This window comes from Bradyrhizobium sp. USDA 4510 (assembly GCF_054059095.1).
On the sequence record NZ_JBSSBT010000001.1, the window covers coordinates 6,463,978 to 6,521,648 of the forward strand.

Here is a 57,671-nt window from a genome sequence, read left to right on the forward strand (position 1 = left end):
CTTCGTGCATGCTCGGTGCCCGTCAACTCCAGTCGCCAAGGCAGCACGCTGATCGTTACTCGCCCGCCTTGCCCGATCGTGGGGCCACGCAGCGATACGATCAGCCTCTCAATGGTGCTGGCGCCAACACGTACTCAGACACGGCTCCGAACACCAACGATAAGTCAATCTTTCCTGAATTTTTATAGTGAACGCTTCGTTAACGCTTGTCCCCTAGCGTGGCGCACAGGGCGGGCTGTTTCGCCTGGTCGATTGATATTCCGGGAAATTGTGGATGCCGCGTAAGCACATGTTTACTCGCGCAAATTTCTTCCGAGCCTGTGTCCGGCGGTGCGGCGGTCGATGCCGGACGGCGACGACCGCAAGCGGCGCGCAAGCAAGCGCGAAGAAGAGACCGGCGTTTACCAAGACTCCGTTCGCTAATCTTCGTTAACCAGGGTCCAATGTCGTGCCGAGAAGTGCAGGCAAGAGTAGTCAACGAACGCCGCGCCTGACCACTCGCGAAGTGACGCCGGCGCATTCGGCTGGCAATTCCTCGCGTCTCGGTGGTGGCCGCCTATTGGGCGCCCTGGCCATCACAGCGACAATCGCGCTCGCTGGCTGCTCGACCATGCCGACCTCGGGACCGGCAAGCTCGTATGTCCGCGCGGGGCAGACCGACCCTGAAAGCGTGCACTATGCTCTGGTGCGCCTGACGGCTGACACCGAGAGGGTCCTGGTGCGCAACTCCAGGCGGATCGACCGCGTTTTCACGGATCGCCGCGGTCCGCCCGAGATTCGTTTTGGCATCGGCGACACGGTCAGCGTGACGCTGTTCGAATCGATGGCCGGTGGCCTGTTTACTCCAACCGAAGCCGGCACACGTCAGGGAAATTACGTCACGTTGCCCAATCAGGCCGTGAACTACAAAGGCAACATCACGGTTCCGTATGGTGGCTCGATCCGCGCTGCGGGCCGGACGCCGGAGGAAGTCCAGAATGCGATCGTGAAGTCCCTGCAGGACCGTGCGATCGAACCACAGGCAGTGGTTGCGCTGGTGGATCAGAAGGCAACGTCCATCAGCGTATTGGGCGAGGTCGGAACGCCTGCACGCTTGCCCGCAAGCGCCAGCGGCGAGCGGCTGCTCGACATCATCACGCGTGCGGGCGGCCCCAAGAATCCCGGCTTCGATACCTGGGTGACCCTCGAACGCGACGGCCGGCAGGGTACCGCACCGTTCGGATCGCTGCTCAGCCAACCGGCAAACAACATCTTCGTTCGCCCCCAAGATACGGTCTACGTATTCACGCAGCCGCAAACCTTCCTCGCGATGGGCGCCTCCGGGCAACAGGGGCAGTTCTCGTTTGGAGCCTGGCGCCTGACACTGGCCGAGGCCATGGCGAAAGCGGGCGGCCTCAAGGATGATCACGCCGACCCTGGGTCCGTGTTTATTTACCGCGGGGAGCCACGCGAAGTTGCCAAGCAGCTCGGCGTCGACTGCACTCGCTATAGCGGACCCCTTGTCCCGGTTATCTATATTCTCGATTTGAGAGATCCCGGCGGCTACTTCATCGCGACAGAATTCGAGATGCGGAATAAAGATGTCATCTTCGCGTCCAACGCAAATTCTGTCGAAGCGACAAAGTTCATGACTTACCTGCGGATGATCATCGGCACAGTGAGCGATCCAATCGTCGCCGGGATCGATGCCTACACGCTGAAGGGACTCGCCAACGGCAGCATCTCTGGCGCGACAACCATCGTTACGTCGTCCCGATGACGACAATTGGCCTGGCGGAATCGGCTCGCGCGGCAGGTATGCTGCCGGCAACCGAATCCGCCGAGGCAGCAGTCCGCGACCGGTGGCCCCGCCTTCACGGACACATTCCTGCGCTCGACGGCGTGCGGGGACTTGCCATCGTCATGGTGATGCTGCTGCACTTCGTCGGCAATACGTTGCCCACCAACGCTGTCGAGAAGATCGTCGTCGGAATCACCAACTACGGCTCCTACGGCGTCGAGTTGTTCTTCGTCCTGTCCGGCTTTCTCATCACCGGCATCCTCTATGATTCAAGGGAGGAGCCGAACTTCTTTCGCAATTTCTATATACGGCGCGTGCTGCGGATTTTTCCGCTCTATTATGGCGTGCTTGCGCTTGTCTTCTTCGTCGCTCCGCTTTTGAGCCCGCTGCGTGGTCCGACCCTCGACTATCTGATAGATCGTCAGACCTGGGCCTGGCTGTACGGAGTCAACGTCTACATCGCATGGAACGGTGACTGGTCATTCTCATATCTGGAGCATCTCTGGTCGCTTTGCATCGAAGAACATTTCTATTTCTTCTGGCCGCTCGTCGTATATCTGGTCGCGAAGCAACCGAGAAAGTTGATTGCGGTCAGCCTCGGCCTATCGGTCGCTGCGATGCTCGCTCGCCTGGGCGGCTCCTTGGCCGGACTTAGCTGGTGGACAACCTACGTGTTGACACCGTTTCGCCTGGACGGTCTGGCCCTTGGCGCCTTCCTCGCCGTGGTGGTCCGACAACCGGGCGGACTTCAGCGACTTGTAGGCGCCCTTCCATACGTTGCGTCCACTGCATTTGGCTTGCTGTCCCTGACTTTCATCTGGACGCGCCTGGTGACCGACCAAGGTAACGCTTTCGTCCTTCCGGTTCGGTCTTCCATCATCACCGTGCTGTTGGCTTGTCTCCTCATCTGGGCGCTTGTTGCGCCAAAGCGTTCCTTGGTATCGCGCCTTTTCTGCAGCCGACCGCTGATGTTTCTCGGGACCTATAGCTACGGCCTGTACGTCTACCATCACTTTATATCGTACTATCTCGTGACTCACCGAACCGAACTGGCACTCGGCGAATGGCTCGGCTCTCACAGCGCAGCCGTGGCAATACAGGCGACAGCGGGAGCACTCGTCTCGCTGCTGATCGCTTATCTGAGCTATGAATTCGTCGAAAAGCGTTTCCTGGACCTGAAGCGGTTCTTCAACGCTCGGCGCGCCGTTGCTGCTGGCGAAGCGTTGGCGCCTTCCCATCCGTACCGCAACTGATGGCGAGCCTCGTACGGTAAAAGCCCTCGAGAGCGCGAGCTGCTGAACTCCAGGCATACTTGCTTTCGGCCAAATGCCTCGCGGAACGTCCGAGATCCGCAGCGCGATCGGCATAGCCCAGCAAGCCGCTGACACGGGCGGCAAAGCTCTCGACATCGTCCGCGATCATGATGTTACGATCCGGCACGGCCTCGATCCCCTCGGCGCCCAGGGTTGTCGAGACGATTGCCTTGCCCATCGCCATAGCCTCGACAATCTTGAGCCGTGTCCCGCCTCCCAATCGCAGAGGGACGACGACGACCGCCGCCTCGGCAAGATGCGGTCTCAGATCCGGCACGAAGCCGGTGAACTCGATTCGCGGACCCGCCAGCGCCAACAAGGCGGAGGGCGGCGACCCGCCAATGATCTTGCAACGCGCATCCGGATGGCTGGCCGCGATGCGCGGCCATATATCATTGATGAAGTGGATGACACCGTCGACATTCGGTGCATATGACAAAAGGCCAAAGAACACGACAGTGCGCCCGTCGGGCTTCGGATCGTCGGCACGCGGGCGATAGAACTCGATATCCGCGGCATTGGGAATGACAGTAGTCCTGGCTTCCGGCACTTCTTCAAGCAGCCGTCGTTCGTCAGCAGCGCTGCACAGATAGACGCCATCCGCGTCACGATAGGTCCCGAGCTCCTCCTTCCGAAGCTTGCGCCAATTGACTTCGGAATAAAGGCGACGAAACAAGCTGTCGCCGCTTTGGGCGTACTGTCGGGCAAGGTCGTAGTCGATATTGTGAGAATCCACGACCAATACCGGAAGCTTCTCTCCTGCCGGCGCCTTGCGCAGTTCGTAGTGACCAAGGAACGTGAACTCGAGATTAACCACGTCGAAGCGCGTCGACCCAAGCAAGTCATCCAGCGTCTGACGCACGACGTCAGCCGTGATTCGCAAACGCTCGAAGCTGAGGGGCGATACCAGGGAGCGGAGTTGAAGCAGGCGCTTCGGCATCCCATCGCGACCGAACGGGTTACGCACGAGTACCACCTTGCGGCAGTAGGCCTGCATGGCAGTTCGGCATTCCTCGATGTCGTGCTCGTCATCCACGAGCATGACTGCCGTCAGGTCATGGCGCTGAGCCAATTCCGTCATCAAACCGTGCATACGTGCCTGCGCGCCGATCCGCGGCGGGCTCGCAGGCATTTGTGACACGAAGAGAATATTTAGGCGGTCTGAGTGCATCGATCCAAACCTGCCTGCCGACGTCGACAGGTACTGAGATGCTCGCTGAGGCCCACATTCACATAGCTCGGCTTACTCAATGCTTAAGCCGAAGCCTTGCGTTAATAGTTGCCTCGTTCCTCTTAACGAAACAATGATAGAAAGGCGGCGTGTCCATTTATCCGCTTGGATTTTCGACGTAAAAGCATTGCCGAAGCAGTCTTGGTAGGTTCTCCGCAACGTTACCTCGTGCGGGCCAGCTCAAGCTCAAGCCGCGAAGGCGACGATTGAATGTGCGGTATCTCGGGTATCATCGGCCGGCTTGACGAAAACAACCGGGCCGCGCTCGCTCGGATGAGCAAGGCCATGATCCATCGCGGGCCGGACGGCCATGGCTCGTGGGCTTCGACGCCGGATGCCCGCGGCTGGGGTGTCATGCTCGATCACCGCCGCCTCTCGATCCTCGATCTGTCATCCGCCGGCGCCCAACCGATGGTGGACGATACAACCGGGCACGTGATTTCGTTCAACGGCGAAATCTACAACTATGTCGCCCTGCGCAAACGCCTCGAGAGCGAAGGGCAGTCTTTTCGGTCCAGCGGCGACACCGCCGTCATGCTGCGGGCACTCGGGCTGCATGGCCTGGAGGCAGTCGGATGGCTGCGCGGCATGTTCGCATTCGCAAGCTGGGATCCGCAACAGCGACGACTTCTGCTTGCGCGCGACCAGCTCGGCATCAAGCCGCTCTATATCGCGCAGTCCAGCAATCCGAACACGACGTGGTCGCTGATATTTGCATCCGAATTGCGTGCATTGCTGGCCTCAGGCTTGCTCGGAACGCCGCGTCTTGATCCGCAGGCGGTTGCGAGCAACGTATGGAACGGGTTTGTTGTCGGCCCCTGCACCGCCGTTCAGGGTGTTGAACTTCTTGCGCCGGGTCACTACGCTGAGTTTGACGGGACAGGCCGCAAAATAAGCGAGCACGATTTCTGGCGCATTCCCGGAGAGGCGCCAAAACCGACAATGGACGAAGCGGCGCTTGCCTCGATCCTCGACGAAGGGATGAAGCTTCACCTCGCCAGTGATGTGCCGCTCGCGGTTTTCCTGTCGGGCGGCATCGATTCCTCCGCGATGGCAAATCTCGCGCAACTGACCGCTGACGCCCCGGTTCATACTTTCACGCTCGCGTTCGAGGACCAGCAGTTCAACGAAGCGCCGTTCGCAAGGCAGACCGCTGCGGCAATCGGCACTCAGCATCATGAAGTAGTGTTGTCCGAGCAGCGGTTCGTCGACAGTCTGGACGACGCCCTCGATAGTCTCGACCAGCCAACCTTCGATGGACTGAACGCCTATTTCATCTCCCGGGCCATTCGCGAAGCAGGCTTTACCGTCGCGCTGTCAGGAACCGGGGGTGACGAGCTGTTCGGCGGGTATCCGACGTACCGCGATCTTCCGATCTTGCAGCAGTGGTGTCATCGGGGCCGCGCATTTCCCAGAAAATGGCAAGCCAAGGCTGCAGCTTTGTTGACTTGGCCCCTGCGACGATCCTCGCATCCCGTGCCGCCTCAAACGCGCTGGGCGAAGCTTCCGGATATGGTCGATCGTAGCGAGGATCTTTTGGCGTTATACCAGATGGCCTACGCGCTCTTCCTGCCTGGATTTCAGGGTGAATTGCTTGCACCGGATTTCGCGGGCTCGCTCATGGAAGGCCTTCCCGACGCGATGCGCCGGCGGCTGACGGCCGAAACGGCCGGCCGCACCCCTGTTTCCGCTATTAGCGTGATGGAACAACGTCTCTTTTTGGGTGAACGCCTCCTGCGCGACAATGATGCAGCAAGCATGGCCAGCTCGCTCGAGCAGCGCGTTCCGCTGGTCGACCACGTATTGTTTGAAAGCGTCGACGCCCTGTCGGACCAAGCGCGATATCAGCCCTTGGGGCGCAAAGATATGCTTCGGCGGATCGGATTGCGCGGTCTCGATCCTGCGCTCTTCGAGCGCCCAAAGACTGGCTTCGTCATGCCCTTTGACCGGTGGATTCGCCGCGGATTGAAGGACGCCATGGATCGAACCATGCGCGATCCGCAGGCGATCGCGCCTACCGGCCTGAATCCCGACGCGGTTGAGCGACTTTGGCGAGCCTTTCTCGACGGAGCGCCCGGCATGTACTGGTCGCGGGTTTGGTCCATCTACACGTTTGTCCGTTGGTGCCATCGCAACGGCGTTTACGCATGAACAGCGAGTGCCTTCACCGGCTGTATCGCCGCTCACTCTGACCATTCGTCCAATCGATAACGTCGAACTCGAGCCCTCGCTTCAACATCTCCGCCTCAAGATCGCGGGCATGCCGCTTCCATTCGGCCGTCGATCGGACTCGGAATTTGGGATCTTTGCCGCTTGCCTCGAATTCATCGTCGGCCTCGAGCGCGCCGCGGATAGCTTCGTATATCATCCTCAGACTGGGATCGGTGATGGCACTGCAGGCCATTGGTTTCAGTGTCTCGATCTCGTCGAAGGTTTTGCTCATGGCAATGATCGATCCTCATCTACGCGCGCTAGCGCGCCTTCGATGACCTCGATCTCCTCGCGGAGGATATCGCTCACGATCGACGGCTTGAACCCTGGAATGGTGTGCATCTGAACATCATCCAGCAATTGCTGTCGATGGTGCCTCAGCTTTTCCAGGGCTTGGCGATCCTTCAACGAAACGTAGCCGGCAACAATCTGCTCGATGGCTTTCATCGGAAATGCGCTCTACAATAAGAATAACGTACTGCAATCTCTCGATTAAATTGGCCAAATCGCGTCCTGACAAGACCCCCGCCTTAGTGCTCGTGCGATAGCGTTAACGCTCAGTCCGTAAAAATCCGGACCTCCACGACATGATTCCGCCGCTTGTCGGGATCCGGCTGAAAGCGAGAAGTCGGTTCGATCGTCTTTGTCGAGTTACTTCCACGCAACACGATGGGGAGGATGCAGAAGAACCTGTCGTGCGACCGCTTCGCCGATATCTACTCGGCGCAGGTTCAGCAGCGAACCTGAAACGCGCTGCTGGACCCGCGCTGCGATACCCGTCGCGCGGCACCGCGGATCCTCAAAGATAGTAGCGATGCCGTGGACGGCGTTCCGTTCACCGGCTGCGAGCGATGTGTGTGACGCCGGTCAGGAGTGACGCGTAACGACGCCCGTCGGCGTGGCAAAGCCCTGGAGAGTCTTGATCCGCTTCTCGAGCCACCAGCCGAACTCGGGCGACCAATCTTCGAAACGGCTGTTGATGCCGAGATCGTGCGCCCAGTGGTGTGCGATGTTGGGATTGAACTGCGATTGCCGCCCGACGGCAATGAGGTCGGCTTGGCCTTTCTGAAGGATGGCCTCGGCCTGCTGCGCCTCGAGAATGATGCCGACGGCCATGGTGGTGACATCCGCCTCCTTGCGCACGCGCTCGGCGAAAGGAACCTGGAAGCCGAGGCTGCGCGGCACTTGCGCTGCCGTAGCCGCGCCGGAGATTCCGCCGGAGGAACAGTCGACGACGTCGACGCCGCGCGTCTTCAGCTCGCGCGCGAAGGCGACCGTATCATCCATGTTCCAGCCCTCGACAGTGCCGTCGACGGACGAGACGCGCACGAACAGCGGCATGTCCGCCGGCATTTCGCGGCGCACCGCCTCGACGATCTCGAGCGGCAGACGCATGCGCCCGGCGCGGTCGCCGCCATACTCGTCATTACGTGTGTTGGAGACCGGCGACAGGAACGAGGCCAGCAGATAGCCGTGCGCGGTGTGGATCTCGATGGTGTCGAACCCGGCGGCAACCGCCCGCCTTGCAGCGGCTGCCCAGGTGCCGACCATGGCCTTGCACTCGGCGGTGGTCAATTGCCGTGGCGTCAGCCAGCCCTTGGCGACCGGTTCGGCGGTCGGGCCTACCGGTTGCCAGATCCTGGCGCCGGCTTTCAGATTCTCTTCGGTCAGCGGCCCCATGCCTTGCATGGCGGACTGTGCCGACGACTTGCGGCCGCCGTGGCCGATCTGAATGCCGATCGCCGTCCCCTGACGCTTCATGAAGGCGACCAGCGGCTTGAAGCTCTCGGCCTGCTCGTCATTCCAGATGCCGAGATCGTTTTCGTTGGTGAGTCCGACTTCCTCCACCGCCGTCACTTCGACGAAGACGAGCCCAAATCCACCGAGCGCATAGCGACCAAGGTGTACGAGATGAAACGCTCCGCAGGTATTTCCCGGTTCGCAGCTGTAATGGACCATCGGCGGCACGACGAGGCGGTTCTTCAGCGTAAGGCCTCGAATCGTGAGTGGCTTGAACAGCATCGGCCGCTCGTCTTCTTTGCCGTTGATCATTTCACCACTCATGGAATTGTCTCCTTGCATGCTATGGCCGTCCGTTCGTGCCATGGACGGCAAGTCTTCAGGTACGTCTTGGGGGCCCCAGCGACGCGCGCGGGATGAACTCGTTGGGCACGAGCACGCGCCGCGGCTCGTGCGGACCGTCGTTTCGGATGCGATCGAGCAGCATGCCAGCCGCAATCCGGCCGACCTCCGCCTGATCCCAGCCGATGATGGCGACGGCCGGCGAGACGAGCTCGGCGAGCTCGGAATGGCCTGACGCGATCAGCGACACGTCCTCAGGTATCCGCAGGCCTCGCCCGCGCACCGCGCGCAGCACGCCAGACAGCATGTCGATGCCGCCGGAAATGATCGCGGTCGGAGGGTTGCGCTGGCCGAGCAATGCCGAGGTGATACGAAATCCAGCGCCGGGCAGGAAGCTCCCGGCGTGAACGAGCGAGGGATCGGGCTCGAGATTTCGCGCGGCAAAAGCCTCCTGATAGCCGCGAACGCGTTCGCGCGCCGGATAGAGCCCGGCGTCGCCGGTGATCAGCGCCACGCGCCGATGACCAAGATCGAGCAAATGACTGACCGCGACGCGCATCCCTTCGGCGTGATCGGCCATAACGGCATCAGTCCAATCCGGCTGATCACGATCGATCAGCACGATCGGAATATCGAGATCGCGCAGGAAGGCCTCGAACTCACCGGCGATCGGCGTGTACGGCCCCATCATCACGCCGTCGGCCTGCCGCCGCGACAGCCGGCTGAGCAGCTCTCGCTCACGCTCCTTGCGGCCTTCCGAGTTGGAGATGAGCAGCGAGAATCCGACCTCGTCCAGCACGTCGTGCGCGGCTTTGACGAAGCCGGCGAGTTGCGGAATGTTGATCTCACGCAAGATGCAGCCGATCGTGTGGGTCGACCGGATGCGCATGCTCTGAGCAACCGCGTTCGGCGTATAGCCCAGATCATCGATTGCGCGCTGGACCTTCCGGCGGATGTCGGGATGGACGGTGGCATTGGCATTGAGCACCCGCGACACCGTGCCGGTCGAAACGCCCGCTGCGGTCGCCACGTCGCGGATCGTCAATTTGCTTCCGCGACCTGCCGTTTGCTGTTCTGCCATCACCATCACCGGGGCTGAGACCTCAATCCCCTGCACAATACGCGGAAGCCAATTCGGCCGCAGGTGCTATCCGCCGGCCGAAGGCAAATGATTTGTGCATTTCTCCACCGTGATCCAAACGGCCTGGCCTCCCGTCCTTGTTCCGGAACGATCAGATGGCGTCGGCTTCGACGATATTGCGGCTCATACTTCGAACGCCCACTGCTCCGCCACCAGGCTGTATCGGCCTGTCTCGCGCCGCATATGTCCGAACCCGGGGAAATGCAGATGCATGCCGCCGACCAGCATGTCGTCAGTGACCACCACGTCGAACATCATCTGACGAGCGGCCGCGGCGGCCTCGGGGTCGGTGTCGAATTCCATTGTCACTTCCGGACGTGCAACCTGGATCTCCGGCACATGGACCGTGTCTCCCCAAACCACCATTGATTCGCGGCCGCGCGATACGACATAGGCGGCGTGGCCGGGGGTATGACCGTGGATCGGGATCGCCGTGACGCCCGGGAGCACCTCGCCCTTCCGGAATGTCTTGACGCGATCGGCAGCCATATAGGGCTTCAGCTGGGTGCGGCCGGCCTCGAAATAGCGGCGCCGGGGCCGCTCGGCCGCCTTGGCCATCGCCTCGTCGTTGAACCAGTGATTGATCTCGTTCTCATGGACGATGACTTCCGCATTGGGAAACAGCCGCGTTCCGGTTGCGGCATCTGTCAGCCCGTTGGAATGGTCGGGATGGACATGGGTCAGCAGCACCGCGTCGACCGAGGCCGGATCGATGCCGGCGGCAGCGAGATTTGCCGGCAGGCGACCGCAGGTCGGCCCCATCAGATCCGCTGATCCGCAGTCGATCAGGTAGGTCCGGTTGTCCATGCGCACGGCAAAGGCGTTGACCGAGATGCGCGGCGGCGAGGTGCGGTGATCGCGCGCCAGAATGGCCTTGGTTTCCTCCTCGGGCATATTGCGAAAGATCGTGTATCCCATGTCGACGTAACCGTCGCTGAGGCCGGTGACCAGCGCGTCGCCAAGCCTGCGGTGATAGACTCCTGCGACTTGCGTTGAGGGTGAAGTGCTCATTGTGCGTCCCCTTGCCAAAATCTTGCAACGATCGCTGCATCGTCGCGCCTGTGGTGCCAGCTCCGGCCCACGCCAAGTTGCGCCTTCGACCAGAGCCTGATCTGCATCAGCGCGTAGGCCCAGGTGACGGCAAACACGTCCATCACAGGAGCACCGGCGATGCGGTGGACGCCGTGACGAACCAAGAGTTCCGCCAGCACGCCTTCCGCCGGAATGATGACGTCAGCGCCGCGCGCCACCAGGCGCTCGGCCGCGGCGGTGAAATTTGCGATGACCGGAGCCGGGTCGGCGTAAGCACGCGCCAGCTGCGGCTCGTCGAGCGGCGGATCCATCGCCGCGACCTCCAGCACACGCGCGGCGAGCTTGTGCTTGTCGACCGCCACCTTCGTCATCCACTGCACCGCCGGCGCATTGGAGATCAATGCCACATAGCTGCCGAGCGAGCAGCCGACCAGAAGACCACTCTCGGTCAGCGAGGCGACGGGAATATCCACCGCGGAGCGGATCTCGCGCAGAAACGGCTCGCTGAACGAGCCGATCACGAAGGCATCATAACCCTGCCGCTCGGCCGCGATCGCATTGTCGATCACCCGGCTGAGAATGCGGTGATAGGCGAATGCATTGCCGAGCACCGCAGTGGCCGAAGCGCCGGCGTATGATCCGGACGGAAGCCCGTGGACGACGACCTCGGCGTCGTCGCCAAGGATTTCCGCCGCATGGGCCTCGAGCGCGCGCTTGTAGACTTCGAGATGATCGAGCTCGTTGACCGACTGGTGCCAGATCCGCGGCGTCGATCTCTTCCCAGGCATTGCCGCGCTCATGCGTCGCCCCGATCGTTGGTCAGGCGCAGCGAACGGATCGACCCGAGGTCCTCGATATTCCAGAGCTGCTCGAACAGTGCTGCGGCCTGGCCTTGCTTGAACACCCGGGTCGCGCAGTCCATGAACTTATCCTGCAGTTCGTCGCGCAAAAGCGGGCGCTGCCAGCTGCCCTTGGCATGAACCACCGGCGCGTGCTCAAGCACTTCGCCCGACGTCAACACGACGCTGACGCGGTCGGCCGGCGCGAACGGCTGGTCGCCCGGCATGATCTCGTCCGTCGTCGTGCAGCGAACCTTGGCGAAGGTAGCGCCGACGTCGGGCCGCGAGACGAACTCATCGGTGAGCTCGGACAGCCCGACACGGCCGGCGATCAGCGCGGCGGTCATCGCGAATTCCATGCTGAACTTGGCCTCGAGACCGGTCTGCGGATTGGTGTTGCGCAACATCAGCCTTTGGGTGACGCCGGTGTGGACCCGAATTTCCTTCACGTCGTCGGGTTTGAGCTTGTGCGCATTCACCAGGCCAATCATCGCGTCGATCGAACGATGGGTCGCATAGCAGGTCGGATAGCGCTTCACATTGATGCCGAGATCGGCCAGCCGCCAGTTGCGGCCTATATCGATCGTCCCGTTTTCGATATCCGGCGTGCCCGATGGCGAATGGGCGCGCAGGAAGCCGGTTTGGTGCTCGAGCACGTCCAGCGATGCGGTAAATCCCTGATCGGCGAGGCGCGCGGCAAGCACGCCGGATTGAGCGGTGCGGCCGGCATGCAGCGATTTGGTCATGGTGCCGAAATTGGCGACCAGTCCGGAGGCGAGCGAGGCGGCGATCGCGATGGCATGCGCGGTCTTCGTGGAGTCGAGATTGCGCAGCCGCGCACAGGCGGCCGCGGTGGCGAGCGCGCCCATCACGGCCGTCGGGTGAAAGCCGCGCTCATGGAGGTGACCGGGCTCCAGCGCAATGACCTGCGCCCAGACTTCGTAGCCCGCGGCATAGGCGGCGAGCGCGTCGGCACCGCTGGAGTCGAGCGACCAGCCTTCGGCCAGGATGGCCGGCACCAGCACCGTGCTCGGATGTCCGGCCAGCGCCACGTCGTCATAGTCGAGCACATGCGCCGCGACGCCGTTGACGAGCGCAGCATCCGGCGCCGCGAGATTGCGGCCCGACGGAACCTCGGGCGCGCCGTCGTTCTGCGTGGACGCGGCCACCATCGCCGACACGATCCGCACCGGCTGCTCGGCGGCGCCAGCGATCATGACGCCGACGCAGTCGATGATGCCGGTCCGCGCCGCCTCGCGGCAGCGGCCGGACAGATCGGACAGCTTGAGGCCGGCTACAAAATTGGCCGTCTGACGCGTGATATCCAGCATGGGTCGTCTCCTCAGTAGGAACGCGGAAGACCGAGCACGTGCTGCGCCACAAAGGCCAGCACCATGTTGGTCGAGATCGGGGCTGTCTGGTAAAGACGGACCTCACGCCACTTGCGCTCGACGTCGTATTCCTGCGCAAAGGCGAAGCCGCCATGGGTCTGGAATGTCGTATCGGCAGCCTTCCAGGTGGCCTCCGACGCCAGCAGCTTGGCGATATTGGCGTCTGCTCCGCAGGGCTGCCCGGCCTGGAACAGCGCGGCGGCGCGGCGGCACATCATGTCGGCGGCTTCGAGTTCGGCGTAGGCGCGCGCCAGCGGAAACTGGATGCCTTGATTCTGGCCGATCGATCGTCCGAAGACGCGCCGCTCATTGGCATAAGCGACGCCCTTGCCGAGAAGCCAGCGTCCGTCGCCCACACATTCGGAGGCGACCAGGATTCGTTCGGCGTTCATGCCGTCGAGGATGTAGCGAAAGCCCTTGCCTTCCTCCCCGATGAGATTGGCGACCGGCACTTTCAGGTTCTCGATGAACACCTCTGTCGCATTGTGATTGACCATCGCCTTGATCGGGCGGATTTCGACGCCGTTGCCCTTGGCCTCACGCAAGTCGACGAGGAACACCGAAAGTCCGTCGGTGCGCCGCTTCACCTGATCGACCGGACTGGTGCGCGCCAGCAGCAGCATCAGGTCGGAGTGCAGCGCCCGCGACGTCCAGACCTTCTGGCCGTTGACGACATAGACGTCCCCCTGACGCTCGGCGCGGGTCTTGAGCTGGGTGGTATCGGAGCCGGTATTGGGCTCGGTTACGCCAAAGGCCTGCAGCCGCAGCCGTCCCGCCGCGATTTCCGGCAGGTAGGTCCGCTTCTGGGTCTCGTTGCCGTGACGAAGCAACGTACCCATGATGTACATCTGGGCATGCGCGGGACTGGCGCTGCAGCCGTTCGCATTGATCTCTTCGAGGATCACTGCCGCCGCACGCAGCGGCAGGCCCGAACCGCCATATTCCTCCGGGATCAGCGCGCCGAGGAATCCCGCCTCCGTCAACGCCGCGACGAATTCGGTCGGATAGGCGCTTTGATCGTCGAGCTTGCGCCAGTATTCGCCCGGAAAGCCCTTGCAGATCTGCCGCACCGTGTTGCGCAGGTCGGAGAAATCCTCGCCCAACGTGACGGTGACCTCCATGTCGGCGGTTTGGGCGGCGTCGTGATAGTTCATGTCATATCCTTTCAGGCGGCGGCGCTGGCCGACACGCGGAACGTTTTGGGCAGGCCGGCGCGGGCGATCGCGCCGGAGCACCGTTCGCCGGGCAGCCAGCTCTCGACCTCGCGTCGCAAGGCGACCAGCCGCTCGACATCGGCGCCGGTATCGAAACCGAGTTGCTCGAGCAGGAAGACGGTATCCTCGGTGTCGATGTTGCCGGTGGCGCCGGGTGCGAACGGACAGCCGCCGAGTCCGGCGAGGGATGCGTCGAAGGCGCGTACACCCGCATCCAGTGCCGCCGTCACATTGGCGAGACCGAGACCGCGCGTGTCGTGGAAGTGGCAGGCGACCGGCAGTGGACGCACCGCGGCGATCACCGCGCCCATCAGGCGGCGGACCTGACCCGGATCGCCATAGCCGACCGTATCGGCGACGATGATCTCGTCGGCGCCCATCCCGGCGAGTCGCACCGCGATCTCGACCACTCGTGCCTCCGATACCGTCCCCGAGATGGTGCAGCCGAACGCGGTCGCGATGCCCGCACCAAGTCCGATTCGTGCTCCGGGGCGCTGATCGCGCTCCGCGGCGATGCGCGCGAAGTCCTGCAGCGACTCTTCTGTGCTGCGGCGAACATTGGCCTGGTTGTGCTCCTCGCTCGCCGACAGCACGTAGTTGACGATTGGCACACCGAGCGCGAAGGCGCGCTCGGCCCCCTTCAGATTCGGAACCAGAACCGAGGGCCGCAAGCCCGGCATTGTCAGCGCGCCGCGGGCCACCTCCTCCGCGTCGGCAAATTGCGGGATCACCTTGGCCGGCACGAATGAGGTCACCTCGATCTCGCGGATTCCGGCCTCCACCGCGCCACGGCACCAGGCCAGCTTGCGCGCGCTCGGCAAGATCGTTTTGACCATCTGAATGCCGTCGCGGGGTCCGACCTCGCGAACATGAGCTTTCTCACGCATTTCGCGCCTCCTTCTACTTGCCTTGAAAGTTGGGTTTGCGGCGCTCGTTGAACGCCAGCACGCCTTCGCGCCGGTCCGCCGTCGGGACCAGACGGTTGTAGGCCTCGATCTCGAAGGCGAGGCCATCGGCGAGCGACATCTGCAAACCGCGATGGATCGCCTGCTTGGCCTGGCGCACCGAGATCGGGCCATTGGCAGCGATGCGATGGGCGATGGCGAAGGTCGCCTCCAGCAATTCCCCTGGCGGCAGCACCCGATTGACCAGTCCCCACTGCTCGGCCTCGGCAGCCGAGAACGGCTGGCCGGACAGGATCAATTCCTTGGCGCGGCGCTCGCCGACGGCGCGCGGCAGATTCTGCGTGCCGCCGCCACCTGGCATGATGCCGAGCGTCACTTCGGTCAGCGCGAAGCGCGCATTGGTCGAGGCGTAGACGAAGTCGAGCGCCGCCGCGATCTCGCAGCCGCCGCCATAGGCCGCACCGTTGATCGCGCCGATCACGGGAATCGGACAGCCCAGCAGAGCGCGCAGCATGCGCTCGAAGACCAGATGCTGTGCCTGCCAGGCCTCGTCCGTCATGCCGTTGCGCTGCTTCAGATCGCCCCCGGCGCAGAACGCCTTGTCGCCGTGTCCGGTCAGGATCACCGCGCGCAACCCCTCGATGTCGGTCGAGAAGCCCTCGAACAGTTCCACCAGATCAAGGCCCATCTGGGTGTTCATCGCATTGGACGCTTCCGGCCGGTGCAACGTCACCAGCAGGATATCGCCATCACGCCGTTCGACCTTGATGGTCTGGAAATCAGTTCGCATTGATGGCTCCCTTGCTCGCAGGCTTTCGAAGAATGGCATTGTGCTGGCCGAGCGCCGGCGCAGCGGTGCGCGCGCGTGGTCGCGTACCGTCGAAGGCAAGCGGAACGCCGACAAGATCGATATCGTCGCCAGCACAACGCACCATCATGTCGAGGGCGCGGGTTTGTGGATGCTCCGCAACCTGGTCGGTGGTCAGCAGCGGTGCATTGGGAACCCCGGCGCCGTCGAGAATGCCGCCGAGCGCATCGGCCGTATACTTACGCACCGCGGCCGCGATTTGGGGGATCAGTCGTTCGCGGTTGACGACCCTTGCCGCGTTGGTCGCGAAGTCAGGATCATGCGCAAGCGCCTCGAGGCTCAACGCCACGCACAGCTTGCGGAACAGATTGTCGTTGCCGGCGGCAATCATCAGCCATCCGTCGGACGCCTCGAATGCCTGATAGGGCGCGATTTCCGCGGTGCCCGATCCATAGGGCTTGCGCACCTCACCTGACGCCGCATAGCCGGCCAGCGGAACGGTCATCCACGCGAGCCCGGTCTCGTAAAGCGAGGTCGCAACGCTGCGGCCCTGACCGCCCTTGTTGCGCGCCACCAACGCGGCGAGCATGCCGATCACTGCCCACATGCCGGAGCCCATGTCGACCAGCGAGACGCCGACACGCACCGGCGGCCGGCCGCCCTCGCCGGTGACGCTCATGATGCCGGTGCTGGCCTGTGCGAGCGGATCGTAGCCGGGCTTGCTGGCGAGCGGCCCCTTGGCGCCGAACGCGCCGATGTCGCACCAGATCAGCGATGGCTTCGCGGCGCTGAGCGCATCCGCGGTGAGACCAAACTTGTCCAGAATGCCGGGCCGCAGATTCTGGATGACGGCATCGGCCTCGTTCAGGATCAGCGACTTCAGCCTCTCGCAATCCTCCGCTGCGCCGAAATCGACGGTGATGCCTTCCTTGCCGCGATTGAGACTATGGAACACACTTGCCGTTCCGTTCCAGAACGGCGGCCCCCAGCCACGCGCATAATCGCCGCTTTTGGGATTTTCGACCTTGATCACACGGGCGCCGAGATCGGCCAGAATCAATCCGGCATAGGGGGCGGCCACGCTGTGTCCGAGTTCAATCACGGTGATACCAGCGAGCGGCTTGTCAACGTCCATCAAATCCTCCCGGCTGCCGCAAGGGCCGCCGCCGTTCCTGTTGTCATCAATCGATTCATCATGTCGAGCGGCGGCGCTTTCACGACTTGTCCTGCGCATTGTCGGCAACCAGCACCGCGCCGTTGACGAAGCTCGCGCGGTCGGACAGCGCGAAGACGATCAAATTGGCGAGTTCCTCCGGCGTGCCCCAGCGCGTGTTGCGCATCGAGTTATTTTCCGACCAGCGCTTGCGTTCGGCTTCCGCCTCCTCTTCGCCCAGATTGCGCTTGGCGAGCTCACGCTCCCATTTTGCAAAACGTTCCGGAGTATTGACGAAACCGGGAACGACGCAGTTGACGCGAATGTTGTGCGGCCCGAATTCGTTGGCGAGAATCTTGGAGAAGCGGATTTCGGCCGACTTGGCCGGACCGGTGCATGACGACAGGAACGGCGGCATCGTCACCATGATCCCGGTTTCGCCCGACACGTTGACGATGCCGCCGCCGTTCTGCTCGATCATGATCGGGATGATGCGCTGACAGATACGGAACTGAGCGAAGAAATTGATCGCCATGCCGTATTGCAGTTCCTCGTCGGTGACTTCGAGGAACGGCTTGTAGGTGCCCGTGCCGGCATTGTTGACCAGGATGTCGACGCGGCCGAGACGGTCGCGGGCGACCGCCGGCAGCCGCTCGATCTGCTTCAGATCCGTCACATCAAGCGACAGCGTTTCGACCTTGACGCCGGTGCTCCGCTCGACGTCAGAACGACATTCGGCCAGCGCGTCCTCGCGGCGCGCGCAGACCAGAACCTTGACACCCTCCTCCGCCAGCAAGCGTACGGTCTCGAGACCAATGCCCTTGCTGCCGCCGGTGACGATCGCAGTCTTGCCTTCAAGTCCAAGTTTCATTTGATCGCATCCCTTTGAGATCGGGTCAGGCGGTCGAGCAGCCTGCGCACAGGCATCGATCCGCCACTACGTGCCGAGGCGAAAACCTCGGCCGCAAGGCTGGCGCCTTCGCCGGCCGGAATTCCGGTGCCGGCCAAGCGGCTATCGAAAACCTCGGTGGCGCGGGCTTCGTCCTGGAACACCAGAACCTTGGGCGCCTCGCGCGCGGTCCGGCGAAGACGCGCACCATTTTCCATCTCCAACTCGACGGTCGCGTCGAGATGGGTGCCGACCGCGTCCGGCTCGACGATCGTTTTTCCGACGAGTGCCATAATCTCCCGGTCCTGGCGGTGCTCGACGCCCATCTCGTAGTCGAGGCGGCCGTAGCGCAGCATGGCGGCGACCGCAAAGGCGGTGCTGGCCTGGGTCTGCACGGTCCGCGTGAACGGTCCCTTGAATGACGTTCCCGGATATTGCGTATAGGGCTCCCAGATCGTCACGGTGATCCGCTTCACCTGCGACAGATCGATGCCGTCGCGGTGAAGCATATGCGCCGCCAGCACCGCCGACATGTTGTCGCCCAGGGTTGCGAACGGCTTTGCCATGATGCCGATCATCGTCGCGACATCGGGGCCTCGCTGCCATTGTTCTGGCGTGCGATCGAGGCCGGCAAGCGAGCGCAACAATCCCTTCGGTCCTTCCAGCGCATCGGGCGCCCCCTGGACGCCGCGCGCCGCAAGCTCCGCGGCCACCAGCCCGCCCTGGGCGGCGCGCCCGTTCTGTACGCGCCATTCATCGGAGCCGCAGCGCACCGGCTCCAGCGTGCCGCCGGTCGTGCAGGCCGCGATTGCAACCGCGCTGGTGGACCTCGGTGGATCGAGCCCAAGTGCGGCTGCGGCCGCCGCCGCAGCACCGATCGTGCCGAAGGTCGGGCTGGTCCGCACGCCCCTGCCGATCAGGCCGCGGGCAACGACTTCACCCGCACCAAGCCATTTGAGCGTGGAATAGCCGACCGTGAGAGCGGTCAATACGGTGCGCAGCGGCGCATCCAGCGTTTCACCAAGCGACACCGCGACCGGCGCAATCAGGGATCCCGGGTGCGTCCATGAATCGTGGTCGGTGTCGTCCTGAAAATGGGCGTGAACGGCAATGCCGTTGGCGAGAACCGCCTCGGACAGCGCGGCATGTTTGCCGCTCGCCCAGATGCGCGCGGTGCGCGGTCCAGGCAGCACCTCCGCGGACATCGCGCGCGCGGCCGCGGCCGTCGGCTCGTGTCGCGCCGCGAGCGCGAGCCCCAGCGAGTCCAGCAGGCAAACGGCTGCCTTCGTGGCGACATCCGGGGACAGTTCGCTCGCCGACGTCGTTGCGGCGAAGGTCCCGAGCAGCGCAGTGGCGTTCAAAGTAGCGGACATCACAAATACTCCTCGGCAAGCGCAACGTCGCGAATTTCGGCGACGGTGCCGCTCCGCCTGACCTCGCCACCGCGCATCACGTAGCCGCGTGTGGCAAGCTTGAGCGCCGGACGCGCCATCTGCTCGGTCATGAGAATGGTCGTGCCGCGCTGTTGCATATGACGGATCGCCTCGCTGATCTGCGCGATCCACACCGGCGCGAGCCCGAGGAAGGGTTCATCCAGCAGCAGCAGCTTGGGAAACGAACTCATGGCGCGCGCCAAGGCGACGATCTGCTGTTGTCCCCCCGACAATTGTCCGGCCGGCTGGCTGGCGCGCTCCTTCAGGATCGGAAAGATGCCACAAAGCCAGGCCCAGGCTTGGCGCTGGCTCGCTCCGCCGTGCCAGCAGGCGCCGCTCAGGACGTTGTCAGCGACCGACATGGTCGGGAACACGCGGCGCCCTTCGGGCGAATACCCAATTCCGGCCCGCGCGCGCCCATCGCAGGATACGGCACTGAGATCACGGCCCGCGAAGCGCACGCTGCCATGCGAGGCCTGGACCAGACCGATGATGGCGTTGATCAGGCTCGACTTGCCGGCACCATTGGCGCCGATCAGCAGCACCGTCTCGCCCTCGGCGACGTCGATCGAGACGCCGCTGATTGCCGTGATGCCGCCGTAGCGGACTTCGAGGTCTTTCACCGCCAGCATCAGGCCGCCTCCTCGTCCACTGTCCCGAGATAGGCGTCAATGACATCCTTGCGTGCCAGGACGTCGGCCGGAGCGCCCTCGGCCAGGACACGACCGGAATCGAGCACCAGTATTCTTGGACAGAGGCGGCGCACGAGATCCATGTCATGCTCGACGATCAGGACCCCGCAACCGAGCTCCGTCCTCACGTGGCGCACGAAAGCATCGACCCGCAGGCGCTCCCGCCGCTCGAGACCGGCCGCCGGCTCGTCGAGCAGGAGGACTTTCGGCCGGGCGGCGCAAGCCAGAATAAGGCCCAGCATCTTCTGGAGCCCGTACGGCAGCTTGTCGCTCTGCTCGTCGAGCTGCGGTTCGAGCTCGAACTCGTCGATCAGCGGCGCGACGCTGTCCCATCCGGGCCCACTGCCGCTGAAGCGAAGGGCCCTCGAAATGTTCTCGCGGACCGATGCCGTACGGAAGGTGTTGGTCTGTTGGAAGCTGCGGATAATTCCCATGCGACTGACGGCATGTAGCGGCTTGCCGGTCATATCCTTGCCGTCGAGCCGCACCCGGCCGATGGTCGGCGGCAGCATGCCGCAAATGACGTTGATGAGCGTGGTCTTGCCGGCGCCGTTCGGTCCGATCACGCCGAGGACGTCGCCTGGCGGGATGGCGAAGCTGACATTGTCGAAGACATGCAGCCCGCCGAAACGCTTGGAGATCGCTGCGACCTCGAGCAGCGCGCCGCCGTCGGTCCGTCCGGTGCGTTCAGCCGTCATTGCAGGGGCTCCATCGCATTGGGCACACTCAGCGTCGGCGACGAGGCGACGGTGGAAGACCGCGACGGCGACGGTGGCGAAAACACGCGGACGCCGAGGCGATGGATCGTCCCGACGACGCCCTCGCGCGCGACCAGCACCACCACCACGATCAGGAAGCCGAACAGGAACTGGGAATACTCCCCGCGCAATGCGAAGACGTCTCCCGCCCAGATCAGCAGGGCGCCACCGACAACCGGGCCAAGCATGCTGCTCTTCCCACCGATGATCGCATAGGCAATGTAGTTGACCGATGACAGCGCGCTGAACGAGGTCGGATGGGCCGTGAGCAGCATGTTGACGAGGGCGAAGCCGGCGAGCCCGGATACGCCCGCGGCGATGGCGAAGCCGAACGCCTTGTAGTGCCAGACGACGAGACCAAGACTCTGGGCGAGCAGTTCGTTCTCCTCGATCGCCGCGAAATGCTGGCGCAGCGTGCGGGTCACCGCAGCGGTGACGATAGCGCCGGCGAGCGCCAGCCCGATCGTGACCTGCAGCACCGCGCGGTTGTCGGCGAGCTCCAGCCCGAACAGCGTCACGGCCGGCATGCCGACCAGTCCATTGGCCCCCCCGGTCCACCCCGGCGTTTCAAACAGCAACAGTTGCGTGATCTCGGTGAGGACGAACGTGACCAGCACGAAATAGACGCCGGTCAGACGGAGCACCAGCGCGCCGAGCGGCAGCGCAAACAGCGCCGGCACCACGAAGCTCGCAAGCCCCAGCAGCAGCACGTCGGTCACGCCGTGACGAAGCCCCAGGATCGCGACGGTGTAACCGCCGATCGCCATGAAGGTCGGCACCGCGAAGGTCATCAGATTCATGCGCAGCATGATGTAGACGCTGAACGCGGCCGTAATCGCGATCAGCATCTGGTTGGCCAGCGAATAGACCATCGGGTTCTGGCTGAGCCAGGGAACTACGAAAGCGGCCGCGATGACCACGACGCTTGCTGCCTCGGCCAGGTCGCCGCGCTTGGAAAGGGTGCGGGCTGTCATGTGCTCAAGCTCCCCGAACCCGGTGACCGAACAGACCCGATGGCTTGACGACCAGCATGACCAGGACGAGCACGAACAGCGCGAGTGCGCCCTTCGAGCCACCGAGATAGACCGCAGAGAACGCCTCCGCCATGCCGACGATGAAAGCCGCGACTGTCGCACCACCGATGCTACCGAGACCGCCGAGAATGACGATCAGGAAGGACGTCGCCAGCACAGGATCGCCGATATGCGGCGCGAGCGACAGGATCGGTGTGACCAGCGCGCCGGTGAGGCCGGCGAGCCCCGTCGCCAGGGCGAAGGCGGCCGGGAACAGAATCGCGGGACGCAGTCCCTGCGCTGTCGCCACCGCGCGGTCATCGGCCAGCGCTCGCAGCGCGCGGCCGAAATCGGTGTAATAGATCAGGCCGTAGATCGACAGGATCCCGACGATGCAGACGCCCAGCACCACGAGATTCTCGATCGGCACAAAGAAGCCATGGCCGTGAATGACACCGGTCAATGGAAAGGCGAAGGCCGGAGATTGCGGTCCGAACACCACCAATATGCCGCTCGACATCATCAAATAGAGGCCGAGCGTCAGCATCAGCGTCGCCAGATGATCGTCGATCACGCGATCCAGCACGAAGCGTTCGAACAGGAATCCGAGCAGCGTGGTGCCCAGCGCCGCGCAGATCACCGCCAGCGCGTAGGGCATGCCAAGATAGGTCACCGCGGAATAGGCGAGATATCCTCCGAGAACGTAGAAGCCGCCATGCGCGAAATTGACGACTCCCAGAATGCCGAAGATCAGGGTGAAGCCGAGGGCGAGCAGCGCGTACTGCGCACCCAGGCTGATGCCGATGAGGCAGGTGGCGACAAAACCTTGCACGGAGTACCCGCTACTTGCCGCCGGCCGCTTCGACCCTGATGGTCGGTTGCAGCTTGCCTTTTTCCACGAGTCCGACACCGAACGGGAACGACAGTTCCTGGTTGATGCCGAAGAAATCCTGCCCGATCCAGTGACCGGGACCGATATTGGGATCCTCAACCGGCAACGATCGCAGGGCCTCGGCAACCTTGGCCGTGTCCGAGATGGTACCGGCCTTGGCGATGGCTTTGGTTACCATGCGGGCGGCGGAGACCCACTGAAAGAACAGATTGTTTTCCGGCCGCTCGGCACCGAGCAGCTTCTTGTACTCGTCGGCGATCATTTGCACTTTCTCGTCGATGAGAACCGGCTCGTACCAATAGAAGTCCTTCAGCACCTCGTCGCCACCGGCGACGCGGGAGATTTCGGTGTATCCCGGACCGCCGAGACGTCCGATCGGTCCCTCAAAGCCAGCCTGACGCAATTGCTTCACGATGATGCCGGCGTCGCCAGGGGGCGATGAAGCGAGATCGACGGCGTCGGGCTTCGCGTTCATGATCCGGGTCACGATCGGCGCGAAATTGGTGGTGCCACGCTGATAATATTCTTCGGAAGCGGTGATGCCGCTTCTCTTGTATGCGTCGGCGTCGACGCTCGCGATATCCGTGCCACCCTGGTCGTTCGGCGCGACCAGCACCACGCTCTTCATGCCGAACTTCTGCTTGGCGATCTTGATGATCGGCTCGGCCCAGCCCGAAGGACCCGGCCCCATGTGGAACACCAGTGGCAACTGCGGCGACAGCGCATCCTTGGCGTAGCCGTTGCCCATCACCAGCATCGAATTGCGCTTGGCGATCGGCTTCACGCCGGTGAGCTCGGGCGAGCCGATCGGGCCGATGATGAATTTAACGCCCTGCCCTGCCAACGTGTTGGCTGCAGCGGCGGCGCCTTCGGCCGTGTATTTGCTGTCGATGGCAACGACGTTGACCTTGCATGGCGCCCCGTCGACCTTGATCAGGCCGTCCCGGTTGGCCTCGGCGGCGACGAGTTCGACCGCGCCGCGCAGCGCGAGGCCCCATTGCGCAGCGGGACCCGACAGAACGCCGACGACGCCGAGCGTCAATTCCTGTCCCGCCGCCATCACCGAGACATTCGAACTGGCCAGCGCAGCGCCGACGGCGATGCCAGACAACAGCAGATTTCTCCGCGTAGTGCTCATCATTCCCCCCGTAATTTGTTGCGGCTCATGCGCCGTCCACTTGTTGCGTGGAAACCCGAAGCGTTCGCCCCGGGGCCGCGCGTATCGCTCGGCGCCGGGACGCTAGGCGCGCGGAGGTCGCCTTGTCAATGAAACGTTTCATGAAAAATAGGGCAGATCAGCTATGCTTGAGATGAGCCACCATTCTGGACATGCAATAAACATGAATAATAACAGTAATTTACCCTGTCGATCGAATGATCCATCAGAAACTCCAAACGACGCATCGCTACTGACACACCTATGAAATGAAACGTTCCACTTGAATCAACCTAGCCTGCCCGTTAGCTTCCGTGACCCGTCGCGGACAGAAGATGACGGCCAAGGGGAGAAACTCGATGATGCGGGGCGCCGTGACGGCCGTGCTTTCCGTGCTTGCGATTCAGTGCAGCCAGGAGCGCTAGCAGCCGAACCTCAGTTCAAGCTGCGGGCTTCGGTGGACACGTCGGCGACACACGGACGGACATTGTCTGCCGCCGACTACCTGAAGAAGCTGCAGGAAAAATCCGGCGGCCGGATCACGACCGAGCTGTTCCACAGCGGCCAGTTGTTTCGCGACCGCGACGTGGTGAAGGCGCTTCGTCAGGGCGCCGTCGAGATGGCGATCCCCGGCACCTGGGTGCTGACCGGCTTCGTCCCCGATGCAGACGTCTTCCAGCTGCCGGCATTTTTCGGGCAGCCCTACCCGGTGGTCTATGCTGCTGCCGACGGCAAGATCGGCGAGATCATCAACAAGCAATTCGAGAGCAAGCTCGATGTCAAATTGCTCGGCCCCTGGCTGCAGCTCGGATATCAAAACACCTACAGCACCAACAAGGCGATCCGCGACTTCGCCGATCAGGCCGGCATGAAGATCCGCAACTCCGGCGGTGCCGCACAATCGGCGCGAGCCAAGTTCTTCAATGCAACACCGAACGTCACAGCCTGGCCGGACGTTCCGCTGGCGCTCTCGCAAGGCACGTTCGACGGGCTGAGCTCGACCGATGAAAGCCTTGCCAGCGCAAAGCTCTGGGAATCCGGCGTGAAATATGGATTTGCGGATCGCGAATTCGTCGGGTTCTACGTGCCGATGATCAGCGAGAGCTTCTACAAGAAGCTGCCGCCGGATCTCCAGAAGCTGGTCGTCGACCTCTGGCAGGAGAACATCCAGGCCTACCGCAAGAGTATGGAAGAAGCTCAGACCGAGGCGCGCCACACGCTGGAAAAGAACGGCATCGTGTTCGTTTCGCCGTCCGAGAGCGCGCTCGCTGCGGTCCGCGCCAAGATGCTGCCTTTGCAGGACGGCATCGCGAAGGAGTTGCGGATTTCGCCCGCCTTGCTGCTGCAGGTGCAGGCGGATGTAACGACCGTCGGCCATTGATTGCCACCCATGATGAAGATCTGGAACAGGCTTGAACTCCTGTTGATAGGAGTTCTTGGTGCCGCCGCGCTGACGGTCGGGACCGCTCAGGTCATCGGTCGCTACGTGAACAAGAACTTCGCCTTCATCAATGGCGAGGAGGTAGTGGTCTATCTGACGGTCTGGGCGGTGTTTCTGGCGTCGAGCCAGTTGGTCCGGACCGATGGGCATGTCAGGCCCGACGTCGTGCTGCGACTGTTGCCGCCGCAAGGGCAAAGATGGGTCGAGGCATTCAACTGCTGTGTCGCGATCTTGTTTTGTGGCGGCCTGGCCTATTGCGGCTTCCAGGTTGCGGATGTCGCCCGCAGCCTCGACGAGCGCAGCATCACGGGCCTCGAATTCCCGATGTGGATCTACTACTCGGCCATCCTGACCGGCGCCGTGCTGATGCTGTTGCGCTACGTCATCAAGCTTTATTTGCTCGTATTCCGCTTCGATCCCGCCACCATGGTCATCGCCGTTCACGATCATTGAGCGATCGACGACGTCAGCCGTCTTGATGACCGATCTGCCATCGGCAAACTGACCGTCGTGGTCCCGCATCGGGACGCTTCAGGTCCAGCAACAACGAGACCGACACGATGTGGACGATGCTTTTCCTGCTGATGTTCTTCGGGCTGCTCTGCGCGGGAATGCCGATCTTTCTGGTGTTGGGTCTCTGCGCGGCGGTCCTGTTCGGCTTCAGCGACCAGCCTCTGGTGGCGATCGCGCAGAAGATCGCCGATGAAATGAATTCCAGCACACTGATGGCCTTGCCGCTGTTCGTGATGGCCGCCGCATTCATGCGGCGCGGCGGCGTCGCCAAGGCGCTGGTCGATGTCGCGATCGCCTGGTTCGGACGATTGCGGGGCGCACTCGGTCTCGTGACGGTGGTGTCATGTACCCTGTTTGCCGCGATCTGCGGCTCCTCAGTTGCGACTGCGCTCGCCATGGGCACCATTCTGGTGCCGGCGATGATCGAGCGCGGCTATCCGCGTCATTTTGCGCTTGGCGTGGTCGGCGCTTCCGGCACGATCGGCATCGTGATTCCACCCAGCCTGTCGCTGATTCTTTACGGGCTGATCGCAGAGCAGTCCGTGCCGCGCCTGTTCCTGGCCGGCATCCTTCCCGGGCTGCTGCAGGCGGCGATGTTCTTCGGCTGGGTGTTCTACTACTCGCACAAATACGAGCTGCCGCGCGAACCGTCCGTGCCTCGCGCCGAACTGGTGCGGATGAGCCTCAATGCCCTGCCCGCGCTGTGCGTGCCTTTCATCGTGATGGTCGGAATCTACGGCGGCCTGATGACGGTCACCGAAGCAGCCGCGGTCTCGGCCACGGTGGCTCTTCTCGTCAGCCTGTTCTTCTATCGCGGCTTTAAGGTCAGCCAGACGCTCGAGGTGATCGCCGAGGCAATCAAGAGCGCCGCGACGATCATGATCATCGTCGCGACCGCTTTGGCGTTCGGCCACTGGATGACGGACTCGGGCATCCCGGCCTCGCTGGTGAAGTTCACGCTCGACAACCAGCTTCATCCCTGGCAATTCCTGCTCGCGATCAACGTGCTGCTGCTCGTGCTCGGATGCTTTCTCGAGGTCGCCGCCACGCTGCTGGTGGTGATGCCGATCCTTGCGCCTGCGCTGAAACCGCTCGGAATCGATCCCGTCCATTTCGCGATCGTCTTCACCCACAACATGGAGATCGCGCTGGTTCATCCCCCGGTCGGACTGAACCTCTACGTGCTGGCCACGATTTCGACGGCGCCGGTCACCGAAGTGGTGCGCGGCGTTCTGCCGTTCCTCGGCCTGCTGCTGTGCCTTGCAATCATCACCTATGTCCCACAGCTTTCGCTCTGGCTGCCCAATCTGGTCTATGGCGCGGGCTAGCAGCGCGGATCGTCTCGACGGAGAACTCGAGCATGTTATCGAAATCAATCCATTGGGCCGGCGAATTCTCCACGCTCGCGCTCCGCTACGGCAACAGGCCGGCTGTCGTCGACGCCGCCGGCACGACGTCCTATGCGGAGTTGTTCGCCAAAGCCGCCGGCGTTGCGGATGCCCTGATGCAGGCCGGGATCGGCCCGGCAGATGCCGTGGCTACATTGTTCCGCAACAGCGCCGACGCCGTTGCGGCCACTTTCGGCGTCATGCTGGCGGGCGCCGTCGAAGTCCCGATCAACCCTGCGCTGAGCAGCGACGAACGCGCTTACTGCCTCGCGGTCTCCAACGTTCGTCTGTTGATCACCGGCGCGGCCCTCGCGACCGAAAAGGCCGCCGGCGGTCCGATCATCATCGAGGTCGAAAGCATCGAACGGACCGCGTTGGATCCGGCCGCCTTTTCGCAGGTCGACGGCGACGCGCCGGCGCGTATCGTCTTCACCTCTGGTACCACCGGACGTCCGAAAGGCGCGGTTCACAGCCAGATCGGCCGCTGGACGGCCAACATATTGCTGCGGGCGAACCTGCCGTTCCGCCCGGGTGCCGGCAGCAACGTCCTGCTGATGACGCCATTCTCGCACGGCTCCTCGTTGATGACGCATGCCTATCTGTCGTCGGGTGCGGCCGTGACACTGCTCGACGGCGTCGACCCGCCGCGCGTACTTGATATCCTTGCACGCGGCGCATGCGATGCGATGTTTGCGCCGCCGACCGTGCTGGCAAAGATCGTGGCTGCCGCGGGCACGCGCCAGTTCTCGTCGCTGCGCACGATCTTCTGCGGCACGGCCGTGCTGAAGCCCACGCTCTACGCGCGCGTCAAGGAGATGTTCGGCCCCGTGGTGCGGGTGACCTATGGCAAGAGCGAGGTATTCAATCCGATCACAGTGCTTGAAGCCGAGGAGACCGAGTCCTGGTATGCATCCGGAGGCGAGGACGCCTGCGTCGGCTGGCCCGCTCCCGGTGTTGAAATCGTCATCCGCGGCGAGGACGGCCGGCCGGCCGCCATGGGCGATGGCGGCGAAGTCCTGATGCGCGCGCAACATCTGATGGCCGGATACCGCACCGCCGAGGGTTTCGTCCGATTGGCACCGAATGAATTCCACGAAACCGGCGATCTCGGCTATCTCGATGCACGCGGCCGGCTGCACCTCACCGGCCGTAGCGCCGACGTCATCAAGTCGGGCGGCTACAAAGTAGCGCCGGAAGAGGTCGAACGGTTGCTTGCGCCGGCGCTGCAGCCATCGGAAGTCGCGGTGGTCGGCATTCCCTCGGACTATTGGGGCGAGGTCATTCTGGCAGCGGTGGAAAATCCCGCACCAGGCTGGGAGGAGCGCATCAATCGCGTGGTGCCGAACATGACCGACTACAAGCGTCCGCGCCTGCTGCTTGCCCTCGACGAATTGCCGCGCAACGGAATCGGCAAGATCCTCCGCGGCGCCATTCGCACCGACGTGCTGTCCCGGTTCCGCATCACCGAAGGGCCGCGGCCGCGACTCGAAAAGCGCTCCTAGTTCAGCGCGAGCGACGAAGCCGAGTTCGCGTTGCAAGCGCAGAGAATGTGACCGCATTACGGGCACTTTACTCCGGCCGAACGCACAGCACGCCGTTTTCACGAGAACGGCACCGTCCAGCGAACGAGAAGGCTTACGTAGCGCCCCAATCGACGACCTATCGCCATTACGTGGCGTTTGCCCCAATAGTTGGAGTCGTGATCGCCGCCCTTGGCCTTATTTCGTGGCTCATCGGACGAGTCTGCTGCGACATCCTCTCCGGTGATTGACACAGCCTGGTTCAGGACTCCTATCATCGGGACGCTGCCCTGCATTATCGCTGGATCAATCTGTCAGAGATATCGGGCGGGGTGTTGCGCGCACGCAAACGGACCGCGGCGCGGGGCTGGTATGCGTCGGGGCCTCCCACTTCGTTCCGCTACGGGACAGAAGCCCGATAGTGACTCTTCCTTTTGGCTCGACAAGCGCTGCAGGCCTGCGCTTCGCTCTCGGTCGTCTTCGAGCTCGCCCCAGTTCCATGCGAAGATAGTCATCTATCCACCGACGCGTTGCGCCGGGACGTGATCTGCAATGCATAATGCGAGTCACGAAAGTTCCAAACTCGCCTAACGCCAAGCGTCTCTCGCCCTTGCCCTGAGCAGCCCGCGTTTGGCGCCGCCTGTTGCAGCCAAGTTACAGCAATTCCGCACGTGTCTGATAGGCGATGAACTTGGGGCTGGGCTAGTACAAGAAAGTTGGAATGAAAAAGATGAAGAAAATTCTGCTTGTCACCGCCGGCATGATCGCGCTCGGCGCGGTCGCGCCCGCTTCCGCGGCTGATCTCGCGCCGCAGCCCTACGCCAAGGCTCCGCCCTATGTTGCTCCGACCCCGATCTACAACTGGACCGGGTTCTACATCGGTGGTCACGTCGGTGGTGCGTTCGGTGGCAACGACAACGTCCTCGCCCCCGGCTTCGGCGGTGGCAACGACGGTGTGTTCATGGGCGGCGTGCAGGCTGGCTATGATTACCAGTTCGCGCCGAGCTGGGTGCTGGGTCTTGAAGCCAACTATAGTTTTCTGGATACCAGTTCGAGCTTCGCTAATCGTGGCCTCGGTTCGGTAACCGGCCGCCTCGGCTACACTTGGGGTCCGGCGCTGCTTTACGTCAAGGGCGGCTATGCCTGGGCTGACACGCGCTTCTCGAACGGCTTCGGCGGCGACGGCGGCCGTGACGGCTACACCGTCGGTGCCGGTCTCGAATACATGTTTACCCAGAACTGGTCGGGCAAGCTCGAATACCAGTACTATGACTTCGGCACCGTCAACGTGTCCGATTCTCTCGGCTTTATCGGCAGCTTCCGCAACGACCAGCACACCATCAAGGCGGGCTTGAACTACAGGTTCAACCTGGGCGGCCCGGCCGTCGCCAGGTACTGATCGCTCGCTTAACTCCAAGCGACATGAGAGCTCCGGGCCAAACAAAGGCCCGGAGCTTTTTCGTTGAAACGGTGGTTTCTCCCGGATTGGAAGCCTCTTGTGCGGTCGACTGACGCAACGCCGTGAGGCCAATACGAAGCGACCGCGCACTACTCCGAGCATCCTCAAGGTCCGGGTGAGCCGCAATCGTTGACACCGACCTCCTCGGTCGGCGGCCCAGTTTTGCCGCGCGACGGACTGATCCGTGACGACATGACGCACGACGATCAATGCGTCATGGAACTGACCTGCAAGGGACGATGGCAGCTAGCGCTCATCGGGCTGATCGAGCGCGAACACGAGGCCCGTTGCGAGCGGTTCGGCCGGGCTGGTGGATTGGGCAGGCCGGTCGGATCTGCTGCATGGGCGCCGCGCGCTGCGAGGCTTCAGCGCCGCTGCCTGATCTGCACGGCCTTCAGATAGTCGGCAACCTGCTCAGCCCAATCGGCGGGTGGCGCCACGCCTGTAACTTGCGGGCTGCGACCGCAGCCAACGCAGATCGGGTGGGTGTCCTGATCGCTCTCGAAGCTATAGGCATCCGCGCCGTCGGTAATCACGCACGGCGTCATGTCGGAGCGCTTGCGGTCGCAGCGTTTCATCATGGCCTCCGTTCCCCGGCGAGTGCTAGCCGACACACTTTGCGAGTCCAGTGCTGGATCATGAGTCGCCCACCACCGCCGAGGAAAATGCAAAGTGAAACGCATTCGATGGAACAGCAACACGCGTGGGCGTATTGGTTGTTGATTGATTATGATGCAATCGTGACCATGGAACTCGTGCTGTTGGCACGGACTGCACATCCCATCACGAGGCGGTTGTGATCTCATTGCGTACATCGGATCGACCGAGCACGCGCATCGGCTCGGCCAATCCGAAATACTGGCAAAGACGGCTCCGGCGCGGCCCTCAGACAGCACGTCGGGGCCGTCGCTTGCGTCAGCGGAGCTTGCGAGACGGGTGACAGCCATCGAGTGCCAAGTCGGATATGCACGCGCGCGTGTTGACGCGGCGTTGAGGCGCTCAATAGCTTTGCCGGTTGGGGTGGCTTGATGCGGTGATGGCGATGTCCAGAATAGAAGTGAGCGCAGAAGAGAAGGAATTGATTCTAATGCTGCGCGAATGGAAACGCGACGTGCGCGGATTTGGGTCGTCCGAAGTTTTGATTTCACGCCGCCATGGACGCGGATGGGAAATCAGGCTTGCGCTCAACGCGGATCAAGTGTCGTCCATCGGACTGAGCTTCGGCCTGGCTTGGAATGCACTGGCGGCAACACAATTGGGTGCCGCACGAAGGACGACCTGCGTTGTGCATGAACCATGATACAAGCAGGACAGCGGAACCAGTTGCGTTGGCACAAAGTGCACTTCCATCCAAGGCCGAGTGTGATCTGATCGTCATTCGGATCAGCCGAGCCCCACAGCGCATCAAACTCGGATAGGCCGAAGCACTGGCGAAGACCGCTTCGACGTTGAAGCCCCTCAGACTCACGTCGGAGCCGTCGAAAAAGGTGGCGCCAATGAAAAATCGAACAGGCACCGAATGGGCCATCATCGCCGCTGAATGCTGGCTCGCAGTGGTCGCGGTGGCGATCTTGCTGATCGCGCTACAACCGGAAGTTGGCTGATTGCGACACGCACCGCTGTCGGGATCTAAGGGACGATTTTGGTTAGGGCCGATGCCCAAGCGCATGACGCAAGTCGAGATTCGTCCTCGCCTTCAGGACGACCGCCGCAGACGAGCGAGCGGAGCATCGCCGCCCCCGTTTGGCGAGCGCCTTGATCGCGTCTACCGCTCAGGAATCCGAGAGACGGACCACGCGGCCGGCGATACTTAAAACAGCGTCTCGAACATGCTTCAACGAGCAACCGTAGACGGAGATTCACGAGTTGCGCTGTTGGGCGCGTCGTTCGACTGTTCGGCAGCAACGATGGAACGAATCTCGTCGATCCGTCGACACGCGCGGATCGCACACTGTCTCAACTCATCGATCGATTGCGTTTCTGCCCGCGTCTTTTCAACCGCTTCGATTTGCGAGTTGAGGGCTGCAAGTTCTGCCTGCAGCAGTTCAAGCAGCGATTGGTTGGAACCAACCGCCCTTTCCATTTTTTTTGCCCGCATTGTCATCCCCAAATACGGTTGTACGTTCGTGACAACGATTCGTGGCGTCATTATGAATCCGAATGCCCCCAGCTTGGACTGGGGCCTCGCGTCACCGCAAAAGCGTTGCCAACGGCGCCCGACCACGCTCCGAACTGATCGTTCATTGCAAGGCGCGCAATTTCGTTCGGCATCTCGAGCACGACTCATCGGCGATGGTCGAACGTCGAACGAGAACGCCCCTGATCGTGTTCTCGCATTTATCGCGACTGCAAATGCACGGCCTTTGCCAGGGCTCGCGCCGCCTCTGCCGGAGGAGCCTTGTCCGTATCACCGTCGACCATGAGGTTAGCGGCGCGCATCGCCTCAACGGGCACCGAGCCGACAAGCGGAACAAGTGCTCGCTTCAGCCGCGCATCGGCGGCACGCTTTGGCGAGATGAGGATCAGCGCATCATAGGAAGGTATCGCATGCTTCGGGTCAGCCAGTACGAGCAGATCAAGCGCCGCGATACGCCCCTCGCTGGAGAACGCGGAGACGACGTCGGCCTCGCCGGCCTCGAGAGCGTGATACATGATCGTTGGATTGAACGAGCGTCGCGTTCTGAACGACAGACCATAGGCATCCTTAAGCGAGCGCCATTCCGGTCGGCCCAAGAACTCAAGGTCATCGCCGATGGTGAGTTGAGGTGCAACACGAGCAAGATCGGCAATCGAGGTGACATTTAGTTCCTGCGCTCTCTCCCGTTTCATCACGAGAACGTAAGCATTTTCGAAACCAAGCGCACCGAGTACCGTGACGCCCTGCTCCGCTTTCATCCAGCGGACGATCTCCGCCTGCATCTCCTCGCGCGGTGGCATGTCAGTGCGACCGATAACGTTGCGCCAGAGCGTGCCGGAGTAATCGACGTAAGCATCAATGTCATTGTGAGCCAGCGCGCGAAAGGCGATAGCCGAACCGAGCCCATCCTTGCGCGTTACGCCGACTCCTTCAGCCTTCAGCCGGTCACCCATCAGGTCCGCCAGAATGAACTGTTCGGAGAAGCTCTTCGCGCCGATGACATAGGTTTCCGCTTCGTTCGAGAGCAGCGGCGCGAAACCGGCGAGCGTGCCGAGAGCAAGCCCGGCGATGCCGAACAACACACGCTTCCTGCTGCGTTCAGACGCCCCTGTCTCCACAAGACCGAGACAGAAGTCAGTGATCAGAGCAAGCCCGGCCGCGGCGGTGCAGCCGAACAGCACGGAAACCCAGTTCTCGGTTTGCAACCCCGTAAAAATGTAATTGCCAAGGCTGGTTTGGCCGACGGGCGTGGAAAGCGTGGCTGCTCCAATCGTCCATACGGCTGCAGTCCGCACCCCGGCCATGATGACGGGCGTGGCGAGCGGCGCCTTGACGCGCGTCAGAATCTGCTGAGGCGTCATACCAACGCCTTCTGCCGCTTCGACGATAGCTGGACTGACGCCATTCAAACCAACCACACTGTTGCGCAAGATCGGAAGCATCGCATAGAGCGTCAATGCGATCAGCGTCGGCAGGAATCCCAGTGCGGGGATGCCGAAGCCGAAGAGCCGTGCCGTCAATGTCGAGAGCGCAAGGAGCAATGGATAGAACAGTGCGAGCAACGCAAGTCCCGGTATGGTCTGGATCAAGCTGGCGATGGCAAGCACCAGCCTGCGTAGCCATGGTCGTTCCGCTGCGAGGGCAGCCAGCGGCAGGCTGACGAGCAGTCCAAGCGCCAGCGCCGTGGCGCAAAGTACAATATGTGGTGTGAGATAGGTGGGAAGCAGGCGCCAGGCGTCGAACAACGCGTCTAATCGGGCACTGGAAAGCAGCTCTGCGCCGGCATCAGGCACGAGCAGGTCCGTTCTTGGTCGCAAGCGCGGCGATGCGTTCCGCTTGACGTCGCGGCACTTCCATCAAGGCGGTCACGTCCGGATCGTCAGAACCAGAGCCCATCATCAGAGTATGCGGCGTATCGTCGGCGAGTACGCGGCCGTTCTTCATGACGACGATTCGATCAGCCATCAGCGCAGCTTCCTGGATGTCATGGGTCACCATCAGGGTCGTCATGCCGAACCGGTCGTGCAACTCGCGGTAGGAAGAACCCAGGCTGTCGCGGGTGACAGGATCGAGCGCACCCAGCGGCTCGTCCATCAGAACAATGCGCGGTCGGGCGGCGATTGCACGCGCGACGCCAACCCGTTGGCGCTGACCTCCGGACAGCATGTGCGGAAAGCGGCTGGCGTAATCCTGCGGCAAGTCCACCATATCCAGCATCTCGGCCACCCGCGATTCGATCTCGTTCGCCTGCCAGCCATGCAATTTGAGTGTCACGGCAATGTTGTCGGCAACTCGCATGTGTGGAAACAAACCGATCCCCTGAAAGACATAGCCGATGCTCCGCCGCAGCATCGGTGGTTCGGCTTTGCTTACAGGCACTCCGTCGATCCTGACTTCTCCAACGTCAGGATCGACCAGTCGATTGATGGTCTTCAGCAGCGTGGTCTTGCCGGATCCCGAGCCGCCCACGAGCGCGACCAGTGACCCCTGCTGTACGTCGAGCGATACGTTGGAAACAGCAACACTCCGCCCCCCATCGTAGGATTTCGATACAGCATCGATCTCGATATACGGCACGGAATTAGACGGATTCGAAATCGGCGAAGCTGTCATGAACAGGGCCTCCCTGTGGACTGCAGAACTGCCAGAAAATGAGCAAGCAGGCGTCAGGGCATGATCCACTTGGATGCACAGGTCCCTGGGTCACACCACGCCCATCTTCGGAAGGCGAACCGTCACGGCTCCAACGCGACCTGCAGGCCGTCGTCGCCCTCAACATGGACATAACGGGGTCCGATCGGACGCCCCCTGCCGCTGGCAACAGTGACAATGTCTTCCAGGGGAGCGGCGCGCGCATCCGCCTCAGGCCGGGACAACATCAGATCGGCGTGAAACAGCCCTTCCGACTCAAGACCGGTAGCATCGATGCCAAGAGCCGCCAGGCTTGCCAAGCAACTTTCAAACTCCTCAGCATCGCGAAAACGACGCTGGATAAAAGTCGCGCCGGCAAGACGCTCTGTCACAAGACCACGCTTCGCGAACGTCGCGGCTAGAGATTCGAACGGGAACATTCGTAGCACGAACGAAATGATCCATGGACGCTTCTCCGTCGCATCGAGAATCTTGCTGAACGTCTTCTCGGTGACGTAGCCGATACACCCAGTCGACATGATGACATCCGCGGATCGGACAAGATGCGCGCTGCCCGCCGAGAGCGCCTCCGTTTCAAGATCTGCGACAATGCCCTGCTCAAGCAGACCTACACCCGTCGCATACCTTATCGCCGGCGCCGATACATCGAGACCGATAAATCGCGCGAGACCGACATCCGGCCAAGCCGAATAAAAATTGCGATCGAGGCGCACCAATGTCTCAGAACCGATCGCCCTCATCTCGCGTCGGGCGTAGCGATGGCGCAAGCCCCCGAAAGTCAGTGGAAACCGATGCACCGCTGCGTTGATTCCGTATGAACAGCCAACATCAAGTACGGTCGGCTTAGCGCCGGTTTCTGAAACCTTCGCTGCCAGAATTTGGCGCACAACCGGCTCAGCCACGTCCGGGATCATGTAATCCAAATCTCCGAGGACAGAGAAATATGCCCTGGGATCATCCAGGGCATAAATATCATCGAAGACGGCCTTGGACTGATTGATGCGCGAAAAATGTGTTTGCAACCCGGTCTCCTATTTCAACTTGCAAGCCACTCGACGGCTGCTGCGTTCAAGTGCTTGATGCCCTATTGCAGAGATTGATCGACGCACAAACCCATTGCGCTTTTTTTCAACCTCGCTTCGTGGAACTGCGCTGCGCACTGATGTGCACGCGCGTATAACGCCGCCTCCTTTTCGAGACCATCGCCGGTTGGGGCGGCCTGATCTGCGGTCAGGATGATGTCGAAAATGCCAGTCGCTCTGGCAGAGAAGAGAATCAACTCTGGTGCTGCACGAATGAAAGCGTGTGGGCAGCCGGCCGCGATAGTCGACAATGCTGGTCAGGCACGGACGCGACGGTTGGGAAATCACGCTCACGTTGCGTGCCCGGTGGCGCCGGTCGCGGCACCGAAGAACATCTCGCAGAAGCATGGAACGCACTCGCGCCAGCACAGTTGCCGACAACAGGTTGAGACCGCGCCAATAGGAAGGCCGCTCAGATGGGAATGATTGGCCCGCGTAGTTGGCCGATGGATCGAACTCGGCCTACGGACAAGGCGCGCTGGAGCAGTTCCTCGGCAACGGCAACTCACGCACGTGGTTTGGGGGCCATGTTAGAAAATGCGCCAAGCCGCCACGCCGAGGATGAACCAAGCTTGAAGCTGATTTGGTGGAACAGCAACTCGCGCATACGCACAGGGCTATTGACGGTTTGCATCGCTCGCGAGGCCGATGTTCGGAACTTTGTCGGTTCCCCTGCAACGATGAGGCCCTGACAGCACTGAACGGACCGGGCTCCTCGCACGGTATCGTCAGCGAGATTGAGCGTTTCCAAGCGTCTCGAACACCGTCTGCTGCCACCAATCACCTTCGATTTGATCGAGTACGGCGAGATCGAGCATCGGCCGCAAGGCGCTGTCTTTGGGCAGTACGATCGCATAGCTCTCGCTGCTGAAGCTGGTATCGACGACGCGAGCCGAGGCCGAGAAGTCGCTGCGAACCATCCAGGTCAGCAACGGCTTGTCATGAACAAAGGCATCGATTGTCCCACGCCCCAGCGCGGAGAGGCCGCCTTGGATGTCCGGAAACGTTCGAAACGAAAGCCGCTGACGAGCGAGGTAGTCGGTCGTCGCGGAGTTCGCGACCGCGCCGACGCGCACGGAACGCAGGTCGTTGAAGCCGTGAACGGCGCCCTCGAGCCCTCTGCGCGTAAGGGTGGAGGTGATACCGGCGGTGAACACCGCAATCGCGATCACGGAAGCGATCATCCATCCCATTGCCACGATCCTGCCGGGGAGTGTTGTCGGCGCATTCTGAGCGGCCCCGGCTTGCGTCATGGCGATGGTCGACCACCAGAAGCTGGAGCCGAGTCCCTTGGCGCCGCCACCGAAGTGCTCCGTTTTGCGCCGTTCCAGCATCCAGATCAGGAATCCGACCGCCATTGCGAAACCAAGCAGCACCGCGACGGCCTGGAAGAATCCGAAAGAGAGAAGCGCCCGCCCGATCGCGACCCAGGGGTTTTCGTTGACCGGCACCGCAACGCCGAGCCCGGTGTTGTAGAACGGCTGCGTAAAATCGACTTTGCGCGCACGCTCGGCAGTCACTGTAACCGCCGCGACGCCAACATCGAATCTGCCGTTTGCGACGCCGTCCAGCAAATCCGGCACGCTCTGGGTTTCGACCAGGCGAAAACGTAGGTGTGCCTGATCGGCGATCCTTTTCCAGAGCGCGATGCTCATACCGCTCCAACTCCCATCCGGCTGCTTGATGGCAAATGGAGGGGCCTGCTTGGTCGCCACGACTAATTCCCTGTCACGGGCCGCGGCAGCTTGGGCGTGAAGGGCGCCGCAGCCGAACGCGGCCACCGCCAGCGCCAGGATGCATAACCAGACCGGTCGAATCGACGTCCGCTTGCGTTGCGAGATTGGATCTCCCCGCCTGGCGCGGTGGGCAGCCATCTCACACGACACCTCCCCCAAGTGGCGGTCGTGCAGAGCTGACGGGAAAGCCTCGAATGAACTCATTGCTCACCTCGATGCATACCGGGATTGCCGGCCGGAGCTTCGCTACTCTCTTGGCAGCATTCGTCACACGCCTGTCCGTCAAAACAAAGGCGAAGGAGTCTTCGGCCATGTCCGGAGGGCTAACTAACCTCAGGTTGAATTTCACAACGCAGACGCTCGATTGTCGACGTTGCGGGTGACGGCATCGCTTCTCTCAATTCAACAAAATCGCAAGCATCGGCATGAGCTGCGAGGCAGCGACAAATGACACCATAACGCTCAGGATACGAGAGTTTCGGCACCATCGAGGCGTTCGCGAAGACACCCGCTGGCGTGCGCGTGGTCTTTACGAAGAATGGAGCCCGGTTGGATGCTGAAGCCTCGCTTGCGGTTGTGGCGGTGGGTTGGGTCGCAGACACGAAGCGGCTGAACGTCGCGGCTAGCCTACTCCACCTACGGTGGGATCTTGGCCCGGGCTGCGGTGATGGCGGCAGCACAGCTCGGCTTGAGCATAGGCTGGCAAGCGCACCGGTTCGAGAATGTATCGCCTGCGACCCGCCAGTCGGGAGAGGTCGGGGAGCGTCGGTGACCTTCACGGTCGCCCGTCGCAAGGGAGATTTCCGCAAATCTCGGCAAGTATCGAGACGTTCGAACGGCCCACGGACACGGGCTAGCCGTCCCGACCAGTAAGCCGATCCTGGTCAACCCACAGCACTGAAAACCATCCAATCCCTGCAGTCGGGCAGCACCCCGCGACGGGCAGAACGGCTAATCCGTTTTGTTCGCGCTGATATCCCTTTCAGCGACGAACACGGTAGCCACCGCAACGAAAACGCTAGGCAATGGCGGCATTGGCGGGGTTATCAAGTCCATGCCATTGAATTTGCTTGGGATATCCCTCCTGCCGGGATCGCCCCGTCATTTCCCGGCCCAGTGTTTTCAATAGGTTGAGCCTCAATTTGGAAGTCGAGCTTGTTCAGAAGGCGCAGCCTCATGAAGACTGGAACGAAAGCAAGGTGTCGAAAGCCGAGAGAGCCAGTCACCGTCCTTTGGCGCGCGTTCGCGCCGCGTCATGCGCACGGCTCGGCCAGCCCTTCATGTGCACGTCGACATGCGTGTGAGTGACAAAGTCATCGCCTGTGGTCGCGCTCTTTCCGATCACGAACGGACCCGAAGTTTGACGATCATTGTGAACCACCCCACAGCCCGGATGCGGCCGAAGTGATAAAAGGCATTTTAGACATTGGACAAGACCGCTGACGGTCTCCGGCGGTCCGAGAACCGCAGGTTTGTTGATTTTCTCTCCAAGACAGGGTTCCATTCCGGCTCCATTGAGCCGAGGTCCTGCAATGCCTGCCGGAGCTGTCGCGAGGGAGCAAGCCGCCCACACGCCAAAATGGGTGAATGCACGCCTCCGGTCTCAAGAGTGGTCAAACAACCCCCGCGCGGACGCCCGGACCGCGGCAGTGCTGCTTATCGACATTGCCGGCTTCACAGCGAAGACCGACCGCGCTGCCGGCGACGGCGCTGAAAGCCTTACCTACTTCATCAACGATTGCTTTGCGATACTGGCCGACGTGATTGATTCCGAGGGAGGCGACATCGTCGCTTTCGCCGGTGACGCCATTCTCGCGATTTGGGTCGATCCGGACGCTGCCGTCGCTACCGCGCAGGCCGTGCGCTGCGGCCTTGCGCTGCGACAGGCCATGACCGCCGGGCCGGGCCGAGAAGCAATCAGTGCGCGCACGGCGGTGGAAACCGGCGAAGTGTTCTTCTGCAGGCTCGGCGGCTGGCAGGACAAATGGCACTATGTTGCAGCCGGAGAACCCTTTTACCGCATCGGCCTCGCTTATCAGAAGGCCGCGATCGGCGACATCGCGTTGTGTGCAAACGCCGCGCGGCTGTTGACGGGCTCGTGCGAACTCGAGCCCATGCCCTATGGGGCACGGCTCCTTGGAATGAACTCACCCGATGCCGTCGCACCGATAGACCGCACTATCTTCGGAAGCCACACGGGCAAGGCCGATGCCAGCGACTGGGTCGGCGAGTTTCGCACGCTCACAGTGGCGCGGGTCGGCCTCCCCGATTTCAATTTCGATGATGATTTCCTGACGAGACTGCAGGCCTTCGTCGTTGACGTCCAGCAAATCGCCGAACGGCTCGAGGGAACCGTTCATCAGGTCCTGATGGACGACAAGGGCTTGACTCTTACGCTCGTCTTCGGATTGGCTCCGCTTGCCCACGAAGACGATCCCTTCAGGGCAGTCGAGGCGTGTCTGCGCCTCCGTCGCCAGCTGGAAGCGAAGGCCATTCCGATTTCTGTCGGCCTGGCGACCGGCCGCCTGTTCTGCAGCAATTATGGCGGCCTCCATCAAAGGACGTTCGGGATTTTTGGGCAGGCGATCAATGTGGCCGCGCATTTCGCCGAGGCCGCACAGGGCGACATCGTCTGCGACGCCACGACGGCCCAGGCCGTCGGGCGCAGGATCGTGTTCAATCTGCTGCCACATCTCCAGGTCAAGGGGACGGGCGCATCGATGTTGGCGTTCAGTCCGGCGGCAGTGACCGACGATTTCCATGCTCCACCCCGGCGCACCATCATCGACCGCGTCAGCGAAACCGCGATGCTCAGGAGCTGTCTCGACGGTCTGAAGACAGGAACCGGTAAGCTCGTCCTCATTGCAGGCGAAGCCGGCATCGGAAAATCGCGCCTACTCGAAGACTTCATCGGATCGGCGCAGGCCGACAATCACGCCGTCCTGGTTGCAAATGCCACGGCGATCGAAAGATCGACGCCCTATTTCGTGTGGCGCGCCGTATTGCGGCAGATCTTGCAGTTTGAAGGACCGGGCGACGGACCGCGGGTTCGACGCGAATTGTCGGAAGCGCTGCTCGAAAACGAGTCGCTGCTGAATTGGCTTCCGCTGCTCGAAGAAGTCATTCCACTGGGATTTTCCGAATTCGCCTTCACCGAACAGATCGTCGGCTCGGCTCGCGCGAGCGCGATCGAAGAACTCGTGATCTTCATCCTTCGCCGATCGAGCGTTCGCATCCTCCTGATGGAGGACGTCCACTGGTTCGACGGCCCCTCGATCGAACTGCTTGGCGCCGTCGCGCGCCGGCTTTCGGACTTCCTGATCGTGGTTACTCAGCGGACCCAGACGACAGCGATCGCAGAGCAGCGTCTTGCCGTCGAACTCGCCTCATCGCTGCAGCTGCGGCTCGACCGGCTGTCGCGCGACGACGTGCGGCTGCTGGTGAAGCGGCGCCTGAGATCGTCCGAGGTTCCGCCGGAACTGGTGCGATATGTCTACGGTCATGCCAGTGGAAATCCGTTCTTCAGCGAGGAGCTCGCGCTCGCGCTCAGGGACACTGGAAAGATTCAGGTTACGCGGGGGATATGTTCGTTCGATGAACAGAGCCTCGCCGATTCCAGTATCTCGCTCTCGACCAGCGTTGAACGCGCAATCGTCAGCCGGATCGACCTGCTATCGCTCGACGACCAGCTGGTGCTCAAGGCCGCCAGCGCGGTCGGCGACGCCTTCTCCTCCGAGTTGCTGGATCAAATCGTCCCGGAGTTGTCCGCTGCCACCAAGGCGGAATGCATCCGCCGATTGATCGACTTCGACTTCCTGCAACTCGATCGCGAGACGCGGCCACTTTCCTTTGTGTTTAGGCACTCCATAACGATGGAGGTTGCCTATCATGTCTTGTCTTTTGCGCAGCGAAAAACCCTCCATCGGCGGATTGCCGGCTTCATCGAGCAGCATCACGCCGAGGAGCTGCAACCGAATTATGCGCGCCTGGCAAGGCATCTCGAGCTTGGCGGCGAGCCGTTGCGGGCGATCACTTACCTCGAGCTTGCGGCGCAACAGTCGCGCAACAACTCGGCAAATCGCGAAGCGATCCGTTACGTGGAGAAGCTATTCGATCTCACGCAGCGCGAAGCAATCCAGATCGGACGCAGCCGCAAAGCGGCTTGGGAGGTCATCCTCGGTGACGCTTGTCACGAATTGTCGGACTACGAGAGCTCCGCCAACCACTACCACCGCGCGATGGAGTTGCTTGGTCATCGTCTTCCGGCGAGCAAGACCGAACGAATCGGCGCGCTTGTTCGCAACGCCGCAACCCAGTTGAGGTTACGGTATACTTCGTCGAAACAAGTGGCCCTGGCTGAGCAGGACAGGTCCGACATGCAGCGCGTCGCTCATATGCACGAATTTCTGTCGGAGCAGTATTTCTACCAGAATGACTCGCTGGCCGTGCTCAACGGAACCCTGGCGTCGTTGAACCTGGCCGAGAAATGCGGCGCGACCCCGGAGACGATTCGAGGATACAGCGCGCTGGCGCTCGGAATGGGGATGTCCGGCATGGTGGGGATCGGCCGCAGCTACGCGGCGCGCGCGATCCAACTTGCGGAAGGTTACGGCTCGCTGCCCGAGATCGCGCGGGTCCGACTCGTGCTCGGCGTTCTCTCTTATGGCCTCGCCGAATGGGATAATGCCGAGGCGCATGGCGAGCATGCAAGACGTTGTTACGAGCGCCTGGGAGACCGAAAGCGTGCGCAGAACAGCGAGACGATGTTGATCTTCATCGCGCTGTTGCGGGGATATATTTCGCTCGCCGACGAGCGGCTTGCCAGGCTGTTCGCGGAACTCTCCGACGATTCCCCGCCGCAGATCCGCGCTTGGAGTCTTTCCTTACGGGCATTGATCGACATCACCCGGGGCGGGGCCGATACCGGATGCCTCGACAAACTGAAAGCGCTGGCAGGCCAGCGGTTGATCCGCACCGAACAATTGCTTTGCACGGGCGTGGCCGCGGCCGGCTATCTCGAGCGCGGCGAGGCCGCGGTCGCCCTTGAGCTTGCGGAACGGGGACTTCCAATCCTGCGCGAATGCGGCGTTGTGTGGGGCGGATATGCCTTCGGGCCGGCAGGAATCGCCGATGTCTTACTGAGCCATTGGGAGCAAGCTTCCGGCGCGGTCTCTTCGAACATTCAAAGCCAGGCGAAGCTGGCGTGCCGGGAGCTTTCCCGGCTCGCTCGAACATCGCCGATCTGCCGTCTCTACAGTCTGTTAATGAACGGCCGATTGTGCTTCCTGACCGGTCGACCGGCGCGGGCGCTCGAGAATTGGAAGCGCGCCGCCGAAGTGGCCGAGCTGCTGCAAACCCCCCGCGAGCAGGCGCAGGCGATCTATCGAATCGGCCTTGCGACCAGCGCGAGCGATCCTGAGCGTGAGTCTCGCCTGCGGCAGGCGGCCGACATCTTTGAACGCCTCGGCGCCGCCAAGGAGCTCGCCGAACTGAAACGTGTCCATCCATCGCCGTCGTCGCAATGGAGACAGGCTTGAGCCAGCGCCGCATCATCATCGTGGGCGGCGGAATGGCGGGACTTTCCGCCGCCTATCAGCTCAGCCTTACATCGGAATTGCGCAAGCAATATCACGTCACGGTCTATCAGCTGGGATGGCGGCTCGGAGGCAAGTGCGCCAGCGGGCGCGATGCGCAGGGCCGCAACATCGAGCATGGCCTGCATATCTGGTTCGGCCACTACCTGAACGCTTTCCAGATGTTGGCCGAAGTTTACCGAGACTTGCCGCGGAAGGGAGCGAAAGTCGATTTGAACACTTTGATTCTCCCACAGGGTTACACGCCGATCGGCGATCCCGATGGGGCCAAGCCGACCGTGTATGACGTCAACTTCCCGACATCGAAGAAAGTCGGTATACCCGGCAGAGAACCGGCTGACCTCAGCATCGCCAATTGTCTGTCGCACGCGATAGGGCTGTTGATCAACTTCCACGACTATGCGCTCGGGTCAGACTCGCCGATCGTCAAGCTCGACGAAGTTTCGATCGAAACGATCAAAATGCGCGACGACCCGCGGTTTCCCCCCTCAAGACTACTCGGTGTGGTGACGGCAAGAACCTGTCTGGAGATTGCCTCGGCATGGCTGTTGCATCTCGACGAAGACATGATCTCGTTTGGCCCCGCGGACATGGAATTAGTCCGCCGGGTGCTTCAGGGCGCTGCCGGCGCCAGTTGTCATATGACCTTTGCGAATACCGCAGCCGGTCACTTGTTCGACCAGGCCTTGCGACTAGCGTGGCCGCTGGTGGACGGCATTTTCGACGACATCGTGATTGAGCAACGATCCATCCAGCAGATGGACGGCGAGGACTTTCGCCGCTGGTTGGTTCGTCATGGCGCCGAGCCCTCACTGGTCAAGCAGTCGCCAATGGTAAGAGCGCTCTACGACACGATGTTTCAGTATCCGGACGGAGACATCGCCAACGCGAGCTACGGCGCAGGAACCGCAGTCCAGGTCCTGCTTCGAGCACTCGGAACCTATCAAGGAGCCGTGGCGTGGGAGCTGCAGGCCGGTGCAGGCGAAGTGATCGTCGCTCCCCTGTTCGAGATACTCAAGCAGCGAGACGTCGAGTTTCGGTTCTTTCACAAACTGACCGACATCAGGGTCTCGTCGGATGGGCGATCTGTCGATTCACTGCACTTTGACGTGCAGGCGATACCGAAGTCCGGCTATGAATGGACCGTGCCGATTGGCGATGGACTGTTCGGCTGGAGCAGCCAACCCGACTGGCTTCACCTCGACGTGCCCCCGAACGGCTGCGTTGATTTTGAATCGTTCTGGTGCAACGAGCGGGTCGGCACCGACGTAAAGACACGCGTCGACGATTTCGACGATGTCGTCCTGGCGATACCGCTCGGCGCTTTCAAGAAGTTCACGGGCAACAAAAGTGTCGAGCGACCGCCCGGACCAGGCCTATCTGCCATTGAAGCAATGCACGAGCCGTTCGACGACCTTTACAACTACAGCACCGGCTTCTGGAATATGGCGGCAAAGCTTCGCCTGGTGCCCAGCATCGCAGTTCAGCTCTGGAGCACGCGCTCGCTTGCCGACCTCGGCTGGTCCGGACAAAAGCCCGCGCTGGTGTCAGGCCCCAATCCTCTCGACATCTGGGCGGACATGTTCCAGCTCCTGCGGTATGAGCGCCGCGCCCCTCCTCCCTACTCGCTTCACTACCTCTGTGACGTCTTCCCTTCGAAATTGTACGCAGCGCCGCAGACAAGCCGGCATGCCCAGGAGATGGCAAATCTGCTCGCCTATCTCAAGACGCTGGATTGGCTCGAGCACAAGGCTAAATTCATCTGGCCGAAGGTGATGACGAATGGTGCGTTTGACTGGACCGTGCTTTACGACGATCAGGATCGCCACGGCTATCGCCGGATCAGGGCGCAGCACGTCAAAGCCAATATCAGTCCCTGGGACTGCTGTGTCGCGACCGCGGCCGGCACCAGCGCCTGGCGCCTGAAGACCGACGAATCCGGCTTCAAGCACCTGTACCTCGCCGGAACCTGGATCGACACCGGCTTCAACACCGAATGCGTTGAAACAGCCGTGATCTCGGGAATGCAGGCGGCGCGCGCGATCACCGGCGCAGAGCTCGAAATTCCCGGCGAGCGTTTCCTTCACGCTACCCGACAATTTGTGTCTCTCTGTGATGTTATGCGCAGCTGCGCGCCCGCCCCCGCTGAATGAGGATCGGCCGCATGGCGCTCAGAAAGATTGCAATCCTGGGAGGCGGTGTCGCGGCGCTCAGCGCGGCGTTCGAGCTGACGGAGCAAGATCCGCAGCATCAACTGTTCGACATCACCGTCTACACGATCGGCTGGCGGCTTGGCGGCAAGGGAGCGGTCGGCCGCGACAAGGAAAAAGGATATCGCGCCGAAGAACACGGACTTCATGTCTGGACCGGTTTCTACGATAACGCATTCGAACTGGTCGACCGGCTTTATGCCGCGATGAACGATCTCGATCTCAGCCCGCCGTTCGGATCACGCGAGAACGCCTTCGAGGGCCTCGATCGATCCGTGCTCATGGAGCCGTTCAATTCCGGTTGGACTTCATGGACTATCGACATTCCACCCCATGAAGGTATTCCCGGCACACCGCGTCCCGCAGTCTCGCTCGTCGATTTTCTGCGCTCCCTGCTCGAATGCTCGGTGCAGCAGAGCCAGTCGATCGCTGGTTTCACCGACCAATGGCCGGCGGGGACCCAGCACTCCGCCGTGGCGGCCGGAACAACCGACGGTCCGTTCAGAACGGCGCGGGCGAAGATCGATATCCTGCCGCAGGATCCCAGGGCGGTCAGCCCGAGTGACGCCGCCGAACTACAGACGATACTAAGGCATGCGCGGACTCAGCTCTGCGACAAGCCGCCATCAGCTGCGATGTCTCGCGACCCGCGCGAGATCGTGGCGGAGGTCGCTCTGACGATCGCGATCGGCATGTTGAGCGACGGCGTGCTGTGGCAGGGCTTCGACTGCATCGACCATCAGGAGTGGACCGATTGGATGAGGTCGAACGGTTGCTCGGATTCGACGCTGGATTCCGCCATTATCCGTGGCTGCTATGATTATGTGTTCGGGTTCTTCGGTAGCCGCCACACGCATGAATACGGGAATGTCATTCCCTGCAGGAACGTGGCGGCAGGCACCGGCACCCGCATCCTGTTGAAGCTGCTCTTCACATATCGCGGGTCGTTCTTCTACCTTCTCAAGGCGACCATGGGCGAGCTGCTGTTCGCTCCGCTCTACCAGGTCCTCACGAAACGCCATGTCAAATTCGAATTCTTTACCAAGGTCGAGCACATCGGACTGTCTCAAGACAAAGCTTCGATCGAGTTCATCGACACCACCGTGCAGGCGACCACCCACTCCGGCAATTCTTACGATCCGCTGATCTGGATCGGCGCAGACGGCACAATCCCGAGCTGGCCTTCCCATCCAGACTACTGTCAGCTGGTCCAAGGACGGGATCTGCGGGACCAAAGAATAGACCTGGAATCGGCGTGGACGAAGTGGCCCGGCGTCGCCCCTCCCCGAAAGCTGCTGCGAGGGAGGGATTTCGACGATGTCGTGCTCGGCATCGGCATCGGCGCATTTTGCACGATATGCAGCGACCTGATCTGCCACACGCCCGGCTGGCGAGAGATGGTCGATGCCATCAAGACGACGGCGACGGTAGCCTTTCAGGCATGGACAAGCGTCGGCATGCGAGAGCTCGGTTGCAAGCAGGATCGAACGGCTCTTTCGGGATTCGTATTGCCGCTCGACACCTGGGCCGACCTCAGCCTGATGTTGCCACTGGAAAAATGGCCTCAATCGCCTCCCAAGGGGTTGGCATATTTCGTTGGCTCCCTGGTCGACGATCCCCTGCATCCGCCGCCCCCGTTCTGCAAACACAGTTATCCGGCCAGGATGCTCGCGCGGCAAAGGCGAAGGATGCTGCACTGGGTCGAGAGCAACCTTCACTTCCTATGGCCCGGAATTGAAGGCCCCGGCCATGCCATTCGTTGGGAGCGATTCTTCGACTATCGTGCTTATTCCCCCCCGACTCGAAGGCGGTTCTTCGCGCAATATCCGAGGGTGAACATCAATCCCTCGGACCGATATGTGCTATCGGTTCCCGGCAGCGTGTTCAAACGCATGGAGGCCGGCAAGTCGGGGGTCGACAATCTCTTTCTCGCCGGCGACTGGGTTCGTACCGGTATTAATGCGGGTTGTATTGAAGCATCGGTCATGGCGGGCCGCGCCGCGGCAGCCGCAATTGCAGGAGTAGATATTGCCATGCCAAACGCCAACGACTTCAACGACGTTTCGCTGCCAACCGCCTTGTTGCCGGCATTGGACCTGTTGCGCAAGCTTGCCACTAACGCCGTCGCCGGTACCGGCGAAATCGAGGCGTTTTGCGTCGTCCAACAACGGCCGCGCTGCGAACTCGAGAAGATGCTACCCGATGGGCTGACACTCCTCGAACCTCCAGCGCCCCACAGCACGATCAAGACAGCGCATCACGGCGCGTCGTCCGATGCAGAGGGCAAGACGGAAAGGACACCGGAGATTATTCCCGAGCCACCGCATCATGTCGTCCTGATCTTTGCCCGGCAACGCAACGTGCGTCCAGGACCACTACCCTTCGGCGGCGCGCACTACCTCGAAATCGCCCAGCTGATTCCCGACGTTATCCATAAGAACGCACCTTCATTGCAGAACGTCCTGTTCAGCTACATGCCGCATTTGTTCGTGAGCTCGCTGGCAGCCACGTTGATCGGCCAGAATTTTTACGGCTTCAACAAACAGGTCGCACGAATCCAGGATGATAATGACTCCTTCTCCATGCGAAGCTCATCCGGCACCATAAGAACCTGGTTCGAGCGCGACGGCGTGCCCGGTGGCATCGACAGCTATCTCGTCATCAAGCAACTCCGCGACAAACTGGATCAGCCTCTGGTCGGCGTCCAGCCGGATGGCAATTTCATCTACTCGATGCTGAAATACGGTCTTGGCGGTGCGGTCGTTCAACCCATCAAGGGCAAGGTCGCGCTATCCTCGCCTTTCGCTCATAAGGCAGAGGAGATCGAACTCGCACCGATCTCAAAGCCGCCGCAAAAGGACGACTCCTGGGGATTCCGGTTCATCGCGCCTTGGACGCTCAGCCTGCCCTTCAACTTTCCGACGGGGCAGCCGAGCTCGAGCGCAAGAAATCTGGCGCGGGCCACCGGCGAGTACAGCACGGCATTGCTGGGCCGTATCTTGGTACGACGCTGACGGCCGGGAAGCTTGGCGCCACTAATTCGCTCAATGGTCGCCAAGGCACCGCACTCGTACGAAGGTCTTAGAGTAACGACCGCCATCAAAACGGCGAGAGTCGAGCATGAGGATGCAGCGCCCCCACCCGACAGCTGAACGCCAGGCAGTTTTTCACTCGTTACTCGTGCCTTGGCCGCAGAGCGCGCTGGCCCCCGAGCTGGCGGACCGCGTGGAAGGTACCATCCCTTTGGAGGCTGGATAAGGCGGTGAACCGCGACGTTATGACGAATGCCGCATGGTAGCGGGGGGAGCGCTACCGCCTTTCCGCACAGCCAGAAAACCTACGGTACCTTCTGAAATCTTTCGCCTAAAGCCGCCTCAACGCGACCTCCTATCGCGCTAAGATGATCGAGAAGCCGGTCTCCATTCAGATTGGAAGTCTTCGAATCTCGGCAATGTTTTCTGGTGCTATTCCGATATTTTGCAGCCTTTCGGGCTATTGAGATCATTAGAGAATTTTGCTTTGTCGGAATGGGCCACGCGTGCCGGCAACAGGGATCGGACGATGGACCGCCAGTCTCGCCGGGCGCGCTGAGCCCTGCGTGGCGCCTATGCTTATCTTGGCAGCCCAACACTAGTGAGTAGCTGCTCGACGCTACGGTCGAGAGAGCTGAGCGGCGAACGCACTCAGGTTTGTGCGCCGGGAACTCTCGAGACCTTCGTTGACTCCAAGGATTGTGAGCTTTTCGCAGCCCTCTTCAGACCGAAACTGTGGTTTAGGTAGTAGTACTTTCTATTGGTGGCCCGACCCTCGCCTTCGTCGCTGGGGTTACGAAGCACGAATTCCCGGACCAGATCGTCCTTCACGCCGAAGACGACATCGGAATCGAGGTACTGGTCGCCTGCGACGAAGATGTGCGTCACTAATTGCTCGAAGCCCGGGGCGGAAATCATGAAGTGCACGTGTGCCGGCCGCCAAGGATGCCGGCCCTGTGCCTTTAGCATTTCGCCGACTGGGCCGTCGTGCGGTATCGGATAGGCTGCCGGCTTGATCGACCAAAAATTAAATCGACCGCTGGCGTCGGTGCGGAAGCGGGCCCTCATCGCCAGCCCCCCGATCTCACCGAGTTGCTGCACGTCGTAATTACCATCGTCGTCGGAATGCCAGACATCGACCGATGCGCCGGCAAGGGGGAGACCGTCGACGGTCGAAACCGAGCCCGTGACGAAAAGCGGATCGCCTTCGACGCCGTTGGAGATGTCCTCCCCCAATTTCCCTTCTGGAGCGTCCTGAACGAAGAACGGGCCGAGCACCGTGCTTTCCGTCGCGCCGGGCACCGAAGAAACATTGATCGCGTCGACCAGCATCGAGACGCCCAGAGTATCCGAGAGCAGAATGAACTCCTGGCGTTTGTCGTCGCACATTTGACCGGTCCTCGTGAGGAAGTCGATGCCGTATTCCCATTCCTTTTGGGTGGGACGCACCTCGCGTACAAACGCATGGAGATGTCGCACCAGGGCCTCGCTGATCTCTCGAATGCGGGCATTCGTTGCGCCCTGCAGTCGCTCAAGCACCGCATCAGTGATCGTATCTTCGTTGAAGTTGCGCATTATCACTCCGTGGGTTGAGTTCGCTTTGTTTGGCGGAAGAGAGCATCGTCTCCTAAGGTACGGCAGGCGGTTCGCCTGCCCAAGCGCGGGCGATAAGGTCTCGGATTGCGTCGCGCTCGAGAGAACGGGGATTCCAATAGGCGTCGACTATCGCAAGGTCCGCCGCACGGTCGATACCATCTTCCGGCATACCGATCTCGCGCAACCCGCGCTTCGTGCCTAGTCGCCGGCTTAGATCGAATAACCCGGTGGCTGCGTTGTTCGCGTCTACTGCCTTGGCGATGCGAGCCGCGGCGTCGGGGGCTGCCGCCGCATTATAGGCCAGCGCATGCGGGAGAACGATGGCGTGCATTTCCGAATGCGGAAGATCGAACCGACCACCGAGCACGTGACAAAGCTTGTGATGCAGTGCCATTCCGACGGTACCGAGACAAACCCCGCAAAACCATGCGCCGTAGAGTGCTTCGGTGCGCGCGTCGTGATCGTCGCTTGTGACGGCAATCACGGGCAACGCATGTGCAAGGGCACGGATGCCCTCTTCCGCCATCAGCGAGATCACGGGATTGGCCTCTTGAGCATAGAGCGCCTCCGCGGCATGGGCGATCGCATTGATGCCCGAAGTCGCGGCAAGCTTAGCAGGTAAGGTCATCGTCAGGTCGACGTCGTAGACAACCGTTTCCGGCAGCACGGCCGCACTGCGTAGGGTTGTCTTCCGTCCATCGCGGGTTTCTCCGAGAATCGGAGTCATTTCGGAGCCCGCATAAGTGGTGGGAATGCAGAGCTGATTGACGCCGGTGCGCAACGCTAACGCCTTGCCGAGGCCGATGGTCGATCCGCCGCCGAGCGAAATGACACAGTCCGCCTGGCACGTCCTCAGCGCGGTCAATGCCCGCTCTGTCACCTCGACCGGCGTATGCATCGTGGCGTCGGAGAATATGCCGGCACAGAGCGACCCAAGCTCGTCCGCGAGCGAGACGCCCTGCGTCATTTGTTGCGAACTGGTCAACACCAGAGCTCGTTTGCCACCGAGGCGTCTGACCTCGGCGTTGACGGTACCCAGCGTGCCACTGCCGAAGACAACGCGACACGGAAGACTTTCGTACGTGAATGATCCGATCATGCCAGCACTGTTCTTATGAGAGCGTAAGTTGGCAGCCCGATCCGTGGGTCGCTCAAGTTCGAGGGCATCGCAGCGGTTGCCGCGGCGCCTTGCAAATCCGTATCGAGTAGATTCAAGTCCGAAATGTGAGGGGTTGGTCGATGGCGGAGCGCTGCCACCTGCCGGCCTGTCACTGAAGAGAGCCCTCGACGCTCGGGCTTTCGCCCGAGCGCTTCAGGATGTTTTCTACTCGGCGGCCGTCGACATATAACCGTCGCGCTGGTCCTGCGCCTTGGCGTATTCGGGTTGGAAGCGCACATTGGCGTAGTGCGAGTTCTTCTGTGCCTCTGCAGCTCGCTTGCCGAGTTCTGCCGTATCGCCGAAGCCGAGAACCTGCCGAGCCAACTCGGTCAATGGACCGTCTACCTGGTACTCCGTGCGTTGCATCGTGAGCAGATTGATGAGGTAGAGCGGCGTTCCATTGAACTTCTCAAACATCTCGTGCCTGTTGCCCCATTCGGTCAGGAACCGCTCGCTGATCTGACGGAAGATCTTGATGCGGTCGTACGCGCTGATCTCGGCACCGCGCAAAGCCTCGGAAAGCTTCGGACCGATGTAGGGGTCCTCCAGCTCTTTTCTCGACGGTTGGATCACGACGCCGCGGCCGCAGAAATCGATGAGCAAGTTGACCATCTTGTTCTGATTTTCAAGATAATAGGCACGGCCGAAGTCGATGTAGATGTTGTTCGGCTTGAAAAGACCGCCGGGCGTCGCGAAGCCGGTTTCTTCGGCGGCGATCATGAATGCACGGCACGTCTCGCGGAAGCGGATGAGTTCAGCGAGCTGGGCCTGTACGACCGGATTGGTGCTGGTACCCAGCGATTGCGTTAGGAGCAGCGCGAGACCAACCATCAGTTCGGCGTGGACGCAATGCCGGATCTGAGTCTCGAGATGCACCCAGTCGAACTGCCGCTGCGGATACCACTTGGCATGATCGGGATTACCGACGTGTTGGACGCGGTCCCAGGGAATCAGGACATCGTCGAAGTACACCATCGCATCCAATTCGTCTCCGATCGTGGCCAAGGGACGATCGTACGGATCGGCATCTGGCTGAGCGTTCGATTTACGGGCGACGACCGAGATGCCCTTCGTGGCGATCGGTACCAGCGCGTAAACGGTCTGCTCGGGCGTCTGACCGGGGCGCCAGAGGTTTCCAATGAGGAGGTGGTTGACGAACGGAACGGAAGTGCCGATCGCCTTCCAGCCTCGTACCAGAATGCCGTCATCGCGCTCTTCGATGATCTTGAGCATCGGCGTCTCGGCCATCGCATTGTCGCGGCCGCGATCGAACTGCACGTCGAGGAACATCGGCGAGATGGCCAGATCCTGCGAAGTCACTTCTTCCCACTGCCGTTGGATGTTGCCGGAGAGATCGCGCTTCTTTCCGGAGAAGCGGGAGTTTTCCGACCAGGGCTTCTGATCGTCCACCTGGGTAAACATCACGACGTTCATGCCGGCAGGCGGCCTGGTGAAGATGCCGCCCTTGAAATGGCGGCAGAGGAAGTCGCAGTATTGCCGGCGCTTGACGACGTCCTCTTTGCTGCGCGGTAGGAACCAATGCATCGACTGGCGGTTACCGTGCTTGTCGATGAAGGTCGCAATTTCCTGGTTCTTCGGATCGAGGTGGAGATCGTAGTATCCGGCGATGGCTTGGGCATAGCCCTTAGTCGCAGGGTGAGTCGTGACGTCCTCGATCAGTTCGCCTCCGACATAGACTTTCCGGCCGTCGCGGAGCGACTCCAGGTATTCATTCCCGCTTCTCATTTCTATTCTCCGTTAGACATGGTTGAGTTGACGTTGAAAAGTATCTGCATCCCAGTAGTCCTCGCTCCGGTGAATGAGGCCGTCGCGGATTACCAACAAATGCACGCCGCGAAGTGAAATCGCCTGCTCGCGCGGCGCGATCGGTCCCATCTGGCTCTTGAGCGTCGCCTTCAGGAGGTAGCTCATCATGGCGACACCGTTCGCACCGACGGCACGCCGTTCCGGTGTCCAGGAAGCGTCGGGAAACCAGCCGAAGAAGCGCTCCAGGCCCGTCGCTATTTCCTTCGGACCTTGTTTGACCTTGCGTTGCGCAATCTCCTCGTGACTGGCGTCGCGCGCATAAAGAGCCGCGACCGCTGCGGCATCGCGGGCGTTGTGGGCTTCGTAGAATCGTTCGACGACCTTCTCGATACTCATGCAGACGCCCCTGCGGATGCGAGGTCCAACGCGACTGTCTTCAAGTAACGGCCCTGCCCGTACAGCAGGGGACGAAGCGACGTAGGCGCCAAGATCGTGCGGATCGCACCGATCACGACGACATGGGTCCCTATCCGTCGGATTTCGGAGGCGTCGCAATCGAACGTTGCGATCGCCTCACGCAGCACGGGTGTAAAAGATGGGACGGGAAGCTCGTCCGCGGGCACGACATAGCCGTCGAGGTACTTCGAAGCACCGGGCTGTGCGCAACGTTGAGAGAGTCCGGCTTGAGCTTCACTGAGCAGATTGAGCGAGAACTTCCGGTCTCTCTCGATGTCCGCGGCCGTGACCGTCTTCGCGTTGATGCAGACCAGAAGGGTCGGTGGCTCCATGCAGACGGGCGTGTACGCGCTCACCGTCATCCCCCACGGCCGTTCTTCCCGAAGCGTGCCAACGACGGCGACGCCTCCCACGATCCGACGCATCACCGTGCGGAAAGCATCGGGTCGCGGACCGGAAGCGAGATCCCAAAGCGCAGCGCGCGCACTAACGCCCATCTCCAAACGATGTCTCATCGTATAGCCTCCCATCGCAGCCTCGCGCTATTTCCTGCCCCGCTTAGAGTAAAGTGCGCGACATGTTGGCGACGTCACGAGGCTATTCGGGAGAATTACAAGGCGTCCAATCGATATTTGTGATTTCAAATATTTACGCGAATGCTGCGTTTTGCAGGCGATCGGACTGTGGCGGTCAGCAAACCCGGCGCCGCGCCCCACTATCGATGCAATGGATGTCTAACATCGATCGTATGGATATTATGACCCGATCTTTCCCCGGCCGCGGGCTCCCGAAACCATCAAATCAGGTTGATTTTGTTCGGTCGGAACGTGCACACTCCTGCATCGTGCCACTTGCCGGTCAACGGGAGCAGGGCTTTGAACCTTCGCAGCGTCGACCTCAATCTCCTAGTCGTGCTCGATGCACTGCTGACGGAACGAAACGTCAGTCGCGCCGGCGAGCGCATTGGCCTTACGCAATCTGCGATGAGTGCGGCTCTGTCGCGTCTCCGCGAGCTGTTCGACGATCCGCTTCTGGTTCGCTTCGGTCGAGGGTTGGAGCTGACGCGAAACGCAGAAGAGCTCATCGTTCCGGTGCGGGAGACGCTGGAGCGCATCGAGCAGACGCTTTCAAAGAAGGCGCATTTCGATCCTGCCGAAAATTCGCGTAGCTTTTCGATAAGTGCTTCGGACTACGCCGTCCTGGTATTGTTGACGCCGCTGGTGCGTGCGCTCACCACCGAAGCACCCAACGTGACCGTTCATCTCGTGCCGCGCGCCCGCGACCCGGGGCGCATGTTGCAGAGCGGCCAGGCCGACCTCGTGATCGAGCCCAGCGAACTGTTTGGCGACGCCGGATTCCCGTCGACGCCTCTACTTAGCGACCGCTGGCTATGTGCTGCCGACGCCCAACATCCGCACATCGCGAAGGATTGCTTGACCCACGAACAGTTCCTGGAACTGCCGCATCTCGTCTATGGCATCGGTATGGACCGGCAGCTAAACTTGGCCGACCAACGCCTTGCCGAGATGGGTATCCAGCGGCGCATTCACGTGACGGTCGAAAGCTTCCTGCTGGTTCCGTTTCTCATCGAGGGTACCCCGCTCATCAGTCTCGTGCTGGAGCGCGAGGTCCGGGCGCTGCATTCCTGCCCGAGGCTCAAACTATTCGAGCCCCCCATTGCCTTGCCCGACATTCACGAAGCGATGTATTGGCATCCTCGACATAACAACGACCCCGCACACGCCTGGCTGCGCAATCGACTACGCCTTGTAGCCGCCGAAATCGCTTAGCGCGATCGACATCGGCAACCGGGAGGACGGCAACCTCAAGCTCCATGTCCACGCGTTGGGTACTAGGGGCGCTGTCGCACAGATCATGTGGGAGGCCGACGACGCTTGGCGCGAGAAACCGCGCAGCGTCACGCTGTCCGATCTCGTTCCTTTCAAAGGAAACACCTGCGGCGCTCTGGAAGGATACCTTTACGTGAACCTTAACCCGCGCGGGATGAATGCGCTTCGATTGCCCTGGCAGAATGTTCGCCGCTGATCGCGGCCGAGTCGAAGACAAGGCTTTCGGCCGGCGCGGCCAAAGATAGACCGTTTGCTTTGCATTGGCTGTAAAGGAGGTCGATGACTTCGTTGCGGGCCGCCGTCCAGCCGGCGGGACTCTCCACACGGAATAACAACTCGACTTCAATCGCGGCGGCGTCAATCGAATTCAGGGCGACAATCGGCGACGGGTCCTGGACGATCCGCGTGCTGGCATCCAGTACGGACCGCATGACTTGCTCGACGAAGTTTGGCGTCGTGGTGGCAATGCGTACGGTCAACGTGATCTGGTGCGTCTCGTCGGGGCGGCTGAGATTGGTAACACCCTGTCTTGCCAGGATGCTGTTCGGCACAACGACGACATTGTACCCTCCGGTAAGCAGATTGGTCGAGCGCCAGTTGGTCTCAACGACGCGGCCTTCCGTGCCATCCTTCAATTGGATCCAGTCGCCTATGGCATAGGCCCTCCCCAGCGTCAGCGCGATCCCTGAGAAGACATCGCCAAGGGTATTTTGCAGCGCAAGGCCGAAAATGATCGCGACGACGCCTGAGGTCGCAACCAGCGTACCAACCGGGACACCGAACACAAAACCAATGATCGACAGCACCACACCGAGATAGATGACACCAACGGCCATGTCCTGGATCAGGTGCGCTTCCCGTGGCCGACGATTGAGCAACATATAGATGTGGACTAGGCCAATGATGGCCCATGCGAGATGGGTCCACCATAGGATCCTGGCCGATATGGAGAGCAACGCGCCGAGACCCCGCAACTGGGCGCCATCGACGCGATGCGGAGCGATGCCGCCCAGATAGAACGTAAAACTCATGCCGATAAAGAACAGGATCTGGGCGATCAGTCGGCCGGTCGGACGGTTGCTCCCCTGAAGATGCCAAACGACGATACCGGCAATTCCGAGGATGTTGGTCAGAACAAGCGGCATCATATGATCTTCGTTTAACATGATTTGGATTCAGCAATAGCGGTCGGTTGCCACCGACGGAAGGGCCCTACGCTCAGGTGAAGCTACGCATCAATGAGCCCACGCCCTGGAGGTGTGCCCAATTACCCCACATGCATTCGAACACCCTTGGCCCCGTTGAGGAGCCGCTTCAGATGAAAATTCGCCAGCGGGTCGGCGGCGTTGAGACCGACCAGTGCTGCGAAGGCTGGCACCACGTCAGTGTCATCTGCCTCCAACTTGTTAAAGGCAGTCGCGTACTGTGTCGCGGCCAACCCATAACTCTCCGCAGCTGACAAGGGCTCGTGGGCGCGTAGCGCCTCACTTCGTCCCCGCAGAACAAGGTCGCCGATCGGCCGCCCTCTGAACTCCCGAACCTTACATGCGATCGAGTCGCTGACGCAGATCCGTGTGCCCAATGTCTTGTTCGCCGCCTCCAGTCTGGCGGCAGTGTTAACTGTGTCCCCGTAGGCTGTGTAGTCAAAGTAACGGCCGCCGCCGAAATTGCCGACCAGCGCAGGTCCGGCGTGGACGCCTATCCGCGTGACACCGAAGTCAACGCCCCTCTGTTTCCAGCGCTCCCGAAATGTTTCGGCCCATCGATCGTCGTTGTTCGAGCTCATCGACCCTGTTCCTCAGGTCGGCATCCATTGTGCTGATCATCGCTCCGGATTCAGCGCCCACACCCCGATTGCGACTAGGCCAACCCGAGGCCGCCGTCGATGGCAACCACCTGGCCGGTCATCCATTCCGAGGCTGAGCCGGCAAGCCGGACAATCCATTCTGCGACATCGTCCGGAACGCCGCGCCGCGCGAGCGGGATGCGCGCACGCTCCTGTTCCTTGACCGCGGCGGCCTGTTCCTGGGTCAGTCCCATCATGCCGGTGAGGGCGCCGGATTCCGTTGGCCCAGCGGCGACAGCGTTCACCCGTATGCCGAATGGCGCAAGCTCCAGCGCCCAACAACGGGTCAGGTGCTCCAGC

47 protein-coding genes (2 of these 47 only partly in view) are annotated in these 57,671 nt (G+C 61.6%); 13 read left to right on the top strand and 34 right to left on the bottom strand.

All coding sequences use genetic code 11. The annotated features are described in order from the left end of the window. Nucleotides 1-10: the 5' end (the start) of an O-antigen ligase family protein gene (locus ACVMDN_RS30075; RefSeq protein ID WP_456834794.1), read on the bottom strand. Its footprint begins 1,367 nt before the window's first position; the window shows 10 of its 1,377 coding nt (coding positions 1-10); its start codon is at nt 8-10; its stop codon lies off the left edge, out of view. Nucleotides 11-559: 549 nt separating this feature from the next. Here ACVMDN_RS30075 and ACVMDN_RS30080 point away from each other — a divergent pair. Together ACVMDN_RS30080 and ACVMDN_RS30085 are read left to right on the top strand one after the other, a co-directional pair. After that, nucleotides 560-1,759 carry a polysaccharide biosynthesis/export family protein gene (locus ACVMDN_RS30080; protein ID WP_057017391.1) on the top strand — a complete coding sequence of 400 codons (1,200 nt, stop codon included), beginning with the start codon at nt 560-562 and terminating at the stop codon, nt 1,757-1,759. Further along, complete coding sequence (locus tag ACVMDN_RS30085) at nt 1,756-3,033, top strand: acyltransferase family protein (RefSeq protein WP_456814878.1); 1,278 nt, start codon at nt 1,756-1,758, stop codon at nt 3,031-3,033. Before ACVMDN_RS30080 ends, ACVMDN_RS30085 begins: the two co-directional genes overlap by 4 nt. Here ACVMDN_RS30085 and ACVMDN_RS30090 read toward each other — a convergent pair. Beyond that, entirely contained in the window at nt 2,969-4,264 is a 1,296-nt protein-coding gene (locus tag ACVMDN_RS30090) for a glycosyltransferase family 4 protein (protein ID WP_456834793.1), read from the bottom strand. The two genes, ACVMDN_RS30085 and ACVMDN_RS30090, sit on opposite strands and share 65 nt — an antisense overlap. 270 nt (nt 4,265-4,534) lie before the next feature. On the opposite strand from ACVMDN_RS30090, the gene asnB reads away from it, so the two are divergent. Continuing rightward, nucleotides 4,535-6,475 carry an asparagine synthase (glutamine-hydrolyzing) gene (asnB, locus tag ACVMDN_RS30095; protein ID WP_057017388.1) on the top strand — a complete coding sequence of 647 codons (1,941 nt, stop codon included), beginning with the start codon at nt 4,535-4,537 and terminating at the stop codon, nt 6,473-6,475. Between the two features lie 13 nt (nt 6,476-6,488). Here asnB and ACVMDN_RS30100 read toward each other — a convergent pair whose 3' ends face one another. The 18 genes from ACVMDN_RS30100 to ACVMDN_RS30185 all read right to left on the bottom strand — a co-directional run bounded on the left by ACVMDN_RS30100 (nt 6,489) and on the right by ACVMDN_RS30185 (nt 23,888). Next, on the bottom strand, nt 6,489-6,767 hold the full coding sequence (locus tag ACVMDN_RS30100; protein WP_456782533.1) for a hypothetical protein: 279 nt from the start codon (nt 6,765-6,767) through the stop codon (nt 6,489-6,491). Continuing rightward, nucleotides 6,764-6,982, bottom strand: coding sequence for a hypothetical protein (locus ACVMDN_RS30105; protein ID WP_076826890.1), 219 nt, complete (start codon nt 6,980-6,982; stop codon nt 6,764-6,766). Before ACVMDN_RS30105 ends, ACVMDN_RS30100 begins: the two co-directional genes overlap by 4 nt. 420 nt (nt 6,983-7,402) lie before the next feature. Next, on the bottom strand, nt 7,403-8,773 hold the full coding sequence (locus ACVMDN_RS30110) for an NADH:flavin oxidoreductase/NADH oxidase (protein WP_253638763.1): 1,371 nt from the start codon (nt 8,771-8,773) through the stop codon (nt 7,403-7,405). Further along, nucleotides 8,655-9,662 (bottom strand): LacI family DNA-binding transcriptional regulator, encoded by a 1,008-nt coding sequence (locus tag ACVMDN_RS30115; RefSeq protein ID WP_233475241.1) that lies wholly within the window; start codon nt 9,660-9,662, stop codon nt 8,655-8,657. Before ACVMDN_RS30115 ends, ACVMDN_RS30110 begins: the two co-directional genes overlap by 119 nt. 219 nt (nt 9,663-9,881) lie before the next feature. After that, nucleotides 9,882-10,769, bottom strand: a complete 888-nt coding sequence (locus ACVMDN_RS30120) for an MBL fold metallo-hydrolase (RefSeq protein ID WP_253638762.1) — start codon at nt 10,767-10,769, stop codon at nt 9,882-9,884. Next, nucleotides 10,766-11,578 carry an aspartate/glutamate racemase family protein gene (locus ACVMDN_RS30125; RefSeq protein WP_253638761.1) on the bottom strand — a complete coding sequence of 271 codons (813 nt, stop codon included), beginning with the start codon at nt 11,576-11,578 and terminating at the stop codon, nt 10,766-10,768. The genes ACVMDN_RS30120 and ACVMDN_RS30125 overlap by 4 nt, the downstream gene beginning before the upstream one ends. Before the next feature lie 8 nt (nt 11,579-11,586). After that, complete coding sequence (locus ACVMDN_RS30130) at nt 11,587-12,960, bottom strand: MmgE/PrpD family protein (protein ID WP_229188879.1); 1,374 nt, start codon at nt 12,958-12,960, stop codon at nt 11,587-11,589. Nucleotides 12,961-12,971: 11 nt separating this feature from the next. Beyond that, nucleotides 12,972-14,174 (bottom strand): acyl-CoA dehydrogenase family protein, encoded by a 1,203-nt coding sequence (locus ACVMDN_RS30135; RefSeq protein ID WP_375162579.1) that lies wholly within the window; start codon nt 14,172-14,174, stop codon nt 12,972-12,974. A gap of 11 nt (nt 14,175-14,185) precedes the next feature. Further along, entirely contained in the window at nt 14,186-15,121 is a 936-nt protein-coding gene (locus ACVMDN_RS30140; protein WP_253638760.1) for a hydroxymethylglutaryl-CoA lyase, read from the bottom strand. A gap of 13 nt (nt 15,122-15,134) precedes the next feature. Then, the gene (locus ACVMDN_RS30145; RefSeq protein ID WP_057017381.1) at nt 15,135-15,929 is read right to left on the bottom strand and encodes an enoyl-CoA hydratase/isomerase family protein; all 795 of its coding nucleotides are present in this window, start codon (nt 15,927-15,929) and stop codon (nt 15,135-15,137) included. Further along, the gene (locus ACVMDN_RS30150; protein WP_057017380.1) at nt 15,919-17,082 is read right to left on the bottom strand and encodes a CaiB/BaiF CoA transferase family protein; all 1,164 of its coding nucleotides are present in this window, start codon (nt 17,080-17,082) and stop codon (nt 15,919-15,921) included. The genes ACVMDN_RS30145 and ACVMDN_RS30150 overlap by 11 nt, the downstream gene beginning before the upstream one ends. 79 nt (nt 17,083-17,161) lie before the next feature. After that, nucleotides 17,162-17,971: an SDR family NAD(P)-dependent oxidoreductase gene (locus ACVMDN_RS30155; protein ID WP_057017379.1), complete on the bottom strand. Its 810-nt coding sequence runs from the start codon at nt 17,969-17,971 to the stop codon at nt 17,162-17,164. Beyond that, nucleotides 17,968-19,362 carry an MmgE/PrpD family protein gene (locus ACVMDN_RS30160; RefSeq protein ID WP_253638759.1) on the bottom strand — a complete coding sequence of 465 codons (1,395 nt, stop codon included), beginning with the start codon at nt 19,360-19,362 and terminating at the stop codon, nt 17,968-17,970. The genes ACVMDN_RS30155 and ACVMDN_RS30160 overlap by 4 nt, the downstream gene beginning before the upstream one ends. Then, nucleotides 19,362-20,054, bottom strand: coding sequence for an ABC transporter ATP-binding protein (locus ACVMDN_RS30165; RefSeq protein WP_050387518.1), 693 nt, complete (start codon nt 20,052-20,054; stop codon nt 19,362-19,364). The genes ACVMDN_RS30160 and ACVMDN_RS30165 overlap by 1 nt, the downstream gene beginning before the upstream one ends. Beyond that, the gene (locus tag ACVMDN_RS30170; RefSeq protein WP_076826880.1) at nt 20,054-20,812 is read right to left on the bottom strand and encodes an ABC transporter ATP-binding protein; all 759 of its coding nucleotides are present in this window, start codon (nt 20,810-20,812) and stop codon (nt 20,054-20,056) included. Before ACVMDN_RS30170 ends, ACVMDN_RS30165 begins: the two co-directional genes overlap by 1 nt. Next, nucleotides 20,809-21,846, bottom strand: coding sequence for a branched-chain amino acid ABC transporter permease (locus tag ACVMDN_RS30175; RefSeq protein WP_253638758.1), 1,038 nt, complete (start codon nt 21,844-21,846; stop codon nt 20,809-20,811). The genes ACVMDN_RS30170 and ACVMDN_RS30175 overlap by 4 nt, the downstream gene beginning before the upstream one ends. 4 nt (nt 21,847-21,850) lie before the next feature. Then, nucleotides 21,851-22,717 carry a branched-chain amino acid ABC transporter permease gene (locus ACVMDN_RS30180; protein WP_253638757.1) on the bottom strand — a complete coding sequence of 289 codons (867 nt, stop codon included), beginning with the start codon at nt 22,715-22,717 and terminating at the stop codon, nt 21,851-21,853. 10 nt (nt 22,718-22,727) lie between these two features. After that, complete coding sequence (locus tag ACVMDN_RS30185) at nt 22,728-23,888, bottom strand: ABC transporter substrate-binding protein (protein ID WP_253638756.1); 1,161 nt, start codon at nt 23,886-23,888, stop codon at nt 22,728-22,730. Between the two features lie 532 nt (nt 23,889-24,420). Between ACVMDN_RS30185 and dctP the strand changes: the two genes are divergently transcribed. The 5 genes from dctP to ACVMDN_RS30210 all read left to right on the top strand — a co-directional run bounded on the left by dctP (nt 24,421) and on the right by ACVMDN_RS30210 (nt 30,194). Beyond that, nucleotides 24,421-25,314 carry a TRAP transporter substrate-binding protein DctP gene (gene dctP, locus ACVMDN_RS30190; protein ID WP_456827986.1) on the top strand — a complete coding sequence of 298 codons (894 nt, stop codon included), beginning with the start codon at nt 24,421-24,423 and terminating at the stop codon, nt 25,312-25,314. Between the two features lie 9 nt (nt 25,315-25,323). Next, the gene (locus ACVMDN_RS30195) at nt 25,324-25,827 is read left to right on the top strand and encodes a TRAP transporter small permease (protein WP_057017373.1); all 504 of its coding nucleotides are present in this window, start codon (nt 25,324-25,326) and stop codon (nt 25,825-25,827) included. 107 nt (nt 25,828-25,934) lie between these two features. After that, nucleotides 25,935-27,215, top strand: coding sequence for a TRAP transporter large permease (locus ACVMDN_RS30200; RefSeq protein WP_456834792.1), 1,281 nt, complete (start codon nt 25,935-25,937; stop codon nt 27,213-27,215). A gap of 32 nt (nt 27,216-27,247) precedes the next feature. Further along, nucleotides 27,248-28,777, top strand: coding sequence for a class I adenylate-forming enzyme family protein (locus tag ACVMDN_RS30205; RefSeq protein ID WP_253638754.1), 1,530 nt, complete (start codon nt 27,248-27,250; stop codon nt 28,775-28,777). Between the two features lie 748 nt (nt 28,778-29,525). After that, nucleotides 29,526-30,194 (top strand): outer membrane protein, encoded by a 669-nt coding sequence (locus ACVMDN_RS30210; protein ID WP_456834791.1) that lies wholly within the window; start codon nt 29,526-29,528, stop codon nt 30,192-30,194. 425 nt (nt 30,195-30,619) lie between these two features. Here ACVMDN_RS30210 and ACVMDN_RS30215 read toward each other — a convergent pair whose 3' ends face one another. Next, the gene (locus ACVMDN_RS30215) at nt 30,620-30,835 is read right to left on the bottom strand and encodes a hypothetical protein (RefSeq protein WP_253606941.1); all 216 of its coding nucleotides are present in this window, start codon (nt 30,833-30,835) and stop codon (nt 30,620-30,622) included. A 455-nt stretch (nt 30,836-31,290) separates the two neighbouring features. Here ACVMDN_RS30215 and ACVMDN_RS30220 point away from each other — a divergent pair, with 455 nt between their 5' ends. Continuing rightward, nucleotides 31,291-31,554 carry a hypothetical protein gene (locus ACVMDN_RS30220; protein WP_253638752.1) on the top strand — a complete coding sequence of 88 codons (264 nt, stop codon included), beginning with the start codon at nt 31,291-31,293 and terminating at the stop codon, nt 31,552-31,554. A 534-nt stretch (nt 31,555-32,088) separates the two neighbouring features. Here ACVMDN_RS30220 and ACVMDN_RS30225 read toward each other — a convergent pair. The 5 genes from ACVMDN_RS30225 to ACVMDN_RS30245 form a co-directional block, all read right to left on the bottom strand. Continuing rightward, nucleotides 32,089-32,403, bottom strand: a complete 315-nt coding sequence (locus tag ACVMDN_RS30225) for a hypothetical protein (RefSeq protein ID WP_253638751.1) — start codon at nt 32,401-32,403, stop codon at nt 32,089-32,091. Nucleotides 32,404-32,591: 188 nt separating this feature from the next. Further along, the gene (locus ACVMDN_RS30230) at nt 32,592-34,136 is read right to left on the bottom strand and encodes an ABC transporter permease/substrate-binding protein (protein ID WP_256527985.1); all 1,545 of its coding nucleotides are present in this window, start codon (nt 34,134-34,136) and stop codon (nt 32,592-32,594) included. Nucleotides 34,137-34,176: 40 nt separating this feature from the next. Continuing rightward, nucleotides 34,177-35,004 (bottom strand): ATP-binding cassette domain-containing protein, encoded by an 828-nt coding sequence (locus ACVMDN_RS30235; protein WP_253638749.1) that lies wholly within the window; start codon nt 35,002-35,004, stop codon nt 34,177-34,179. A 122-nt stretch (nt 35,005-35,126) separates the two neighbouring features. Then, nucleotides 35,127-36,065, bottom strand: coding sequence for a class I SAM-dependent methyltransferase (locus ACVMDN_RS30240; RefSeq protein ID WP_253638748.1), 939 nt, complete (start codon nt 36,063-36,065; stop codon nt 35,127-35,129). Nucleotides 36,066-36,853: 788 nt separating this feature from the next. Next, complete coding sequence (locus ACVMDN_RS30245) at nt 36,854-38,065, bottom strand: transporter substrate-binding domain-containing protein (RefSeq protein ID WP_253638747.1); 1,212 nt, start codon at nt 38,063-38,065, stop codon at nt 36,854-36,856. 1,445 nt (nt 38,066-39,510) lie between these two features. On the opposite strand from ACVMDN_RS30245, the gene ACVMDN_RS30250 reads away from it, so the two are divergent. Genes ACVMDN_RS30250 through ACVMDN_RS30260 form a run of 3 tightly spaced genes read left to right on the top strand, consistent with a single transcriptional unit; the run spans nt 39,511 to nt 48,679 of the window. Next, nucleotides 39,511-43,398: an AAA family ATPase gene (locus ACVMDN_RS30250; RefSeq protein ID WP_253638746.1), complete on the top strand. Its 3,888-nt coding sequence runs from the start codon at nt 39,511-39,513 to the stop codon at nt 43,396-43,398. Beyond that, nucleotides 43,395-45,608, top strand: coding sequence for an NAD(P)-binding protein (locus ACVMDN_RS30255; protein WP_253638745.1), 2,214 nt, complete (start codon nt 43,395-43,397; stop codon nt 45,606-45,608). The genes ACVMDN_RS30250 and ACVMDN_RS30255 overlap by 4 nt, the downstream gene beginning before the upstream one ends. An 11-nt stretch (nt 45,609-45,619) precedes the next feature. Next, entirely contained in the window at nt 45,620-48,679 is a 3,060-nt protein-coding gene (locus ACVMDN_RS30260; protein ID WP_253638744.1) for an NAD(P)-binding protein, read from the top strand. 669 nt (nt 48,680-49,348) lie between these two features. Here the strand turns inward: ACVMDN_RS30260 and ACVMDN_RS30265 are convergent. The 5 genes from ACVMDN_RS30265 to ACVMDN_RS30285 all read right to left on the bottom strand — a co-directional run bounded on the left by ACVMDN_RS30265 (nt 49,349) and on the right by ACVMDN_RS30285 (nt 54,190). After that, complete coding sequence (locus ACVMDN_RS30265) at nt 49,349-50,272, bottom strand: intradiol ring-cleavage dioxygenase (protein ID WP_456834790.1); 924 nt, start codon at nt 50,270-50,272, stop codon at nt 49,349-49,351. Nucleotides 50,273-50,324: 52 nt separating this feature from the next. Further along, nucleotides 50,325-51,392 carry a maleylacetate reductase gene (locus tag ACVMDN_RS30270; RefSeq protein ID WP_253638742.1) on the bottom strand — a complete coding sequence of 356 codons (1,068 nt, stop codon included), beginning with the start codon at nt 51,390-51,392 and terminating at the stop codon, nt 50,325-50,327. Nucleotides 51,393-51,617: 225 nt separating this feature from the next. Continuing rightward, entirely contained in the window at nt 51,618-53,198 is a 1,581-nt protein-coding gene (locus tag ACVMDN_RS30275; RefSeq protein WP_168855299.1) for a 4-hydroxyphenylacetate 3-hydroxylase family protein, read from the bottom strand. A gap of 12 nt (nt 53,199-53,210) precedes the next feature. Further along, the gene (locus tag ACVMDN_RS30280; RefSeq protein WP_253625479.1) at nt 53,211-53,615 is read right to left on the bottom strand and encodes a nuclear transport factor 2 family protein; all 405 of its coding nucleotides are present in this window, start codon (nt 53,613-53,615) and stop codon (nt 53,211-53,213) included. After that, nucleotides 53,612-54,190, bottom strand: coding sequence for a flavin reductase family protein (locus ACVMDN_RS30285; protein WP_158074181.1), 579 nt, complete (start codon nt 54,188-54,190; stop codon nt 53,612-53,614). The genes ACVMDN_RS30280 and ACVMDN_RS30285 overlap by 4 nt, the downstream gene beginning before the upstream one ends. Nucleotides 54,191-54,550: 360 nt before the next feature. On the opposite strand from ACVMDN_RS30285, the gene ACVMDN_RS30290 reads away from it, so the two are divergent. After that, complete coding sequence (locus ACVMDN_RS30290; RefSeq protein WP_253638741.1) at nt 54,551-55,465, top strand: LysR family transcriptional regulator; 915 nt, start codon at nt 54,551-54,553, stop codon at nt 55,463-55,465. A gap of 200 nt (nt 55,466-55,665) precedes the next feature. On the opposite strand, the gene ACVMDN_RS30295 is transcribed toward ACVMDN_RS30290, so the two are convergent. From ACVMDN_RS30295 to ACVMDN_RS30305, 3 genes are all read right to left on the bottom strand, one after another. Then, nucleotides 55,666-56,691, bottom strand: coding sequence for a mechanosensitive ion channel family protein (locus ACVMDN_RS30295; RefSeq protein WP_253638740.1), 1,026 nt, complete (start codon nt 56,689-56,691; stop codon nt 55,666-55,668). A gap of 101 nt (nt 56,692-56,792) precedes the next feature. Next, nucleotides 56,793-57,311: an adenylate/guanylate cyclase domain-containing protein gene (locus tag ACVMDN_RS30300; RefSeq protein ID WP_456834789.1), complete on the bottom strand. Its 519-nt coding sequence runs from the start codon at nt 57,309-57,311 to the stop codon at nt 56,793-56,795. A 74-nt stretch (nt 57,312-57,385) separates the two neighbouring features. After that, on the bottom strand, nt 57,386-57,671 hold the final stretch of the coding sequence (locus ACVMDN_RS30305) for an SDR family NAD(P)-dependent oxidoreductase (protein ID WP_076826845.1). Its footprint extends 464 nt past the window's final position; 286 of the gene's 750 nt are visible here — the last part of the coding sequence; its start codon lies off the right edge, out of view; its stop codon occupies nt 57,386-57,388.

What these genes read in the sequence shown, in the direction of transcription:
- ACVMDN_RS30085 (WP_456814878.1), top strand. Translation starts at nt 1,756, where the DNA reads ATGACGACAATTGGCCTGGCGGAATCGGCTCGCGCGGCAGGTATGCTG.
- ACVMDN_RS30090 (WP_456834793.1), bottom strand. Translation starts at nt 4,264, where the DNA reads ATGCACTCAGACCGCCTAAATATTCTCTTCGTGTCACAAATGCCTGCG.
- asnB (WP_057017388.1), top strand. Translation starts at nt 4,535, where the DNA reads ATGTGCGGTATCTCGGGTATCATCGGCCGGCTTGACGAAAACAACCGG.
- ACVMDN_RS30100 (WP_456782533.1), bottom strand. Translation starts at nt 6,767, where the DNA reads ATGAGCAAAACCTTCGACGAGATCGAGACACTGAAACCAATGGCCTGC.
- ACVMDN_RS30105 (WP_076826890.1), bottom strand. Translation starts at nt 6,982, where the DNA reads ATGAAAGCCATCGAGCAGATTGTTGCCGGCTACGTTTCGTTGAAGGAT.
- ACVMDN_RS30120 (WP_253638762.1), bottom strand. Translation starts at nt 10,769, where the DNA reads ATGAGCACTTCACCCTCAACGCAAGTCGCAGGAGTCTATCACCGCAGG.
- ACVMDN_RS30125 (WP_253638761.1), bottom strand. Translation starts at nt 11,578, where the DNA reads ATGCCTGGGAAGAGATCGACGCCGCGGATCTGGCACCAGTCGGTCAAC.
- ACVMDN_RS30130 (WP_229188879.1), bottom strand. Translation starts at nt 12,960, where the DNA reads ATGCTGGATATCACGCGTCAGACGGCCAATTTTGTAGCCGGCCTCAAG.
- ACVMDN_RS30135 (WP_375162579.1), bottom strand. Translation starts at nt 14,174, where the DNA reads ATGAACTATCACGACGCCGCCCAAACCGCCGACATGGAGGTCACCGTC.
- ACVMDN_RS30140 (WP_253638760.1), bottom strand. Translation starts at nt 15,121, where the DNA reads ATGCGTGAGAAAGCTCATGTTCGCGAGGTCGGACCCCGCGACGGCATT.
- ACVMDN_RS30145 (WP_057017381.1), bottom strand. Translation starts at nt 15,929, where the DNA reads ATGCGAACTGATTTCCAGACCATCAAGGTCGAACGGCGTGATGGCGAT.
- ACVMDN_RS30150 (WP_057017380.1), bottom strand. Translation starts at nt 17,082, where the DNA reads ATGGACGTTGACAAGCCGCTCGCTGGTATCACCGTGATTGAACTCGGA.
- ACVMDN_RS30155 (WP_057017379.1), bottom strand. Translation starts at nt 17,971, where the DNA reads ATGAAACTTGGACTTGAAGGCAAGACTGCGATCGTCACCGGCGGCAGC.
- ACVMDN_RS30160 (WP_253638759.1), bottom strand. Translation starts at nt 19,362, where the DNA reads ATGTCCGCTACTTTGAACGCCACTGCGCTGCTCGGGACCTTCGCCGCA.
- ACVMDN_RS30165 (WP_050387518.1), bottom strand. Translation starts at nt 20,054, where the DNA reads ATGCTGGCGGTGAAAGACCTCGAAGTCCGCTACGGCGGCATCACGGCA.
- ACVMDN_RS30170 (WP_076826880.1), bottom strand. Translation starts at nt 20,812, where the DNA reads ATGACGGCTGAACGCACCGGACGGACCGACGGCGGCGCGCTGCTCGAG.
- ACVMDN_RS30175 (WP_253638758.1), bottom strand. Translation starts at nt 21,846, where the DNA reads ATGACAGCCCGCACCCTTTCCAAGCGCGGCGACCTGGCCGAGGCAGCA.
- ACVMDN_RS30195 (WP_057017373.1), top strand. Translation starts at nt 25,324, where the DNA reads ATGATGAAGATCTGGAACAGGCTTGAACTCCTGTTGATAGGAGTTCTT.
- ACVMDN_RS30200 (WP_456834792.1), top strand. Translation starts at nt 25,935, where the DNA reads ATGTGGACGATGCTTTTCCTGCTGATGTTCTTCGGGCTGCTCTGCGCG.
- ACVMDN_RS30205 (WP_253638754.1), top strand. Translation starts at nt 27,248, where the DNA reads ATGTTATCGAAATCAATCCATTGGGCCGGCGAATTCTCCACGCTCGCG.
- ACVMDN_RS30210 (WP_456834791.1), top strand. Translation starts at nt 29,526, where the DNA reads ATGAAGAAAATTCTGCTTGTCACCGCCGGCATGATCGCGCTCGGCGCG.
- ACVMDN_RS30215 (WP_253606941.1), bottom strand. Translation starts at nt 30,835, where the DNA reads ATGATGAAACGCTGCGACCGCAAGCGCTCCGACATGACGCCGTGCGTG.
- ACVMDN_RS30220 (WP_253638752.1), top strand. Translation starts at nt 31,291, where the DNA reads ATGGCGATGTCCAGAATAGAAGTGAGCGCAGAAGAGAAGGAATTGATT.
- ACVMDN_RS30225 (WP_253638751.1), bottom strand. Translation starts at nt 32,403, where the DNA reads ATGACGCCACGAATCGTTGTCACGAACGTACAACCGTATTTGGGGATG.
- ACVMDN_RS30235 (WP_253638749.1), bottom strand. Translation starts at nt 35,004, where the DNA reads ATGACAGCTTCGCCGATTTCGAATCCGTCTAATTCCGTGCCGTATATC.
- ACVMDN_RS30245 (WP_253638747.1), bottom strand. Translation starts at nt 38,065, where the DNA reads ATGAGTTCATTCGAGGCTTTCCCGTCAGCTCTGCACGACCGCCACTTG.
- ACVMDN_RS30260 (WP_253638744.1), top strand. Translation starts at nt 45,620, where the DNA reads ATGGCGCTCAGAAAGATTGCAATCCTGGGAGGCGGTGTCGCGGCGCTC.
- ACVMDN_RS30265 (WP_456834790.1), bottom strand. Translation starts at nt 50,272, where the DNA reads ATGCGCAACTTCAACGAAGATACGATCACTGATGCGGTGCTTGAGCGA.
- ACVMDN_RS30270 (WP_253638742.1), bottom strand. Translation starts at nt 51,392, where the DNA reads ATGATCGGATCATTCACGTACGAAAGTCTTCCGTGTCGCGTTGTCTTC.
- ACVMDN_RS30275 (WP_168855299.1), bottom strand. Translation starts at nt 53,198, where the DNA reads ATGAGAAGCGGGAATGAATACCTGGAGTCGCTCCGCGACGGCCGGAAA.
- ACVMDN_RS30280 (WP_253625479.1), bottom strand. Translation starts at nt 53,615, where the DNA reads ATGAGTATCGAGAAGGTCGTCGAACGATTCTACGAAGCCCACAACGCC.
- ACVMDN_RS30285 (WP_158074181.1), bottom strand. Translation starts at nt 54,190, where the DNA reads ATGAGACATCGTTTGGAGATGGGCGTTAGTGCGCGCGCTGCGCTTTGG.
- ACVMDN_RS30295 (WP_253638740.1), bottom strand. Translation starts at nt 56,691, where the DNA reads ATGTTAAACGAAGATCATATGATGCCGCTTGTTCTGACCAACATCCTC.
- ACVMDN_RS30300 (WP_456834789.1), bottom strand. Translation starts at nt 57,311, where the DNA reads ATGAGCTCGAACAACGACGATCGATGGGCCGAAACATTTCGGGAGCGC.